Origin of the sequence: Moorena sp. SIO1F2 (assembly GCF_010672755.1) — a bacterium.
Classification (GTDB): domain Bacteria; phylum Cyanobacteriota; class Cyanobacteriia; order Cyanobacteriales; family Coleofasciculaceae; genus Moorena.
The window spans coordinates 1-41,019 of the sequence record NZ_JAAHFV010000028.1 but is presented as its reverse complement, the minus strand read 5'-3'; the positions used below and the strand labels follow the sequence as shown (position 1 = coordinate 41,019).

Annotated in this window: 41 protein-coding genes and 1 pseudogene; 25 read left to right on the top strand and 17 right to left on the bottom strand. The window is 43.6% G+C overall.

Annotated elements, in window-relative coordinates:
- Together F6J94_RS06125 and F6J94_RS06120 are read right to left on the bottom strand one after the other, a co-directional pair.
- The coding region (locus F6J94_RS06125) for an NINE protein (RefSeq protein ID WP_293038077.1) at positions 1-175 on the bottom strand (175 nt) is incomplete at its 3' end.
- Positions 176-347: 172 nt separating this feature from the next.
- Positions 348-1,313 (bottom strand): hypothetical protein, encoded by a 966-nt coding sequence (locus tag F6J94_RS06120; protein WP_293038071.1) that lies wholly within the window; start codon positions 1,311-1,313, stop codon positions 348-350.
- A gap of 901 nt (positions 1,314-2,214) precedes the next feature.
- Between F6J94_RS06120 and F6J94_RS06115 the strand changes: the two genes are divergently transcribed.
- Complete coding sequence (locus tag F6J94_RS06115; protein WP_008190258.1) at positions 2,215-2,502, top strand: DUF433 domain-containing protein; 288 nt, start codon at positions 2,215-2,217, stop codon at positions 2,500-2,502.
- A gap of 213 nt (positions 2,503-2,715) precedes the next feature.
- Here F6J94_RS06115 and F6J94_RS06110 read toward each other — a convergent pair whose 3' ends face one another.
- The gene (locus F6J94_RS06110; RefSeq protein ID WP_293038064.1) at positions 2,716-4,200 is read right to left on the bottom strand and encodes a putative Ig domain-containing protein; all 1,485 of its coding nucleotides are present in this window, start codon (positions 4,198-4,200) and stop codon (positions 2,716-2,718) included.
- 483 nt (positions 4,201-4,683) lie between these two features.
- On the opposite strand from F6J94_RS06110, the gene F6J94_RS06105 reads away from it, so the two are divergent.
- Both F6J94_RS06105 and F6J94_RS06100 read left to right on the top strand, forming a co-directional pair.
- Positions 4,684-6,846, top strand: a complete 2,163-nt coding sequence (locus tag F6J94_RS06105) for a phage tail protein (protein ID WP_293038062.1) — start codon at positions 4,684-4,686, stop codon at positions 6,844-6,846.
- Positions 6,847-7,033: 187 nt separating this feature from the next.
- Positions 7,034-11,002, top strand: coding sequence for a DUF6519 domain-containing protein (locus F6J94_RS06100; RefSeq protein WP_293038060.1), 3,969 nt, complete (start codon positions 7,034-7,036; stop codon positions 11,000-11,002).
- Here F6J94_RS06100 and F6J94_RS06095 read toward each other — a convergent pair.
- Complete coding sequence (locus F6J94_RS06095; protein WP_293020778.1) at positions 10,977-11,126, bottom strand: hypothetical protein; 150 nt, start codon at positions 11,124-11,126, stop codon at positions 10,977-10,979. The two genes, F6J94_RS06100 and F6J94_RS06095, sit on opposite strands and share 26 nt — an antisense overlap.
- Positions 11,127-11,260: 134 nt before the next feature.
- Between F6J94_RS06095 and F6J94_RS06090 the strand changes: the two genes are divergently transcribed.
- Positions 11,261-11,413, top strand: coding sequence for a hypothetical protein (locus F6J94_RS06090; RefSeq protein WP_293020779.1), 153 nt, complete (start codon positions 11,261-11,263; stop codon positions 11,411-11,413).
- On the opposite strand, the gene F6J94_RS06085 is transcribed toward F6J94_RS06090, so the two are convergent.
- Together F6J94_RS06085 and F6J94_RS06080 are read right to left on the bottom strand one after the other, a co-directional pair.
- Positions 11,356-11,928 carry a Uma2 family endonuclease gene (locus F6J94_RS06085; RefSeq protein WP_293020780.1) on the bottom strand — a complete coding sequence of 191 codons (573 nt, stop codon included), beginning with the start codon at positions 11,926-11,928 and terminating at the stop codon, positions 11,356-11,358. The two genes, F6J94_RS06090 and F6J94_RS06085, sit on opposite strands and share 58 nt — an antisense overlap.
- Before the next feature lie 69 nt (positions 11,929-11,997).
- The gene (locus F6J94_RS06080; protein ID WP_293038058.1) at positions 11,998-12,138 is read right to left on the bottom strand and encodes a hypothetical protein; all 141 of its coding nucleotides are present in this window, start codon (positions 12,136-12,138) and stop codon (positions 11,998-12,000) included.
- A gap of 112 nt (positions 12,139-12,250) precedes the next feature.
- Here F6J94_RS06080 and F6J94_RS06075 point away from each other — a divergent pair, with 112 nt between their 5' ends.
- From F6J94_RS06075 to F6J94_RS06055, 5 genes are all read left to right on the top strand, one after another.
- A complete protein-coding gene (locus F6J94_RS06075; RefSeq protein WP_293038056.1) occupies positions 12,251-12,502 on the top strand; it encodes a hypothetical protein in 252 nt (83 codons plus the stop codon).
- Positions 12,492-13,505 (top strand): YheC/YheD family protein, encoded by a 1,014-nt coding sequence (locus tag F6J94_RS06070; RefSeq protein ID WP_293038054.1) that lies wholly within the window; start codon positions 12,492-12,494, stop codon positions 13,503-13,505. The genes F6J94_RS06075 and F6J94_RS06070 overlap by 11 nt, the downstream gene beginning before the upstream one ends.
- Positions 13,506-13,745: 240 nt before the next feature.
- The gene (locus tag F6J94_RS06065) at positions 13,746-14,381 is read left to right on the top strand and encodes a type I restriction endonuclease (protein WP_293038052.1); all 636 of its coding nucleotides are present in this window, start codon (positions 13,746-13,748) and stop codon (positions 14,379-14,381) included.
- 217 nt (positions 14,382-14,598) lie between these two features.
- The gene (locus tag F6J94_RS06060; protein WP_366510760.1) at positions 14,599-14,742 is read left to right on the top strand and encodes a hypothetical protein; all 144 of its coding nucleotides are present in this window, start codon (positions 14,599-14,601) and stop codon (positions 14,740-14,742) included.
- Positions 14,743-14,921: 179 nt separating this feature from the next.
- The gene (locus F6J94_RS06055; RefSeq protein WP_293038050.1) at positions 14,922-15,509 is read left to right on the top strand and encodes a class I SAM-dependent methyltransferase; all 588 of its coding nucleotides are present in this window, start codon (positions 14,922-14,924) and stop codon (positions 15,507-15,509) included.
- Here the strand turns inward: F6J94_RS06055 and F6J94_RS06050 are convergent.
- Positions 15,466-15,612: a hypothetical protein gene (locus tag F6J94_RS06050; RefSeq protein WP_293038048.1), complete on the bottom strand. Its 147-nt coding sequence runs from the start codon at positions 15,610-15,612 to the stop codon at positions 15,466-15,468. The genes F6J94_RS06055 and F6J94_RS06050 overlap by 44 nt on opposite strands.
- 76 nt (positions 15,613-15,688) lie before the next feature.
- On the opposite strand from F6J94_RS06050, the gene F6J94_RS06045 reads away from it, so the two are divergent.
- The 3 genes from F6J94_RS06045 (at position 15,689) to F6J94_RS06035 (ending at position 18,395) form a co-directional block, all read left to right on the top strand.
- Complete coding sequence (locus F6J94_RS06045) at positions 15,689-15,982, top strand: hypothetical protein (RefSeq protein WP_293038046.1); 294 nt, start codon at positions 15,689-15,691, stop codon at positions 15,980-15,982.
- Between the two features lie 75 nt (positions 15,983-16,057).
- Positions 16,058-17,527, top strand: coding sequence for an Asp-tRNA(Asn)/Glu-tRNA(Gln) amidotransferase subunit GatA (gatA, locus tag F6J94_RS06040; protein WP_293038044.1), 1,470 nt, complete (start codon positions 16,058-16,060; stop codon positions 17,525-17,527).
- A gap of 19 nt (positions 17,528-17,546) precedes the next feature.
- Entirely contained in the window at positions 17,547-18,395 is an 849-nt protein-coding gene (locus tag F6J94_RS06035) for an alpha/beta fold hydrolase (RefSeq protein ID WP_293038042.1), read from the top strand.
- Positions 18,396-18,435: 40 nt separating this feature from the next.
- Here F6J94_RS06035 and F6J94_RS06030 read toward each other — a convergent pair whose 3' ends face one another.
- The 3 genes from F6J94_RS06030 to F6J94_RS06020 all read right to left on the bottom strand — a co-directional run bounded on the left by F6J94_RS06030 (position 18,436) and on the right by F6J94_RS06020 (position 20,980).
- The gene (locus tag F6J94_RS06030; protein WP_293038073.1) at positions 18,436-19,143 is read right to left on the bottom strand and encodes an ROK family protein; all 708 of its coding nucleotides are present in this window, start codon (positions 19,141-19,143) and stop codon (positions 18,436-18,438) included.
- Between the two features lie 110 nt (positions 19,144-19,253).
- Entirely contained in the window at positions 19,254-20,159 is a 906-nt protein-coding gene (locus tag F6J94_RS06025; protein WP_293038040.1) for a S1 RNA-binding domain-containing protein, read from the bottom strand.
- 77 nt (positions 20,160-20,236) lie between these two features.
- Entirely contained in the window at positions 20,237-20,980 is a 744-nt protein-coding gene (locus tag F6J94_RS06020) for a dienelactone hydrolase family protein (protein ID WP_293038038.1), read from the bottom strand.
- A 658-nt stretch (positions 20,981-21,638) separates the two neighbouring features.
- Between F6J94_RS06020 and F6J94_RS06015 the strand changes: the two genes are divergently transcribed.
- The 4 genes from F6J94_RS06015 to F6J94_RS06000 all read left to right on the top strand — a co-directional run bounded on the left by F6J94_RS06015 (position 21,639) and on the right by F6J94_RS06000 (position 24,944).
- On the top strand, positions 21,639-22,625 hold the full coding sequence (locus F6J94_RS06015) for a GntR family transcriptional regulator (protein ID WP_075896794.1): 987 nt from the start codon (positions 21,639-21,641) through the stop codon (positions 22,623-22,625).
- 197 nt (positions 22,626-22,822) lie between these two features.
- Positions 22,823-23,155: a hypothetical protein gene (locus F6J94_RS06010; protein ID WP_293038036.1), complete on the top strand. Its 333-nt coding sequence runs from the start codon at positions 22,823-22,825 to the stop codon at positions 23,153-23,155.
- Positions 23,148-23,441, top strand: a complete 294-nt coding sequence (locus F6J94_RS06005; RefSeq protein WP_293038033.1) for a hypothetical protein — start codon at positions 23,148-23,150, stop codon at positions 23,439-23,441. Before F6J94_RS06010 ends, F6J94_RS06005 begins: the two co-directional genes overlap by 8 nt.
- Positions 23,442-23,732: 291 nt before the next feature.
- The gene (locus tag F6J94_RS06000; protein WP_293038031.1) at positions 23,733-24,944 is read left to right on the top strand and encodes a type IV pilus twitching motility protein PilT; all 1,212 of its coding nucleotides are present in this window, start codon (positions 23,733-23,735) and stop codon (positions 24,942-24,944) included.
- Positions 24,945-25,291: 347 nt separating this feature from the next.
- Here the strand turns inward: F6J94_RS06000 and typA are convergent, their stop codons facing one another.
- The 5 genes from typA to F6J94_RS05975 form a co-directional block, all read right to left on the bottom strand.
- A complete protein-coding gene (gene typA / locus F6J94_RS05995) occupies positions 25,292-27,094 on the bottom strand; it encodes a translational GTPase TypA (RefSeq protein ID WP_075896790.1) in 1,803 nt (600 codons plus the stop codon).
- 60 nt (positions 27,095-27,154) lie between these two features.
- Positions 27,155-27,313, bottom strand: a complete 159-nt coding sequence (locus F6J94_RS05990) for a hypothetical protein (protein WP_158069414.1) — start codon at positions 27,311-27,313, stop codon at positions 27,155-27,157.
- Positions 27,314-27,339: 26 nt separating this feature from the next.
- A complete protein-coding gene (locus tag F6J94_RS05985) occupies positions 27,340-27,492 on the bottom strand; it encodes a hypothetical protein (protein WP_293038029.1) in 153 nt (50 codons plus the stop codon).
- The gene (locus F6J94_RS05980; RefSeq protein WP_293038027.1) at positions 27,479-29,209 is read right to left on the bottom strand and encodes a peptidoglycan-binding domain-containing protein; all 1,731 of its coding nucleotides are present in this window, start codon (positions 29,207-29,209) and stop codon (positions 27,479-27,481) included. Before F6J94_RS05980 ends, F6J94_RS05985 begins: the two co-directional genes overlap by 14 nt.
- Positions 29,210-29,443: 234 nt before the next feature.
- Entirely contained in the window at positions 29,444-29,572 is a 129-nt protein-coding gene (locus tag F6J94_RS05975; protein ID WP_293038025.1) for a hypothetical protein, read from the bottom strand.
- Positions 29,573-30,690: 1,118 nt separating this feature from the next.
- Here F6J94_RS05975 and F6J94_RS05970 point away from each other — a divergent pair.
- From F6J94_RS05970 to F6J94_RS05935, 8 genes are all read left to right on the top strand, one after another.
- Positions 30,691-31,899 carry a VCBS repeat-containing protein gene (locus F6J94_RS05970; RefSeq protein WP_293038023.1) on the top strand — a complete coding sequence of 403 codons (1,209 nt, stop codon included), beginning with the start codon at positions 30,691-30,693 and terminating at the stop codon, positions 31,897-31,899.
- Between the two features lie 323 nt (positions 31,900-32,222).
- Entirely contained in the window at positions 32,223-32,699 is a 477-nt protein-coding gene (locus F6J94_RS05965) for an ATP-dependent zinc protease (protein WP_293038021.1), read from the top strand.
- The gene (gene rimK, locus F6J94_RS05960; RefSeq protein WP_075897556.1) at positions 32,696-33,625 is read left to right on the top strand and encodes a 30S ribosomal protein S6--L-glutamate ligase; all 930 of its coding nucleotides are present in this window, start codon (positions 32,696-32,698) and stop codon (positions 33,623-33,625) included. The genes F6J94_RS05965 and rimK overlap by 4 nt, the downstream gene beginning before the upstream one ends.
- Positions 33,626-33,743: 118 nt before the next feature.
- On the top strand, positions 33,744-34,151 hold the full coding sequence (locus F6J94_RS05955) for a hypothetical protein (RefSeq protein WP_293038018.1): 408 nt from the start codon (positions 33,744-33,746) through the stop codon (positions 34,149-34,151).
- 486 nt (positions 34,152-34,637) lie between these two features.
- On the top strand, positions 34,638-36,083 hold the full coding sequence (locus tag F6J94_RS05950; protein ID WP_293020806.1) for a PRC-barrel domain-containing protein: 1,446 nt from the start codon (positions 34,638-34,640) through the stop codon (positions 36,081-36,083).
- A gap of 31 nt (positions 36,084-36,114) precedes the next feature.
- The gene (locus F6J94_RS05945) at positions 36,115-36,354 is read left to right on the top strand and encodes a hypothetical protein (protein ID WP_293038016.1); all 240 of its coding nucleotides are present in this window, start codon (positions 36,115-36,117) and stop codon (positions 36,352-36,354) included.
- Positions 36,355-36,405: 51 nt separating this feature from the next.
- Complete coding sequence (locus F6J94_RS05940; RefSeq protein WP_293020810.1) at positions 36,406-36,765, top strand: hypothetical protein; 360 nt, start codon at positions 36,406-36,408, stop codon at positions 36,763-36,765.
- 377 nt (positions 36,766-37,142) lie between these two features.
- On the top strand, positions 37,143-37,556 hold the full coding sequence (locus F6J94_RS05935; protein ID WP_293038014.1) for a hypothetical protein: 414 nt from the start codon (positions 37,143-37,145) through the stop codon (positions 37,554-37,556).
- A gap of 87 nt (positions 37,557-37,643) precedes the next feature.
- On the opposite strand, the gene F6J94_RS05930 is transcribed toward F6J94_RS05935, so the two are convergent.
- Positions 37,644-39,263 (bottom strand): alpha/beta hydrolase, encoded by a 1,620-nt coding sequence (locus F6J94_RS05930; protein WP_293038012.1) that lies wholly within the window; start codon positions 39,261-39,263, stop codon positions 37,644-37,646.
- Between the two features lie 667 nt (positions 39,264-39,930).
- Between F6J94_RS05930 and argF the strand changes: the two genes are divergently transcribed.
- Positions 39,931-40,851: an ornithine carbamoyltransferase gene (gene argF / locus F6J94_RS05925; RefSeq protein ID WP_293038010.1), complete on the top strand. Its 921-nt coding sequence runs from the start codon at positions 39,931-39,933 to the stop codon at positions 40,849-40,851.
- On the opposite strand, the pseudogene F6J94_RS05920 reads toward argF, so the two are convergent.
- Positions 40,829-41,019: pseudogene (locus F6J94_RS05920) on the bottom strand (hypothetical protein); the annotation flags it as partial. The gene argF and the pseudogene F6J94_RS05920 overlap by 23 nt on opposite strands.

The following is a 41,019-nucleotide window of genomic DNA, read 5'->3' as shown; positions in this document are numbered from 1 at the left end:
CTTCAACCATTCCTGGTATCAGAGCTAAATCTACAAGTTGCCCAAGTCCAAAAAAACCCCATGTAAATAACCAGATTATTCCACTAATGTACTTACCAGTGTAAAAACGGTGGGCGCCGGAAAAACCTAATAAACAGGTAAACCATAAAAGGTAAGCTATTTCAGTTTTTCTCATGATTGAACTACTCCTTATCTAAATATTTGCTCGTTAATTAGTTCGTAGGGTGCGTTAGGGGCGGGCTTGCCCTGATGTTATCGGTAGCCAGTGTTGGCAGAGCCCGCATAGTTTTTGAGGTTATGATAAAAAAGCCATATTTTTCATAACCTAGTTGTAAATTAAATAGCTTCTATTCTTCTGGAGTAACCGACACATTCCGTAACTCAGTATTGATATAACCAGTGTAATAAGAGCTCTTCAAATGATTTCTAAATTGCAGGACATCTATCTGGTTGACATCTAGTGAAACTCCCTTAAAAGTAATAATCGCTTCTATTGGTATATCCTTAATTAAGCTATTTTTTACAGAACCATCACGGTTATTACTATATGTACCCAATTCAACTTTTGTGGCCACATATTCTTTACCTTGATCCAATAGTCTACTTCTTCCATATCCATAACGGCTATTAGAATACAAATTCAAGTTAACATTTTCTTTGGTACTTGTGATTAATATAGCGCAACTTATGGATTGAGTACTTGAATTTACATTGTAGGATTTTTGGCAACTTTTCAATTCATAGATAATACCTTCCAGCTCAACTGATTGGGATGGAACTGTAGTCGGTGTAGGTTCAGTAATTACTGAAGTTCTCGTAGCTTGCGATATTGTGTCAGGCTTACCAAGATTTTTAAGCGTTTTATTTTCAGTCTTGAGGTCTTGGATTCTTTCGTTTAGTTTATCCTTGTCTGTTTCCAAATCCTTGACTTTATCTTGGAGGTCTTTGACTTGTAGTTTCAGCTCCCTTGATTGTAAAGACTCATCATTAGTGAGTCCTACGAATGCTGGAAATTTAGCCACAATAACTTCTCGAAGTTTATATCCTCCAAAGGCAGCTAATGGTGCTGTCAAAATCATTAGGATTAAGGCAAACTTGAAATAGTTTGTCCATTGTCGCATTCTCAATTCTCTATTCATTTGTTTACAAACCTCATCAATATCATTTTCACGAAGTAGATCGGATAGTCCTAATTCCCTTAAACTATCCTTAACCGTTTCAATGGTGATTCTGCCTTCCAGCTCATTTTTACGTTTGGAAAGCCGTTCTACTAATCCTTGGAATTGTTCTTCGGTTAAGCTATTTTTGATCATTTGCTTTATTGACCTTAACTTGATATTATTTATAGCTACCTTAAACTATTTATTTTTTGGTATTATCAGAAATCAATAATGGAGTTGCTCAGTTCTTCAGTAATGGTAGATGTCAATAAAATTAGGGCTTGAGATTGGTAGAGATAATACCAATCAATTCGTTATTGATATCTGATTTACTTTACAAAACCAGTATTACACACAATTCTAACAATTTTAGTTAGTCTAAGTTAAATTCATCAAAGCTTTACATTTATGAGTTTTTATCATAAATACTTTGATAATAGATAATTACGAACAGCTTATGAGTAAAGGATTTAAGGGATTTTTGTCCTAGTAAGTAGGAAGTATAAAGTAGGGCATGAGCAGTCAATGAAGTGGTCTGAAGCACTACCGAAGCTACATGAAGTAAATTAAGATTAATCTAGTATTTATATTTGAGATGTGAACAAATAATCCCAAGGTTTAGGAAACCTAAAACTCCCAATAGGTAAGAGCAGTAAGGAATACAGAGTTTTTTAGTTTATCAAAAATCACAATCTAGTTTTACAACTCATTTATCAAAAAACAGTACAAATACTCATTGCCAAATCAAAATAAATTTGATAAAACTATCAATACTAATAGGGAGAGGTGAGAAGTTGGCTGTAGCGTAAACATCATCACCACCAAGCCCAAATCGTAAAACCAGATAACCAAGCAGTAAAGTAATAAAACGCGATGTTCCTTTGGAACCGCTTCGCGAACGCGCTGTTGCTGAATCAAGCTATTAACCAACAATAGAATTAGCTTGTGCTAACGTCAGCTGACCGCTGACCGCTGACCGCTGACGGCTGAATGCTTACCTTAGATCTTATTGGTAAATTAGAGATACCACTGGTTTCCCAAAGCAAAGAGCCTTATGACTGCTAAAACAATCTCGCGCTACGTTACTCGTAATCCGGAAATTTTGAACGGAGAACCAATCATCATCGGCACTCGGACATCTGTCCGTGCTATTGTTGGTTTATGGCGCTTGGGTATTATGCCAGAAGAAATTCTAAACCATTTAACTCATTTGACTCTGGCGCAAGTATTTGATGCCTTAAGTTTCTATCTTGACAATCAGGGGGAGATTAATGAGTACATTGAGCCGAACCAAGTCCCTGATGAATTGGTGCATCCATCTGTAAAGTCTATCTTAGGTTGATCGTGAACTAAAAAAACGCGATGTTCCTTTGGAACCGCTTCGCCATCGCGCTGTTGCTAAATCAAGCTATTAACTAAAAATAGAATTAGCTGGTGCCAAGGGAGTCAGTACTTAATTTCGTGACTCCCATAACCGCTGACGGCTGATCGCTGACCGCTGACCGCTGACGGCTGACGGCTGACCGCTGACCGCTGACCGCTGAATACTTAAGCTCTACAACAAACCAATGATGCTAATCGTGAATGTGCTCTTATCAAAAAAGTCGCTATTGCCAGGTGCCAGGGCAAAGTCAACTACCGAGCCTTTTTGCACTTTGCTCGATACAGTGAAATAAACCCCAACACCATCATTGCCATGGATTGCGTCAGACCAGATTTTAGTACCATCAACAAAGATATAGGCAATCACACCATCGCTGGCAGTACGACTGTCTTTCTTGGCGAGGTGACCCTTGAAGGTAACTTCCCCTTCAATGTCACTAACCCAGCGACGAACTCCCCACTGCTCAACCCTTTTCCGTCTACCGGTGGTTTTCGGACCGTTGGGATGAGCAATAGTGTTAGATAGCTCAGTCCAGTATTTTCCTTGCTTCACTTTCCAGGATCCCTCAGTGTATTCCTGCATTTCATGGAAATCAGCACTGGTCAGGGAACCATCGTAGTAGCCATAGAACCAGTTATGCTCTCCTTGAGTATCAGAAAAATCCTCCACTGAATTGGCAATTTCAGTACGCACGGGAACATGGTTAACCTGAAGTTCAAAGGCATCGCTGACGGTTTTGCATAGCTCGTCAGAGGCTGTTACAGTAATTGTGGTTGTGCCAATGTCATCGCTACTGGGAGTACCACTGAACGTAGTGCCATCGAAATCCAACCAGCTCGGTATGGTTGCACTCAAGCTCAGACTATCTCCATCGGTATCGCTAAATGTTGCTTCCCCAATTGTCAGGGTAAAAGACTCATTCTCGTTAATGGTTTGAGCGCCAATGGGATTAGTCACCACAGGGGCAGAATTATTCGGGGGTTCATAGACGTAGAGAGATCCACACTTTTCCCAGCGAACTTCATCGAGACTGGAACGGTCTTTGTTGGTATTTGTAAACCAATCGCCATTAATCTTTAAATAATCCAAATCTGTCAGCACTTGCATTATCTCTAAATTCGTCGCTGCTTCATTGCTGTCAGTTTTTATCCATCCACCCTCTGCATTAAGGGGGATTGTGTAGGGAGTCCATTGGTCTATAGTGGGCGTCGATACATGGTTCTGTAGTTCCAAACCACCACCACTTATTGTTAAACCACTTATTGTTAAACCATTTATTAAACTATTATTTAAACTATTGATATCCTCGGTAATCTGATCGCTATTTTCCAAATTAACCTCAACAGCAAACCTGAGGTTTCCATTGAAAAAACTGGATTTGTCACCAACAAACTTCTCGGGAGCAACGTAATCGTAGGGTCCATCACCGACTTGATCATCATTATGAATGTAGCCACCAGTGATGAATCCACAGATTCTAGACTGTTCGGGGTCAACTTCTTGATCATTAACGTCAACAACGCTCCAACCCTCTGTGCCAGTATCAAAGTGACTGACCGGCTCGATTATGCTTTCAATCGCCTGAGCTGGCTGTGGAATCATGAGCATAGCACCAGACAATAGTGCCGCCCACAGAACAATACGGATTTTTTTCATCGAAAATTTCGCAGCAGAATACACCACTTAAACCCTGAGGGTTAGAGTTAGCAAGGAGCTTTCAAAGTGTGGACGCAATACCGCACTCAGCCCCTTTCCGCTGCACCTCCAACTAATGGTTTACAGATTAATCGGGTACTACGTGTAAGTAGCCCTGTTGTTTTTTGCTGTATGTAACTGCAAACAGCTCAATGGTCTCCTTTGGGGAAACCGTAGCTAAAGTATGGTGCAAGGCTATGCAGATATTGAATTTTGCCCAAATTATAATTTTATAGGAGTTTAGGCTTTTTAGATATTATTTTTGATTTACAAGCTCGTATATCTTGATAGATAAGGGTTTCAGGAATTATCAATTACCTTTACTGCTCCCCTTATTAAGAATCTATATTGTTTATTACCATAAGATGCGCATCTGATCAAATCCTGTTATTTTTGACTTTTGAGTTCTCTATAATCTCCCTGGTGAACAACGGTATTCCTAAGATGAACCAATCAACCGAGCGGCTTTATAATCTATTACCTGCTATCTACCGGCAGCGAGATTTTGCCCAAGGGGAACCCCTACGGGCGCTGTTGGCAGTAATGGAAAAGGAACTCCAGATTATAGAAGCTGATATTGAAGGCTTGTATGACAACTGGTTTATTGAAACCTGTGATTCCTGGGTGATGCCCTATATTGCTGAGTTACTGGGCATCGAGGATTTAAATGATGAAAAGCAGATTATCTTCAGCCAACGTACCCGGATTGCTAATACAATTCGTTACCGTCGCCGTAAAGGGACTACTGCCACTTTGGAAATGGTGGTTCAGGATGTAACTGGCTGGAAAGCCAGGGTAGTAGAATATTTTGACTATATCGCCACAACCCAGCATCTGTCTCACATCCGCCCAGGGAAAGGGGGTACCTTTGACCTGCGTCGAACCGATGCCCTAGAGCGCCTAGACAGTCCTTTCAACACTGCTGCCCACACTATCGATATCCGTCCCTTTGAATCCAATCGCGGTAGATATAACATCCCCAGTGTAGGTGTGTTTTTGTGGCGTCTGGAAAGCTACCCGGTCAGGAATAGTAATGCTTATGCCATTACCGAACAACGGAATGTTGCCTATTCCTTTGCCCTCGGTCAGGATCCAGAACGCTTCCAAAATACCATTGTTGCGGTGCAATCGGCCTCAACCCAGCGCAAGTATACCTTTCAAGTCACTCCCTTACCGAACAAAGGTCGCTATACCTTCCATCCTTTGGGTTATGACATGCCCTTGTTTAACCGTCCTCAAACTAGAACCGAGTTTAGCGAGGTGGCGGCAGCAATTAATGTACCCCAAGCGATCGCATCCCAAGCTTTTCAGGAAGAGTTACAAGACTACTACGGTGATCTCAGCAGTGTCACGATTATTAAAAATGGTCAACTGATCCCAATCGATAAGGTAGAAGGGAGGGATTTGCGCAACTGGAGTCGCCCTTCCGAGGGGAAAACCGTAGCTGTGGATGTGGATTTGGGACGCTTGACTTTTGCGGAAGGGGAAGACCCGGAGCCAGATCAACTACAAGTCAGCTACAATTACGGATTTAGTGCTGACCTTGGTGGTGGACCCTACAGCCGACGCCAAAGCTTAACCCAGACCTCTAACACGGTATGGTTTGTTTCAAAAACCCATACTCCCAAATCTGAGCAATGGTTTACTAGCTTGCAGGGAGCCCTCAAGGAATGGGTAAACCGTGGCAAGCTCGGAGTTATCCGAATTATGGATAACAGTACCTATTACACTCCCCTGCAACTGAGCAATCTTAAGGGATTAGTGATTGAAGCCGCTGATGGCGCTTGCCCTAGTATCCATCCCGTGGATGGAAAGTTAACTGTAGTGGGGGCAGCAGCGGGGTCAACCTTAGATCTCAATGGCTTGCTGATCAAAGGTGCGATCGCAATTCAAGGGAATCTGAGACTGAACCTAACCCACTGCACCGTGATGGCAGAAGAAGGTCAAGCCAGCATAGTTGTCGAAGAAGGACAGACAGCTGATTTACAGCTAATGATTAGACACAGCATTGTCGGACCATTACGCCTACCAGCACAGAGTGCTAACTTAACCATCCAAGATAGTATTATTGATGGCGCTGGGAAATTTGCGATCGCATCTGTTGCTAACAACAGTTACGGACCCCCAACCACTATGGCAAGAACCACTGTTTTCGGTCAAGTCGCTGTCCAGGAAATAATCTTGGCTTCAGAAACTATCTTCACAGATACTGTCACCGTTGAACAACGACAGGTTGGTGGGATACGCTTCTCTTATGTTCCGTCCGGTTCCCAAACACCGAATCGCTATCAGTGTCAACCTGACCTATTCCTGGAACAAGAGGCACAGCGGCTAGGACGCAACAGTATCGACGAGTTGACAGCAGCCGAAAATACCACATTACTAACTAACCAGCAACCTGTTTTCACAACTCTTAACTATGGTCAACCGGGCTATGGCCAATTGACCTTTGACACTCCTGAGGGAATCCGCACCGGTGCTGAAAATGGCTCTGAGATGGGAGCATTCAATCCCTTAGTGCAGCCCCAGCGCCAAGCTAATTTAAAAGCAGCCCTCAATGAATACTTGCGCTTTGGTCTTCAGGTAGGGGTATTTTATGTGACTTGAGAAGGCAGAATGTAGAATGTAGAATGCAGAATGCAGAATTCTTAATTCTTAATTCTTAATTCTTAATTCTTAATTCTTAATTCTTAATTCTTAATTCTTAATTCTTAATTCTTAATTCTTAATTCTAAAAATTGTAGGTAATTGTGTGTAGGTATCTGATATCTAATCTGAGAATAAGGAGGGTTTGATGAAAGGGGATTTTACTCGCTTCACATTTAATCGCAACAAACACTACAGTAGCGTCCGGATGCAGCAAGGTAGGGTATTGCTGGATGCGGATTGGAATGAACAGCTAGATATAAGTGCCTATCGCGATGGGACAATTGCTCAAGATACGATTGGACTCAATGGTTTCCCCACTGATACTCAAAATGGTGTTCTGAGTAATACCAGTAGCAGCTTTCAACTTACAGTGGGTGACAATGGTAGCACGTTGACCATTGACAAGGGACACTGCTATGTGGATGGCATCTTCTGTGAAAATGATCAGCAGGTGGAATATACCAAACAACCGGATTTGCCTCAGGTAGAACTGGACAAAACCTCAGGTTACTACTTGGCTTATCTGGATGTCTGGCAACGGCACATCACAATTATTGAAGACCCCAGTATTCGAGAAGAAGCTCTCGGTGGACCAGATACCAGCACCAGGACTAAGACCGTTTGGCAGGCTAAGCTGCTTAAGGTGGAAGCGGATATTAATAACGAATTAGATAATAACACATTATCTGAACTATGGAATAACTGGGTTAACGTTGCTAATAACAAAGGACAGCTTTTAGCCCGTACTCCCCAAGGGGCAGGGGGAAGTCAGGCAAATCAGTTGTACCGTTTAGAAATTCATCAATCCGGAGAATTAGGGCAAGCCACCTTTAAGTGGTCACGGCATAATGGTGCGATCGCAGCTCGGATCGAAAGCATTGATAGTAACCGGATTAATATTGGCGGTGATTCCCAAGCTGAGTTTGCTACTGGTCAGTGGGTGGAAATCACTGATGAGCGGAATACCCTACAGGGCATCCCGGGGATATTTGTCAAGCTCAACAATGTCCAAGGGGATAACCTGTATGTGACCGAGTGGCCCAACAATCAACCGGTGACACGAGAGTCTTTGGGGACAATTCCCACAGTGCGGCTTTGGGATTCGGAACAAGCGATCACAGTGACACAGCCTGAGGGGAATGAGGGATATATCCAGTTAAACAATGACCTAGAAGTTAAGTTTGAATCGGGACACTACAGCACTGGGGATTATTGGTTGATTCCTACCCGAACCTCACAGACCGTTGAATGGAGTATAGACAAAGCCAATCCCCATGGCATTAGTCATCACTACTCTCCCTTAGCCCTACTGCTCTGTGATGGCAGCAAGTGGGAATTAGTAGAAGACCGTCGGGCTATTTTCTCTCCCTTGACTGGAGTAGTGAGTCAATCCGGGGGTACCATGACCGGCCCGTTGACCATTGAAAGTGCTCTAACGGTCAGTGATAACGTCACCCTAGGGAACAGCGATCAAGATACAGTGACTATTTATGGCACAGTGCGATCGCAACATTCATCAGGGTCACTGCGGATAGCGGATGCCTTAAACGTCTCGGAAAACCTGACCGTTGATGGTAAGGTTGGGATTGGCACAACACAACCAGGGAATTACAAGCTTAAGGTTGATGGGGGAGATACCCATTTAAATGGAGCAGTAACTGTCTCCGGGAATCTAGAGGTAGAGGGAAATGTAACATTTCGAGGGGATGTCATTGCTCGGGACGTTGATCATCAACCGGGGGATGTGTTACTGGGAGACCAGGATGAAGATAAGATTACCTTTCACGGCACATTGCGATCGCAACATTCATCCGGGAAACTGGAAATCGCTGATGCCCTCAAGGTAGCAGAAGACCTGAGTGTTGGTGGGAATGTTGGTATCGCTATAGACACTCCAGAGAAGAAACTTCATGTTGAACTCGGTGAACTCAGAGTTAGAGCTAGCCACAATTATGCAACTGCTGATATTGGAGCCTTCTATGCCCAAAATCTGACCCAAGGCATTGGGATTGGCTTTAACCGTATTGAAGCGATTGGGAGTAATGGTAGCCAAGATATTGTGATTCATCCCAAAGGCACTGGGCAAGTCATTCTAGATAACAGCAAGCTTCAAGTTAACGGTAGCCAACAAATTGTCTTTACCGACACCAACACCAGCAACAACCTGAAGTTGCAATTATGGAGCGGATATGGTCTAGGGATCAACGGTAGCACGTTGTTCTACGCTGCTAATGGCAGGCACTCCTGGCGAGACACAAATGGTACCAATGAGAGAATGGTATTAACCACAGCAGCCGATGGTGGGCTGAGTGTGCTCGGTACAGGTAACTCTTTTTTTGGCGGTAACCTACGCATTGCTGGGATTACCGAGACTCCTGGCCTTGATGTCGGTGGATTTAGTCGCAGTCAGCATATCAATAAAGATGGTGTCTTCTATCGTTACAATGGACAGGTTTATATAACCGTTGACGATAATCTCTATATCCGTGATTTTAATAATCCTAATGATAATTCTGACAATATTAGGATGCACTTCAATACCAATAATGGCAGCCTTGGTATTAACAAGACCAATCCAGGGGCAAATCTAGATGTCAATGGTAATCTGAAGCTGCAATTGGGTGTCGCAGTCAATGAGTTTTCCAATGATGGCAGTCTTGGTGGTAACAATGATTTAGCCGTACCCACCGAAAGGGCAGTAAAGAGCTATATTGACAACCAAATAAACCAAGTTGACCAGAGAAAAGCTAATCTAGCTGGTTCATCGGAGCAAGACTTTCAAGCCAAGACTCTCAACGTCAACCAAGACCTGACAGTTAATCGCAATGTTGGGATTGGGACCAATGCTAATGCTGATGCCAGACTAAGTGTGCAAGGGGATAGTATCCTATCAGGGTTTGTCTTTCTTGGGAATCAGGATACTGACAATATCGCGATTCATGGCACAGTGCGATCGCAACATTCATCCGGTGCCCTACAGGTAGCTGATGCCTTACAGGTCGCAGAAGACCTGAGTGTTGATGGTAATGTTACCTTAGGGGACACCAGCAAGCTTAACCTCAACGGTAACCAACAAATTGTCTTTACCGACATCAACACCAGCAACAACCTGAAGTTGCAATTATGGAACGGATATGGTCTAGGTATCAACGGTAGCACCTTGTTCTACGCTGCTAATGGCAGGCACTCTTGGCGAGACGTAAGTGGTACCAATGAGAGAATGGCATTAACCACAACAGCCGATGGTGGGCTGAGTGTGCTGGGCACAGGTCAGTCTTCCTTTGCCGGTAACCTAACCATTGCTGGGATTACCCAGAGCCAAGTGTTTGATGTGGGTGGATTTAATCGCACTGAGCATATAAATAAAGATGGTGCCTTCTATCGTTACGGTGGACAGGTTTATATAAGTGTTGACGATAATCTCTACATCCGTGATACAGGGGATTCTAACAATATCAAGATGCACTTCAATACCAATAATGGCAGACTTGGTATTAACAAGACCAATCCAGGGGCAAATCTAGATGTCAATGGTAATCTGAAGCTTAAAAATGGTGTAGCAGTCAATGAGTTTTCCAATGATCAAGAGCTTAAGGGTAACAGTGATTCAGCCGTACCGACCGAAAAGGCGGTAAAAACCTATGTTGATACCAAAATTAGTCAGGGTGTTGTTGCAGAGGGGGGCACAGCAACACGATATCAATTTTCTGCAGACAGAAAATTTGATGGTCAAAATATTAAAAGCTCAGGAACCCATGTCATAGAATTTGTTGAAAGGAATGACCCTTACAATGTTTTTGATGATAAAAGCAATGCGTTTATAGCCCCCACATCAGGCTATTACTTTTTTGCTGCCACATTACAATTTTCAGGAGGGAATGGTAACAGCGATGGTGTGATTATGGGCATTTATAAGAATGGTAAGACTGATGACAATAACACAACGATTATTGTAATCGAACCTGGACTGATTAAAAATTCCACAGCACAATCGATAACAGCAATGATGAAATTAGATCCTAAAGACAGTGTTGATGTCAGATTAGAAGGTGTAGATAAAAGTACCTTTAGTGTGTCTTATAGTTCTTTTATGGGATTCCTGATTGGTCAATAGTTGGTAATAAGGGAGTAGGGAGTAGGGAGTAGGGAGTAGGGAGCAGGGAAGGTTGGGTAGATAATGCGTTCGCGTAGCGTGGCCTACGGCCAATCGCGTTCGCGCAGCGGAGGCCGAAGGCCACAAGCGGTTCCTTACTGGCAGTGCCAGACGCTGCGCGAACGGAACATCGCACTTAATTCAGCTTAATCAACATCTGTCCCATCTGGCCAGATGGCGTTACTAATTCTAATAGTGTAGTTGTGAACTAGACCGGGAATGAAAACTCTACCGGTTGTTTCAATGATAATGCGATCGCGCTTAATTCAGCTTAATCAAAACTCCCTACTCCCTACTCCCTACTCCCTACTCCCTTATGTTGCTAAACTTCCCATTTTCAACCAGCCAAAAATTTGCTCTGCTGTCAACTGAAGCTCGATACCATCTAACACCACTAGAGAGTCACTTCTCTGACACAATTCCGGTTGTTGGTTAGGTAGAAAAACCAAGACCGAGCGGTCGTAAGGATCAATTAGCCATCCTAGTTGAGAACCATGTCTTAGACAATGTAAAATGTTACCTGTTACTCGGTTTGAACTCTGGCCTGGAGATATAATTTCAATAGTCCAGTCTGGAGCAATAAACACATCATCGACAGGCTCCCATTCATCATCAAATTCAATCTGGTTCCAGCGAAGAACTGCTAGATCTGAAACAATTGACCGTCCGCCAAAAGTACATCGTATATCTGGGAAAGCGTAGGCTATTTGCCGTTCCTCAACAACAGAATTAATTGTACTCGTCAACTTGCTCTGAAGTCTGGAGTGGCGAGTTTTAGGCATTGGTTTCTGGGTAATGTCACCGTTGATATATTCCCTAGGGGGTTTAGTTTCTGGTAGTTCCAGAAACTCTTCGAGAGTCAAAGGTAAGGAAGCTATCTTTACCATTGGCAGCTAGTTCGAGAAACAGATTTGACCATACTATAGCAATTCTCAATCGGGTTGGTTTTATAGCAATTATCTTTCCTCATGAGGTACAAATTTCTGGGTTTTAGGGAACAGGGAACAGCGGATCACCGGAACAGGGATAAGGAAGCAATAAGCAGTAAGCAGTAAGCAGGGAATAGGTAATAAGGAAACCAATTTTTTGTACCTCATAGCTATGATAAAATACATATCATGTCGGGATAATTGCCCTTAATAAGAATTTACCCCATCTCCCCATCTCCCCATCTCCCCACACTTGCCACACTTAATATCTTTAACACCTTTGACACCCTGCCTCTGCTCCCGATTCCCGATTCCCGATTCCCGATTCCCGTTCCCCTCCTGGGAGGGGTTAGGGGTGGGTTCCGATTCCCGATTCCCGATTCCCTATTCCCTGCTCCCTGCTCCCTGTTCCCTGTTCCCCACAACTACCACGAAGCCTTATAATTGCCTAGGCGAAAGGCAAATGCAATACGTCATCCACCGATTAAAATCGGGGTTTTCCAAACTACCGGAATTATTTCATGACCAATAAAAAGTATCGAATACTAGCTATTACTGATCATCATACCCACGGGGGAATAAGTTCAATCTATCCCCTACTGAGAACTATGGCTAAACATCCTGTTTGTGACTCTATTCAAGTGGCAAGCAGGGGAAACCCCAAAAATAAGGAATTTTTCTATGACTATACTTCCACTGAGTTAATGAGTTTGCTGGTTGACGATAACTTTGTTCCTCAAGAAAGCGGTGAACAATTCTTAAATGCTAGCATCAAAACAGACTTTAAAGATCATGATTTGATTTTTCTCAGGATAGACCGACCAATACCCGATGAGTTTTTTGAATTCATTACCAGTCATGTACCGGAAGATAAAATCATTAATCGTCCATCAGGAATCAAAAAAACAGATACAAAAGCATCGCTTCTGAACTTTCCAGAACTGTGTCCACCGATGAAACTTTGCAGTACTCTGGAGGAAATTTTAGAATTTTACCAAGAGTTTCCCATTGTTTTAAAACCTCTGCGCAGCTATGGAGGTAAAGGAATTATCAGGATAGTTGATGACCAGGCTTGGGAAGGGAATAATCAATATTCCCTTGATGAATACAAGTCAGTCATTGAAGAAAGCTTAAGGGATAGTGGTGACTATTTAGCCATGAAGTACTTAAAAAATTACAGCCAAGGTGATAAGAGAGTGCTAGTGGTGAATGGGAAAGTTACAGGAGGTTTCCTCAGGATTCCTAAAGAAGACTCTTGGATCTGCAATATGTCAGCAGGGGGTTCTACAACTGTTGGCGAACCAGATGAAGATGAAATTAGAATTGCCGAAACGATTATTCCTAGTTTCTTGGAGCAAGGCATAGTCATTTTTGGCTTCGATACATTAGTGGATGACGATGGCAAGCGAGTGTTATCTGAGATTAACACATTAAATGTTACTGGTTTAGAGGAAGCCCAAACCCACTCAGGAAAACCAGTAGTTCAAGAGTCATCTGATTTAATGTGGTCTTATATTTGTGAACATATTGGATAACTATAGCAATTTTAATTTTGGTGAAGTACTTTGCTTATCCTTTTAAGGCAGAGGGCAGAAGGCAGAGGGCAGAAGTAAGAAGGTGTTAAAGGCAATCAGCGCCAATAACAACTGTCCCTCATCTATTTTATAAACTCTATATTGGGTGCATCTCCAAGTTTTCAATTTATCACTCAGGGATGCACCCATTTTATTTGATATATAATTAAAGAATGAGTCTGTAAACAAAAATCAATCATTATGGCTACTATTATTTCTCCATCAAAACTCAGCCTTAGTGACGTAGAAGATAAATTTAAGCTCCAAGAAGTAATGGAGCCGGAGTTTTTTCCAGAGTGCGTCGAAAACCTCCCCCAACTAAGTGAACTAGAAAGGCAAATGCTCGATAGAGCAAAAGCTAATTACAAGTACTTGTCTAAAGATTTGGTACTAGAAGACCTAGTCAAAATGGTTGTTGTTTCTCCCTTATTGGATTGGGCAGGATTTTACCAACCGCCTTTTAAAGTTAAAGCAGAGTATGAAGTGTCTTTACCCATTGAAGATAAAGATGAAGACACAATTATCAAAGGACGTATTGATATTTTGGCAGCGAGCAAACCAATTTGGATAGCCGTTATTGAGTCGAAGCGTTCTGCTGTTTCCTTACAACCAGCAATTCCTCAAGCACTAGTTTACATGCTCAAGAGTCCCCAAACAGAGCAACCAACATTTGGTCTTGTTACTAATGGTGCTAGCTTTATCTTTATCAAGTTAGTTAAAGGCGAAACTCTACGCTATGCTTTATCAAAAGCCTTTGATATCTGGAATCCTGGCAATTATTTATATGATGTTTTGGGTATTTTGAAGCGTCTTGCTGCTGTTACGGCTAATTCTTAGAGGAGACACAAGTAAGCTATCAGCTATCAGCTCTCAGCTCTCAGCTAATGTGCTACGCGCACGCTGCGCGAACAGCTTTTGACTAAGCGATGCAGCAAGGGAACAGGGGGTTTCCCCCACTCGCTATTGCATCAAGACAAGAGGTAAGCATTCGTTTAGTTTTGATGGAATATAAAGCCTAAACCATGACAAAATCGTCTTTATAGAAGATGGAGAAATGACCCGCCGGGAGCAGGAACAGGTGATGGAAGAGGTAGTTATCCCGGTGTTGCAACAAGAAATTGAGCAAGGAAATGACCTGATCAATCGAGCGCTTTACGTAACTAAGGACAAAATGCTTAGATGGGTAGACTTACCCTAAACCTGAAGTTTTGAAGGCTAAGGACTTTGGTAGTAGTACACAAGAGTGATTTTAGTTACCGTTACCTTGACGCTTACCATAGCCAAATCACTACATCTTTACCACTACCCGGATTTGTTATAAGATAATTTATAAGATAATTAATACTTATACTATATCTAAATTTATAAATCAAAACTATGTCAACAAAAATTGGTGCTGAAGACTATTATGATAAATTTGCGGCCAAATATGACGAGGTGTTAAAGGCACCCAGTTCTAATGTACAGTATGTCAATGAAGCCGTTAAAATCTTCCATGGACATAATCACCATCAAGGCAGTGTTTTAGATATTGCTTGTGGGACAGGAGTCCTAAGTGAATTGTTGCAAGGAGAGTTTGACTATACAGGGATTGATATTTCAAGTAAGATGCTGGATTATGCGGCAAAAAGAGGGTATAAAACCATCCACAAGCTGATTGAAACAGCCCTGGCTGAACTTGATAGCCAGTCCTACGATTTTGTTTTTTGTTTAAGTTCGTTACTGTTTGTGGAAGACGCGGCAACAGCTATTAAGCAGATGAATCGGATTGCTCGCCAAACGATTATTTTTAGCCTTGATGAAACAACAGAGGAATATATTCAAAAGGTGGCTATTCCAGTTTATGACCACTCGAAACTTGCCCTCGACAATGCCATCGAAGATTATTTTATTGTAGGTTGGACTTCTCCCAGCCAAGGAATTACAATCCGAACTCGTATGATTTATATTGAAGCAAATAAATAGGATTTTTAATAGCAAAGGGAATCGGGAATCGGGAATCGGGAATCGGGAATCGGGGAACGGGAATCGGGAATCGGGAATCGGGAAACAAGATTGTTTTGCTCATTCCAGATAGCGTTACTAATAATACTAGTGTAGTTGTAAACTAGAGCCGAAAAAAAACTCTACCGGTTGTGTTGGAGATGATGCGTTCGCGTAGCGGTTCCTTACTGGCAGTCCCAGACGCTGCGCGAAGGGAACATCGCACCCAATTTCCCTTGATCAACATCTCTCCCACGCTACCCAAACTTCCCAAACTTACCACACGCCCAACAAACACCTGTAATAGCAATCCCTGTCGGAATTGTGAGAATTTTTGTTACCTTTTCCCGACTCCCGACTCCCGACTCCCGACTCCCGACTCCCGACTCCCTACTCCCGACTCCCTACTCCCTACTCCCTACTCCCTACTCCCTATTCCCTTTCCTAAAGCCTGAGCCCCAACCCCTAAGCACCGAATTTTTTGCCAAAATACTAGAGTTGAAATGGTTAAGTCAGTAAAGGTAGTAAGCATGGACACCGTCCGCGAGTTGCATAAACAGCTAATCAACAAAGAACGCTCAGCTGTAGAAATTACCCAAGAAGCCCTAGATAAGATTCAAGCCCTAGAGCCTCAAGTCCAAAGCTTCCTCCACATCACCTCAGACTATGCCCTAGAACAGGCCAGTCAAGTAGATGCTAAAATCGCAGCTGGTGAAGAGCTCCCGACTTTAGCCGGTATACCCATTGGCATCAAAGACAATATGTGTACCCAAGGGATTCCCACCACCTGCGGCTCCCGGATTCTGGCCAAGTTTGTCCCACCCTACGAGTCAACAGTGACCCAAAAACTGAAAGATGCTGGGGCAGTAATGGTAGGTAAAACCAACTTGGATGAATTTGCCATGGGGAGTTCTACGGAAAACTCGGCTTTTCAACTTACTAAAAACCCTTGGAATTTATCCCATGTCCCCGGGGGCTCCTCCGGGGGCTCAGCCGCAGCCGTAGCTTCTGGGGAATGTCCCATTGCTCTCGGTTCTGATACCGGTGGTTCTATTCGTCAACCGGCTTCTTACTGTGGAGTAGTTGGCATGAAACCGACCTATGGTTTAGTATCGCGCTATGGTTTAGTGGCATTCGCGTCGTCCTTAGATCAAATTGGACCATTTGCTCGCACTGTAGAAGATGCCGCTATTTTACTGAATGCGATCGCAGGATATGACCCCAATGACGCTACCAGCCTCAAAGTAGACATTCCCGACTATACTCAATTCCTCAAACCAGACCTAAAATCTAATGGTAAAGTTAAGATTGGCATTATCACAGAAACCTTTGGTGAAGGCTTAGACCCAGTAGTAGAGAAAGCAGTCACTAAAGCCATTGATCAGCTCAAAGACTTAGGTGCTGAGATTCAGGAAATTTCCTGTGCCCGATTCCGGTATGGTTTGCCTTGCTACTACATCATTGCTCCGTCAGAAGCATCAGCAAATCTAGCTCGCTACGATGGCGTTAAATATGGCTTACGGGCATCAGATGCTGACAACCTCCTTTCTATGTACACTAAAACCCGTGCTGAAGGGTTCGGTGCAGAAGTCAAGCGCCGGATTATGCTAGGAACCTATGCCCTATCCGCTGGTTACTATGATGCCTATTATCTCAAAGCCCAAAAAGTTCGTACTCTGATTAAACAGGATTTTGAGGCAGCCTTTGAGAATGTCGATGTGCTAGTCTGTCCCACAGCTCCCTCCACAGCGTTTAAAGCTGGGGAAAAGACAGAAGACCCTTTAAGTATGTATCTGACTGACCTGATGACTATTCCAGTTAATCTGGCTGGGTTACCAGGGATGAGTATACCCTGTGGCTTTGATGAACAGGGATTACCCATTGGGATGCAGTTGATTAGTAATGTATTGCGGGAAGACCAGCTATTCCAAGTAGGTTATGCTTATGAAAAAGCAACCGAATGGCATCTAAGTCAACCGGTTTTGAAGGATGAAGGATGAAGTATCAAGATAATTGATTATGTTGATTGTTGCAGGATTTATAGCGATCGCTTACGCCTTAGTTTGTACCTCCGTGTTGCTGTTGCAACATAGGCTAATGTTTTGTCCTGCCTCAGTGATTGAAAATACACCAGCTGACTTTGGTTTGCCTTACGAAGAGGTTTGGTTACCAATATCCAATCAGGGTAAAGTTGAGAAAATTCACAGCTGGTGGATTCCCTCTGACTCACCAAAAAGTAAGGTGATGCTATATCTGCACGGTAATGCCTCTAATATTGGGGGATATCTTGAAATAGCCCAACGGTTACATCAGGTCGGTTTATCCCTGCTGCTGATTGACTACCGAGGCTATGGTCGCAGCGAGGGGAAATTTCCTAGGGAATCCCAAGTTTATCAAGATGCTCAAGTAGCTTGGGATTATCTAGTCCAACAACGAGGCATCAATCCCCAAGATATTTTTGTCTATGGTCATTCCATGGGGGGAGCAATCGCGATTGATCTAGCGGTGCGTAACCCAGAAATGGCAGGCTTGATTTCGGAAGGCTCATTTACTTCCATGCGGGATATGGCAGATTATGAGAGAAAATATGGTTTCTTGCCGATCGATCTTCTGCTTACCCAGCGGTTTGACTCAATTAGTAAAATCAAGTCACTCCAAACACCTATATTCTTAATCCATGGCACTAGTGATGCCACAGTTCCTGCTAGTATGAGTCAAGTCTTGTTCGATGCTGCTACAGTTCCTAAACAGCTTTGGCTAGTTCCTGATGCAGGTCACAATGATTTGACCACTGTTGCTACTTCCGAATATCAGCAGAAAATTGGGGAATTTGTAACACAGGTTTATGTAGGAAAAGCTATAGCTTAGCGTTATAGTATTTAGCCCTATAGTATTTCACGGGTTTTTTCTAATCCCGCCACAAAGCAATACCCCCCAATAACCCAGCAACATTGGGCACTACTTTTACATTGGGGGGTAGCTCAAAGTTAATTTTTTTGGCTTCACCACCACCAATGTAAAGGTAATTATAATTAAACAAACGCTCAAGGGATGCGATCGCTTTTTTGAGACGGTTATTCCATTTCTTCTTACCATCTTTCTCTAAGGCCGCTCGCCCCAACTGTTCTTCGTAGGTTTCCCCTTTACGAAAAGGATGGTGTCCCATTTCCAGATTTGGCACCAGCTTGCCATCTACAAATAAAGCAGAACCAAACCCTGTGCCTAGGGTAATCGTCAATTCCACTCCCTGGCCAGTAATTGCTCCTAATCCTTGCACATCGGCATCATTAGCTACCCGCACCGGTTTGCCTAAGCGTTGAGATAGGGTAGTAGCGAGATCAAATCCCTGCCAATCAGGATCGAGGTTTACCGCCGTATAGGTTATCCCATTGCGCACCACTCCAGGAAATCCCACCGATACCCGTTCAAAATTCCCTTGTCCGAGAGCATGGGATGCGATCGCATCAATAATAGCATCCGGCTTAGGAGGTTGGGGTGTTTCTAAGCGACTACGTTCGGTGATGGGATTACCCACTTCATCTAATACCATCACCTTAACGCCACTGCCACCAATATCTACGGTAAGGGTATGGATTGGGCTATTGTTTTGATTCATCAGGTATTTTAGTTCACGGTTCACAGTTTACTGTCAACGGTCAACAGTCAACAGTAAACGGTCAACGGTCAACAGCCAACAACAAACATTATCGATTAAAAAGACCTAACTTATCCTTGTAATAGTTTTTGCCTAGCACGTTCAGCACGAGCTGGAGCACTAGCCATTACCTCTGCCATCTTTTCGAGCATTTCTCCTGGGTAATTTTCTAAAACCCTGGTAGACATAGAAATACGACCTTTGCCTTCATCCAAGTTAATAATCATTACCTGGATCACTTGACCGATTTCAAACACCTTGGAGAGGTCTTCAACGAAATTTTGGCTTACTTGCTTAATGTGTAGCAAGCCATTGGTTTGATTAAAGTCCACAAACACACCAAAGGGCTTGATCGCAGCTACTTTACCTTCCACTAATTGTCCCACTTCTAGCTCAGAGAAAGTAGCAGCACGCACAGCTTCCCGCTGAGAAAGCACTAGCTTATTGCGATCGCGGTCAGCTTCTAGGAAAGTGACTGTTAGTTTCTGACCAATCAAGGAATCTAGATGGTCGTGCTGACTCAAGTGCGATCGCGGAATAAATCCCCGCAATCCGCGCACATCCACGGTGACACCACCTTTATTCACTCCAGAAACCCGGACATCTAATGATTTTCCATTCTCTTGGAGTTCCATTAAATCATCCCAAACCTGCTTAATCTCCAGCTGACGCCGGGAAAGGGTAACTTGACCATCGGCATTCTGCTCCCGAATAATCAGGAAATCCATTTCCTCATCCAAGGGCAGTACTTCCGACCAATCCTGATCCGATTCTAAGGAAACTTCACGAATTGGTAGATAAGCCAGGGACTTACCACCGATGTCTACATAAGCACCATCGCTTTCGTAGTTATTTACTCTGCCACGAACCACCTGTCCCTGTTTAAACTCATAGTCGTATTCTTCTAGGGCTTGAGCAAAATCATCCATAGAAAAGGATGAATTGCTGGTGGTCGAAGAGGTTGATTTTGAATTCATGATGATTAACGGTTTAAAATCAGTGATGATTTCTGATATGGGATCAGCTGCTTAAAAAGTTGGGAGCCGGTGACAGTTTAGTCAAGTTTTTCCCTAAAGAGCTGCAAAACGTTAGCCCACGCATCAGTAGCTGCTTTTTCATTGTAGCTAGCCCGTTGGTCACAGAAAAATCCGTGGTCTGCTCCATCGTAACGAAAGACACGATAATTAATTTTATTTTTCTCAAGAGCAGCCTCAATCTGATCAACCTCTTCTGCTGGAATGCTAGCATCTTCCATGCCAAAGAAACCATAGAGTGTACCGTTAATCTCTGGTGTGCGAGTAATCGTTGGTTCACCACCGCCAGGAGTCATAGTAGTAATCCCAGCGCCATAGAACGAAGCAGTAGCTTTAATATCGGGTAAGGTAGCAGCCAGATAGGCAACATGACCCCCGAAACAAAAGCCAATAGAGCCGATGGGGTTATTTTGAACAGGGGTTTGACTCCTCAGGTAATCGATGGCCCCTTGGATGTCTCCCAGGAGTTCAGCTGCTCTGGTTTGTGCCTTGTATTCCTTGCCAATGTTAATGTCTTCAGTGGTGTAACCTGTCTCAAAGCCTGGGGCTTGGCGTTGATAGAGTGCGGGAGCGATCGCAACATAGCCTTCTTTGGCAAACCGTTCTGTGATATCCCGGATATGGCCATTCACCCCAAAAATTTCTTGCAGCACCACAATTCCAGGAAGAGGTCTTTCTGCCACCGGCATTGCCAGGTAAGCTGCTATGTCTAGATCACCATTGACCACCTTGACGGTAATGGTACGAATTTCGCTATGTGTCATAATCGATTTGGAAGGATGTGAAGCTCTTGCTTGGCAGTTATAGATGCTAAGCTAAAGGTTTTCTTGGCTTTCTGAATTCAGCGCCAATTCTACAGCAGTAGCTTAACTCTAAATTATACCTGTATTTAATAAATAAATAATAAGTTAATTAACTAGTTTACTTAATTGGATAGTTCAGTATAGTCCAGAGTATAAATTAAAAATCTATTAATTTTTATTGATTTTTATTGATTTTTATTGACTTAGTTATTTGGGAGCTAACTTAGTTATAATTAGCTAATTTTTAAACGATAAGCTATTAGGGATCAGCGATAAGCTATTAGGGATCAGCTATCAGCCTAGGCTCTACAGATGGTGCTACTTGAGATGGTATCAGCTATCAGCTAATGCGCTACGCGCAAGCTACTTGAGGTGCTATCAGGTGACGGCTGAATCCTTACTACCGAGACTTTGAATTCGATAAAATCTCGAACTATTAAATTCTCCCAAATCTTATTTTAAGCTGACCGCTGAACGCGCACGCGTGAGCTTTTAGCTCACGGCTGATAGCTGAATGCTTACATTATAGCTGAAGTGGATAGCAAAATTTGAACGAAAAGTTTAAAATATAAAATTTACCATATAATAGTGATAAACAGGGGATTTTGGAGACTCTGTAATGGTTCAGTATCATATTCAACAAGATAGTGAAATACCTGCCTCGAAGCAGCTATTTGACCAAATTCAGTTTGCGATCGCATCCCGACAATATTCCCCAGGTCATAAACTGCCCAGTACCCGTCAGCTAGCGATGGAGACGGGTTTGCACCGCAATACCATCAGCAAGGTATATCGGCAGTTAGAAGAAACAGGACTAGTAGAGTCCCATGCTGGGTCAGGCATTTATGTTAAGGCACAGGGTCATGAAGGGGGTAATCGACGTCAGGTTGGCATTCTTAACCAGTTTTCCCCCGAAGCTTACAAGGTTGTTCAAGATAGCCTCAATCAACTTCTCGGACAAGGTTGCTCCCTTAACCAAGCTAGGGAACTATTTTTGTCGGAGATTGACTGGCGGTTACGGTGTAGCGCTAGGGTACTGGTGACAGTAGAGTCACGAGACATTGGTGCTGGAGAATTGATGGTGCAGGAGTTAGAACAATCCTTGGGCATCCCGGTGCAGTTGGTGCCAATGGAAGAACTCTCGGAAGCTTTGGATCAAACTCACTCGGCGACAGTAGTTACTAGTCGCTATTTTATCGGTAAAGCAGAAGGGATTGTTGCCCCTAAATCTGTCCGTGTCATCCCTGTTGATATTTATGACTATGAGCCAGAAATTAAGCTAATTAAGAATCTCTCCAAAGGTAGCCGTTTAGGAGTGGTTAGCATCAGTTCTGGGATTTTAAAAATAGTAGAAATTATTATCCATAGTCTACGGGGAGATGAGTTGTTAGTGATGACGGCTCAAATCAAGGACAACTACAAACTAAAAGCTCTGGTTCGTAGTTCCCAGATAATTATTAGCGATCAAGCAAGTTATCAAACTGTTAAAGAGGCCATCTTAGCCGCTCGTGAAGATATTATTCGACCACCCAAGCTGATCCGTTGTGAAAACTATATTGGTAGCAAGTCGATTAATCTGCTCAAACGGGAACTGGGTTTGGGTTAACTTAACGGTTTGATGGGATTAAAGCTATGGGATATTATGGATTCTACCGCTAAAAATATCAAAAAAAGTTGTGCAGCCGTGTGACAACATTACCCCATAAGCTAAATTAATTAGTTTAAATTTACTAGTTGAACGAAAGTATTTAAATTACTAAAAATTAGCCGAAAATAATGCTCATAAAAATTTTCCTATTTTCGGTGCCAATACTACTACTGGTAGCCTGTAACTCTAAAGCTGAGCCATCAGTTGAGCTACCAGACTTTCAATGTTACGGAGAACTGCCAAAACAACTCCAAAAAAACATTGGGGAATATCGACTTGCTCAAGGTTCTGACTTTGTGAAGTCAATTCGCTCCTTTGATCAAGAAGATATAAATGTGCAGCTTACCTGTACTATCTTCACCGCTGATTTTAATAGGGATAGTCTCAAAGACTACGCCGTGTTACTAGTAAGCCAAGAAAATGCTGAGCCTAAATTTCAGCTTCTACTTAATCAGGGCAAGGGCAAGGAGAGCTCCAGCAGTGACTAGGGAATATCAACGCCTTAGTGAACCATCTGAAGGTGTGATTTACACCTCAATGAGAATGAAGCCTCCAGGAAAACTTGGTTCTGCCCAGCGTGATTATTTTCCCTTGCAGCCAGGAACACCGGAACGGGAGACGTTTGAGTCCCAACCAGCGATTAGGCTATGGAAAGCGACAACTGATCAGGCCACTGGCAAACCTCAAGATTTGGAACTGAGCACCATCGCTTTCGGTTCTGAAATTTTTTATTTCGTGGAAGGGGAACTCAAAACTATTGAGCTTGGTGACTAGTACTCTGGTATTGTAATTTTGAGGCTTAGGGCTTAGCTTAACTTCCGGTACCTAAGGCTATCATCCTAATCCATAAACTTTAAATATATCATATCTAGGTGAGGTCTGACAGCAATATCAAAAACCTAGCTGGATTAGTGTGAAAACTTTTTATATAAAGTAAAATTTCTCTAGGGTTGACAGTTCTTTGGTTGGATCACAAGCAACCGAAATTCACTGCCAACAAGAAGATCAGCAAACATCAACGCCCCGACCTGATCAGTCCAGCAAGGGTATCTTTAGGTACATCATATGAAGAACACGAATTCTGGTTTAGGAGTGCAAATTGATCAAGAGCCTCAAACTTTACCATCACCACTTAAACCAGTAGTAGAACTTAACTCGAACCTTAGCCATCCCCCTTCTATCGAGCAAATCGTCGCAGAGGCTCATAGTCACAAAGCTTCTGACATTCATATTCGAGTGGGACAGGTCCCCAGATTTAGGATTCGGGGCAAGATGTATGTGGCTAAACGTCATACCAAGGTCACAGTGGAAGTCTTTGAGGCATACCTCAATGAGATTCTCACTCCGGCTCAGAGGAAGCAGTTTGCTGAAGCCAAAGAACTGGATACTGCTATTTTTTACCCTGGCTTAGTGCGCTGTCGGGTGAATTGTTTTGACTCCCTAAACGGCGGAGCCATTGTGCTGCGATTAATCAGCCTTGATGTTCCTTCAATCGATGATTTAACTCTACCGCAAGTTTTAAAAAAAATAGTTAGCAAGGGTCAGGGAATTATTTTAGTTACCGGTCCGACAGGATCAGGTAAATCAACGACTCTTGCGGCGATGATTCGCCATCTCAATGAAACAGAGTACAAACATATTGTTACCATTGAAGACCCGGTTGAATATGTCCACCGCTCCCGAAAGTGCCTGATTAGTCAGCGAGAAGTGGGATTACACACCCATGAGTTTCACCACGCTCTGCGGTCTGTGTTACGGGAGGATCCCGATATAATTCTAATTGGGGAAATGCGCGATCGCATCACAGTTGATACTGCCCTGCAAGCTGCCCAAACCGGTCATCTGGTCTTGGGTACTCTACACACTCGCAATGCCATCAGCAGTATTAACCGTCTGTTGAATCTCTACAATCCTGATGAACAGTCAGCGATCCGCATCCAGATTGCTGAGTCCCTGTTGGCAGTTATTGCCCAACTCTTAGTACCAACCATCGATAAGGGTCGGATTGCGGTTCATGACATTTTAATCAATACCCCAACTGTACAGGATTACCTGCTTAAGGGAGAAGATGGGGATGTGTTCCGACTGATGGAAACTGAAACCATTGAAGGAATGCAAGTTATGAATCAGGCTCTCTACAACTACCTAATTGATGAAAAAATCACACCCACCGAAGCCCTTAAAGTGTCTCCTGATCCCCAGGCTTTGATACGCCAGATGCGCACTGGTGGTATAGATGCTTCCGCCTCGGCTCGTGATTGGATGAATGAAGGTTAGGAGGTTGTCTGTCAGAATTTAGAATTAAGAATTAAGAATTTAGAATTAAGAATTTAGAATTAAGAATTTAGAATTAAGAATTTAGAATTTAGAATTAAGAATTTAGAATGCATAATGGTGAATTAAGAATTAAGAATGCATAATGGTGAATGGTGAATCCAAAATCCAAAATTAAAAATCCAGACCAGAATGGTGAATCCAGAATGGTGAATTCTCAATTCTCAATTCCCAATTCCCAATTCTCAATTCCCAATTCTCAATTCTCAATTCTCAATTCTACATTCTACATTCTACATTCTACATTCCCAATTCTCAATTCTCAATTCTCAATTCTACATTCTCAATTCTTACCTTTTACCTTGCTTCGCCAACTTCTTCTTAGACAGCTTCCGCAAACGAACTGACTGAGGTGTAATCTCCACCAGTTCATCGGGTCCAATATACTCCAAAGCCCGTTCCAAACTCATCTCCATTGGGGCTTGTAACTGCACTAATTCATCCCCAGTGGCGGAACGATGGTTAGTTAACTGCTTAGTTTTACAGACATTTAGATCTAAATCCTGAGGACGATTGTGTTCCCCAATAATCATGTTTTTGTAAACCTTGGTGCCTGGTTTAATAAAGAATACACCACGGTCTTCTCCATTTTTCAGGGCATAGAAGGTAGCCATCCCTTCTTCAAAGGCTACAATTACTCCATTGCGGCGAGTTTCTAATTCCCCAGTCATGGGACGATATTCTAGGAAGCTATGATTCATGATCCCTTCACCTTTGGTCAAGCGAAGGAAGTCCCCCCGGAAACCAACTAAGCCACGGGCAGGAATCACAAAATCGATTTGGGTGCGACCATTGGCACCCACTTGCATATCTTGCATTTCCCCTTTGCGCTGTCCTAAACGCTCGATACAGCTACCCACGGCTTCTTCTGGTACATCTAGCACTAGATATTCAAAGGGTTCGCAAGGTTGACCATTGACTTCCCGGTAGATGACTTGGGGTTGGGAAACTTGGAACTCATATCCTTGGCGACGCATGGTTTCGATCAGAATACCCAGGTGTAGCTCTCCACGACCAGATACTAGGAATTTATCGGGGGAGTCAGTGGGTTCTACCCGTAGTGCTACGTTTGTTTCTAATTCCCGGAATAAGCGATCGCGTAATTGTCGCGAAGTTACAAAGTCCCCTTCCTTACCCGCAAAGGGGGAATCATTCACGCAGAAGGTCATTTGCAAGGTAGGCTCATCTACCTTAATTAGGGGTAAGGCTTGGGGTTCATTGGGACAAGTAATGGTTTCACCAATATTGGCATCAGCAAACCCAGCTACCGCCACGATATAACCAGCTGATGCTTCTTTTAGGTCAACTCGCTTGAGTCCTTCAAATCCCATCAACTTGGTAACTTTTGCCTGAACTATGTCCCCAGTATCCTTAACTAAAGCAGCTTGTTGACTGGCCTTAATGGTTCCGTTGTGAATTCTGCCAATCACAATGCGACCTAGGTACTCGGAATAGTCCAAGGTGGTGACTTGTAGTTGTAGCGGCTTGGCAGGGTCTCCTACTGGTGGCGGGACATGATGCAAAATCGCTTCAAACAGTGGTTGCATATCTACCGCTTCTGCGTCCAAATCTTCTTTGGCGTAGCCTTGTAGACCGGAGGCAAATAGGTAGGGAAACTCACACTGGTCATCGTCTGCTCCTAATTCTAGGAACAGATCCAGCACTTTGTCGATGGCACCATAAGGGTCCGCTTGGGGTCGGTCAATTTTATTGACCACTACAATCGGGCGGAGTCCTTTTTCCAGAGCTTTTTTCAGGACAAATCGGGTTTGAGGCATTGGTCCTTCATTAGCATCCACAATTAGGATGCAGCCATCCACCATACCCAATACCCGCTCTACTTCTCCACCAAAGTCAGCGTGACCGGGAGTATCAACAATATTAATTAGGATGTCTTTGTACCGAACGGCGGTATTCTTAGAAAGAATAGTAATACCCCGCTCCCGCTCTAAATCGTTGGAGTCCATGACGCAGTCTGGAACGTCTTCCCCTTCGCGGAAGATACCGGATTGTTTGAGTAGAGCGTCAACTAAGGTAGTTTTGCCGTGATCGACGTGAGCAATAATAGCAACGTTGCGAATTGGGAGAGTCATACCAGCGCCTGGAAATAGGTAGCAGCAGTTACAATTTTTTCTAAAGATTTCTTAATAATTCTAGCTTACCTTGGGAAGACCCGAAGAAAAATAGCTGGTGTTCCACTTGTAGCATCCGGCTAAGCTAAACCTATGTATAGCAAAGGGAGTAGGGAGTAGGGAGTAGGGAGTAGGGAATCGGGAATCGGGAGTAGGGAATATGGCATCAAAAATTATCACAATTCCTAGACAGATCCCTATCAAAACTATTCCGTCTTGATAGGTTTGCGTTCGCGAAGCGGTTCCAAAGGAAAATCCCGTAGCGTGGCCCAAAGGCCAAGGTCAATCTTTGCTCCTAGTGCCATCAGTTGTGGGTTACCTGTTACTGGGTAAATCATGAATTGATCAACTGCTGACACTGGTAAGCGATCGCGTTTCAGTGGATACCTTCTTCTGATTGTCAACCGGGGGCTGAGGAGGTGCTGACTCGTTCTCAGCCTTCAAACGCAGAGTAAAGGATTTATCAACATAGATACCTTTGGAATCCGTGCGACGGACAATCACGGTATGGCTGGTGTCTGTTTTGAAATTAATCAAGCTTTGCTCGGTAAGAGCCAGTTTATTCTCCTTCAACATAAACCGCCCGCCAGCATCATCAATTAATGAGTAGGTATACCGTTCTCCTGTTTTTGGATTAGTCGGGGATAGGATACCAACTACAGTTCCTGGTTTGATCTGATCAGGGATACGTTGATCAGCTTGGTCAGAGTTTTGGGATCTTTGGGGAACGTTTTCCTGAGTTGTGCTGGTATCTTGGTGATGGTTTTGGTCAGGTAAGCTAGCGTTTTGAGCAAGGCGATACAGGTCAGTAAAGAAGTTATTGAGAGGTTTAATCCCACCCTTAGCTGCCTCGACTTCCACTAACTCACTGTTGGTCAATTCTTGAATAACGGAGGATATAGAAGGGTGGGTAAAACTGTAGAGACCTTCCTCAGAAGATTCCAAAACAGCTGATAAAGATAGATTATCTTCACCGCTCGATGGTGGGGATTGTTGAAATTTAATCTGATCTAAGGGCAAGAACAAAGTAGAGGATTTAGCTAAGTTTAGCTTAGCTTTATTTTCATTACTATCTTCAAATTGTATCGGTAAAACATTAGGGCTTGTTGCCACTGGGCTGGTGAACAGAAGTAGACCATACTTCTCTAAGCTTAAGTCTTGATTGTTTTGGTCTACAGTTTCCTCAATAGCAACCGTTTCAGAGACCGTTTCAGGGGTTGAAGATTGGTCTATCTCGCTCTCACTGATGGTAGTTAGCAAATCATCCATGGAATAGATGCTTGATTCGCTATCTTCTATATCTTCTCTGGGCACAATATTCTCAGGTTGCCCTGTTTTTGTAGAGGATTTTCCTATCCTCAGCCGAATCGGCAGCCGTTGATAGTTTATCTGTAGCGCAATTACTCCCCATCCTCCAAGAGATACCACTGCCCAGCCAAACAACCATCGGTATAGTGGTTTATTGGAGAGGGCGTTCAAGGGGGTTGAAGTAACCGATTGATTTGCTAAGGCAGACTCTGGTGTTGAAATAAAATTATTAATGATAGTATCCTGACCTTCCCCTCTAGTTTGTGGCTGATTTGGGGAAATCTCGATCAACTCCCTCTCTTGGGTAGCAGATAAGAATTCTGAGTGCAATTGTTGTAGAGTTATCCAGGTTATTGGTCCAACAATACCATCCGCATTCAATCCTAGTGCTTGCTGGAATGTAGAGACAGCAGCAAAGGTATTGGAACCGTATACACCATCCACTGGCTGTTGGTAGTTTCCTAACTGTTGCAGTATAGTTTGTAGTCTAGTGACAACTTCCCCTTTACTCCCCAAACGCAGTGTTGGGGGGACATTTATTCCTGGTAAAGACCGTCCCTGGACTGTTTTGAGATTACTGAATCGAGAGTTTTGAGCAATTGCGATCGCTTCTGGAGCAGTGATGCTCTTGGAGGGTTTCCCCAGCCGAGGGGATTGGTTGGGCTCTTGAGTGGGCGTGCAGATAATGCTGTCACTGTAGTCAAGACTAGCAGTGGCATTTTTGCAGTGGCTGTAGGCTAGTAGTAGGAGAGTAGAGGGGTCAGGCATATAGCGTTTTTATCTAGGTTGTAAACACACCTCTTGCTTTAAAAGGCAAGAGGTAAGAGGCATGCATGCTAGAGGGGAAAGAGATCCGGAGTTTTATTCGACAATAAAAAAAGACCTCCTCGGTTTACATCTGATGGAGAAACGCTATAGACAGCACTTGAGTCTAGTAAGCTTTGCACAATTTATTTTGTCAACCCGGATATTTTAGTGAGGAAATTTGTAAAGTTTTGTAAACTATGGTAAAGGGAGCAGGGAGTCGGGAGTCGGGAGTCGGGAGTCGGGAGTCGGGAATATGGGGAATTCGGCTAGATGCGATCGCGTAGCGTGACCATTCGCGTAGCGTGGCCTTTTGGCCAAGGTCAATCGCTTTTAGCGTGGCCTACGGCCAATCCCGTAGCGTGACCATTCGCGTAGCGTGGCCTTTTGGCCAAGGTCAATCGCGTTTATCAATTTCCAGAAACTCCCCCCACCCTGACTAGAAAATGCTATTATTAAAGGTTATTAGTAGTGGTGCGTTACGGGGCGGACTATCCCAAGGCTGGCTAAGAGGCGAAAAATAATGGCAAGTCCGCCCCTAACTACGCACTAATTATTTTTGAATTTTAAATTATTTCCTTCAAAAAGCTTTTTATATCAGACTAGCGAGTCACCAATTTTAGCAGGATTTTTTAATATATGAGTAGTATAAAAAACCTAAGTCAATGGTGATTTTTTTTGTTGGTTACCTGTCCTATATATTCTCGCTATAGCAATCATAAATTAGCTTAAATAAAGCTTCATACTTATTTAAATAAATATCGTAAATAAACTATTATAAATAATTCAAATAATTTATTTTTGATGGTTAAAGAGGAATCCGTGTAGGAATTGTGATAATTTTTGTTTCCTATTCCCTATTCCCTATTCCCTGTTCCCTATTCCCTGTTCCCTATTCCCTTTCCTATACCTCACCCAATTAAAACCCGAAATATTATAGCAGCTAATTTCGATAATAGCATTTAACTGTGCCACTTGTCAAAGTGACCTAATTTCAAAACAGCTCAAAAATCTGTCATGGTATAAAATAATCTAGTGTGCAATCTCTACCATCCACGTAAAAGAGACACTTGTGCAATCGACACAAGACAAAACCAGGCTGCATTTAAACCAAAAACTGCATTCTACCAATAGTTTTGCTCAATAGTTTGGGAATTATTAGAGCAATTCCTAACAGTTATGCCAAAGGGATTTTCAGCAAACTACTAGTTAATTAGCTGTTAATGTAAGCTATCAGCTATCAGCTAATGCGCTACAGATGGTGCTACTTGAGGTGCTATCAGCTATCAGCCTATGGGCTACGTGAAATGGGGGTTTTCCCCAGACTTTCTATTTTATTTGAAGCTGACCGCTGACGGCTGACCGCTGACGGCTGACCGCTGACAGTTTACTGTCAACAGTTACCAATTAACAAAACGCGCTTCATCTAAAACAGGAAAACAACCATGAAAATCGAAGCAGAAAACTCAATTCGCGTTACCCTGGAAAATTACGAGGTTTTTGATAATGATATTGCTTCAGGCTCTAAAGCAGTCAGAATCGAAGACATTGAAAGCAACGGCATAATCAGAATTGACTGGACAGAAAGTGATGGTGTTGCTGGCAAATACCATATCGGTATCGCTCACTTTGATGAAGTGGATGGAAAAGCCAAACTAAAACTACAGGTTAACGGTATTGAAATTGACACCTATACTTTGGAGAAAAACCTTGGTGGAGATGGACCCAACTCCCTTAACTATGTCGGTTTCACTGACTCTCTCAGCAATGGTGATCCTAATCCAAATCCTATCTTTAAGGATGTACAACTTGCCCCAGGCGATCGCATCGAAATTGTTGTAGAGGCAGATAGTCTTGATAATGAGACCTTCGAGTTAGGGCGAATTGACGCCATTGAATTTACCTCTGCTGAAGTGGATCTGTTCTGGCATAATTCTGAGACTGGTGCCATGGGAGCTTGGCGGATGCATGGGGTCATGGGTACTGACCTAGATCAGGCAGTGACGATTCAAATGGAATCAGTTAACAGTGGCTGGGAGATTCGTGCTGCTGGAGACTTTAACGGTGATAGCCACAAAGATATGGTTTGGCGCAATACCGTTACTGGAGACATTGGTATCTGGTTAATGAAGGGTTCCCAGTTCCAAGAAGCAGTATCCATCGTCCCAGTCTCAGACCTTAACTGGCAAATCCATGGCACAGCAGATTTCAACGGTGATCAGCAAACCGATCTGCTGTGGCGTAATCACTCCACTGGCGAAAATGCAGTTTGGCTGATGAATGGCACTGAGCTAACTCAGGGAGTACTAATCAAATCAGAATCAGCCGACAGTAAATGGAAGATGCTTGGTGCCGGAGACTTTGATGGAGATGATGACGGGGATATTCTCTGGCTTAATACTGAAAACCAAAATGTTTCCTACTGGCGGATGGCAGGTACAGATTACATAGAGTCAGTGTTGGTGAATAATGCACCCTTCGACAACACCTGGAAATTTCAAGGAGTTATGGATTTTGACGACAATAATTACGATGACATTTTCTGGAGCAATACTGTTGATGGCAAGACAGGGATGTGGATGATCAATGAAAACGGTTACGAGCGACCAGTAATCTCTGAGTCGATAGATTTGAGCTGGGAAAGCCATGCCTAAAGTGACCTTTGTTGAGGGTTGACTGTTGAGGGTTGACTGTCAACAGTCAACCCTCAATCAAATTATGCGTTCGCGTAGCGTGGCCGTAGGCCAATCGCACTTCTGACTTGCTGTCGCATACAATCAATTACTCACACACCTTAGGGGCGCACGGGATGCGCCCCTAAGGCTAATTTTTGTTATATTCATTATCAAGAGAACGATAGTTATAGGAACGCGCCCCCGCCCCTCTCCCCACACTGTTCTGATTCCCGATTCCCGATTCCCGATTCCCGATTCCCGATTCCCGATTCCCTGCGCCATAGCATACTAATTTACCCTAAATGAAGCACTCCGAACACTTGCCAATCATTGGCTGGCGAGAATGGTTGACGTTGCCTGAACTTGGTATTATACAGGTCAAGGCGAAAATTGACACTGGCGCACGTTCATCCGCCTTACATGCCTTTGATATCAAAACCTTCGACCATGATGGGCTCAAGTGGGTTCGCTTCAAAGTGCATCCCTATCAGCGGGACAGCCATCAAACTGTAATCGCAGAAGCCAAACTGTTAGACCAGCGAAAGGTACGCAGTTCCAATGGACAAACTCAGTTGCGACCGGTTATCCAGACTACTGTAAAACTAGGTAGCAAGCAGTGGCCGATTGAACTTACCTTAACCAATCGAGATGCCATGGGTTTCCGGATGTTGCTGGGGCGTCAAGCTGTTCAGAGGCGCTTTTTGGTAGACTCAGGTCATTCCTTTGTACAAAGTTCAACTACGAGTCACCAGAGCAATGATAGGAGTAATCAAGGATGAAAATTGCTATCTTATCCCTAGATGCTGGCTTATATTCTACCCGACGCTTGAAGGATGCTGGGGAAAAGCTGGGTCATGAAATGCGGGTGATTGACTATATGCGCTGTTATATGAATATTACAGCTCACAAGCCAATGGTAATGTATCAGGGCAAACCCTTAGAAAACTTTGATGCCATTATTCCCCGGATCGGGGCATCAAAGACCTTCTATGGCACCGCCGTTGTACGGCAGTTTGAAGTGATGGGTGTTTTTAGTGCTAATCCAACTCAGGCAATTTCCCGCTCTCGTGATAAGCTACGCTCTCTTCAGATCCTTTCTCGTGAAGGTATTGGTTTGCCCGTAACTGGCTTTGCCCATTCCACCCAAGATATTGACGGTTTAATCGAGATGGTAGGTGGTGCTCCTTTGGTGATTAAACTATTGGAGGGTACCCAAGGCATTGGGGTGGTACTGGCAGAAACCCATCAAGCTGCTACGTCCGTCATTGAAGCCTTTCGCGGTTTAGAAGCCAATATTTTAGTCCAAGAATTTATCAAAGAAGCAGGGGGTATGGATATTCGTTGCCTTGTGATTGATAGTAAAATAGTAGCATCAATGAAGCGACAGGGAGCAGAAGGGGAATTTCGCTCGAACCTACACCGAGGGGGAACAGCAGAAAAAATCAAGTTAACCCCTGAAGAGCGTAGCACAGCAATTCGTGCTGCTAAAGCCATGGGATTACGCATAGCTGGGGTAGACATGGTACGCTCCAATCATGGTCCGGTAGTGTTGGAAGTAAATTCTTCACCAGGACTAGAAGGAATTGAAAAGGCGACTGAAGTAGATGTGGCGGGGAAGATTATTGAATTTTTGGAAAAAAGTGCTGCAAATGATAAAAAAGGTACACCTCGCAGTGGAGCTGTTCGCGATCGCATAAAGTATTAAATTGTCATTCAATTTTGACGGAATACTAGGTTATTGTTACTAGAACATAGGTAAATTATTGATTAGGGTGTCAGGAATGAATCCAAGCCTGGAACAGTCAAGTATAGATACTACGACTATGATGACATCTTCCGAACCATTGGTCGAGGTGCCGAAAATCTTGGAAGAAGAGCGCATGCAAAAGGAGCGTATGCATGATGTCCTGCTGCTGCTGGAACATTTAGTAGAAAGGGAAGAGGCTACCGTGAAGCTCATCCTCGATTGCCTCTACGATGTGGGCTCAGTAAACCTGATCAACAAAAAGTTTCAGTCTCGCTCCCTCAACTGGATGATGAAATCAATTGCCCGTATGTCCAAACCAGCCTTCAGAGTTGTTGCTCTGCGCTGGTTTAAGAAGAATTGTCCAGAACTAATTACTAAGTGGCTGGGGGAGCAAGTGCAAGGGAGCAGCGAGTCGGAACCCACCCCTAACCCCTCCCAGGAGGGGAACGGGAGTCGGGAGTCGGGAGTCGGGAGTAGGGAGTAGGGGGAATAAAATTGAGTGTACCTGATAAGTACGAGAAACGCCTTTATGCGTAAGTCCTGAAAAGTTTACCGCTGGCTCAGCCTATCCTGACACCGAACAGCTTTTGAATAAAATAAGCTGACGGCTGAATGCTGACACCTTGAGTTAGGAATTTTCACAAAACCAATAGTTTACAAATCTGGTCAAGCAGTTGACAATTTTCTGCTGATATCAGTCATTCAAAAGCTTTTTTAGCGCGAGTGCGCCCCTAGCATACTCACAGTTTGTTCACAAAGTTTGATTAATCTTTCATCAGAGCTTAATCAAAGGAGCCGAATGTCTAAGTAAATACTCTGTTTCGGCGTAAACAACCAGCTGATGCCTAATGTCATGACTAAAAAGGGGAGGAGATGGAGAGAGTCAAGGTCGGCAAATGCCAGTTGTTAACAACTCCGATGCTACCAGATTTGCTCTAAAAACTCTGATTTAAAACTAAGGAGAACGTTGATGAACACACAATCAGAAACTGCCATTAAGCACAGTGATGTAATCAACCGGATAGTACTGAATCGCCAAAACACTGAAGAAATTGGTCGGGTAGCTGAGCTGTGGCTCGACCCAATGGCTCATAAAGTTTTGGGTTTGGTTTGCAAGTCAGGACTGCTGGGTCGCAAAAAACGGTCATTTACTTGGGCAGAAATTGAGGCGATTGGCTCCGACAGCATTCTAGTTTACCTTGACTCGGAAACCGCAGCGAAAAAACCCCCATCAGTGGAATCGATTGTGGGACATCAGTTGTGGACGGACGGAGGGAATCAGGCAGGTACTTTGGTGGACTATCGATTTGACCCCAACACCGGGACGGTAGTTGAGTATATCTTTGGCTCCAAGGGCTGGCGTGGTGTCACTGATGGCACCTACCGACTTCCCCCTGTCGCCATCGCCAGTGTGGGCGGTAAACGAGTGATGGCCATAGAGGCGATGGTGCAAAACGCTGAGCAGTATACCGATGGCATCAACCAAAAAGTTGCTCAGGCGGCTGAATCCTTGAAAGATGACTACGCCAAAACTAAGGAAGATATGGCGGCGCTGATGGAAGGGGCTCAGGGGTTAGCGACTCAAGTGCAAGAAAATGCTAAAACAGTAGCGGAGAATACCCAAAATAAGTTCTCTGAGGTTGCTGGTCAAGTGCAACAGACCACTAAACAGGTGACTGGTAATGTTCAAGAGAAGTTTTCTGATGTCACCACTCAAGTGCAAGAAAATGCTAAAAAAGTAGGGGAGAATACCCAAAATAAGTTTTCTGAGGTTGCTGGTCAAGTGCAACAGACCACTAAACAGGTGACTGATAATGCTCAACAGAAGCTCTCTGATGTTGCTGGTCAAGTGCAAGAAACTACTAAAAAAGTAGCGGAGAATAGCCAAAATAAGTTTTCTGAGGTTGCTGGTCAAGCACAACAGACCACTAAACAGTTAACTGGTAATGCTCAACAGAAGCTCTCTGAGGTCGCTGGTCAAGCACAACAGACCACTAAACAGTTAACTGGTAATGCTCAACAGAAACTCTCTGATGTTGCTGGTCAAGTACAACCGACCAATAAAAAAGTAGCGGGCAATGCCCAAGAGAAGTTTTTTGAGATTGCTGCTCAAGTGCAACAGACCACTAAACAGGTGACTGGTAATGTTCAAGAGAAGCTTTCTGATGTCACCGCTCAAGTGCAAGAAACTACTAAAAAAGTAGCGGAGAATACCCAAGAAAAGCTCTCTGAGGTCGCTGGTCAAGCACAACAGACCACTAAACAGCTGACTGACCAGGCTAAGGAAAAACTAGTTCAAGTAAAGACAAAGTTGCCGAGTGCTGACTCCGCTACTACTACAGAAGCTGCTCAGAAAGACAAGACACTCAAAGCTAGTTCTGAGCCAGAATCTGCCAAAACAGCTCTTAAGCACTAACTGATCTATACAACTCAAGGAGAAAAATACCATGAGACAAGTTGCAATACTGGTAACTAGACAATTTGCAATGGTGCTAAGTATTTTAGCGATCGCATCTTGGTTGTCTCTAGCTACTGATGGTAATGAGAACTCTCAGTCTAAACCGACTCCGAGTTCACCAGAAGCAACTGCACCCCAAACACCAGCAGAAACCGCTGCATCCGAGAGAAAAGAAAAACAGAGCTCTCTGCAGAACATAATCTCTGTGTTAATGGTCGCTGATCAGTAATATCAGTATTCAGCGATCAGCCCTCAGCGATCAGCCCTCAGCGATCAGCCCTTGGCCTACGGCCAACGGCTGAATGCTTACTTAGTAATATCTCAGAAGGTGGCAAGAAACGTTTATTTAAGAAGTACTCAAATAATGATCACCACTGACAACAATAGCGATTGTGAATTTCTTCAAGAAGACAGTATATGGTCTGACCTCAGAGCAATAAGAGTTATTAATGGGTTGCAACAGGAGGTGGAGTTCCTAGAAGCCTCAGTGAAACGGCTCCAAATCTGGCTGGTTTTAAGTATTGTGATCCTAGGAGGTAGTATTGCTGCCATCAGTCCCCTTGGTGCTATGACTTACAAGCAGTTGCAGCAGCAATTCGCACCAGTAAATTCCTGGAAAACCACTCAACAAAACCGGTGATTTTTTGATTAATTATTCACCAGACTTCTTGCAGAAGTCGGGAACAGGGAACAGGGAACAGGGAACAGTGGAGAAGAATTGACGCAAACACTATCAGAAAAATACTTTTGCAAGAGGTCTACCATTAAAACTAAATATAGCGTTTATAGGATTTATGAGGTACGCTTCTCAACCTCAAAGTCCCCCTTGATAAGGGGGATTTAGGGGTATCTCTTGGTACCTCATGGCATATATAATTGCTCTAATAAATACTAGAGTATTACTAAATTAATTGTGCCCATTTTTGATCATAATTTTCCTACTCCCTACTCCCTACTCCCTACTCACTGTTCTCTTTGCTATAAACACTCAACACTCAACAGTTTCAAATCAAGGCCATGACTAACAACAATCATCTAAGTAAAACAAGCACGATCAATAATTTTGCTATAGACAACAAACCTCTTACCAACACAGCCCTTCCTGTTGTGACCCCAGTCAATCCTCTTGCTAATCTCCAAGAGCAACATATCGAAGAAGTCGCCGAAGCATTGGTGGAATTTAAAATGACTGCCATGTCCGATAAGAAGAAACAGGAGCAAGAAACAAAAGAGCTACAGAAAAAAATGGGTCGTTTCACCGCTATTTGGATGATCTTAATCTTGATGGTAGCAGGAGCAGGAGCTTGCACAGGATATTTCTTTTATACCCAGCTCAAGGAGCTAACTACAGAAATTACGTCATTGAAAGAGGCTCCGGCAGAATCAGAACAGGCAAAACAAGTTCAACAGCTAGAACGAGCAATATTTTGACTTATGACTTATGACTTATGACTTCTGACTTCTGACTTCTGAATTCTGAATTCTGAATTCTGACTTCTTACCTCACAACCCTGCTTTTTACCGTACCAAAGGCTCAAGAATTGTCACCAAACTCAAGGGCATCAGCTCTTGACTAAGGGATTGAGCATAGGCAGCACTCAGATAAGCTTGGTACTCTGATTTACCAGCAATATAGGTTTGAAAAAATGCTAAACTCAATGCTTTCATATACTCCTGAGCAATAGTTGGGTCAGGACCAAGCACTGCCTCAGGTAAGGGGACATCATCGGGTGATGGGGCGAGGGTGGAAAAGTGGGTTCCTCTCCTAAGCAATACTAGATACTTCTGTAGAGTTGTCAGCCAAGTAAAGGGTTGAATCTGTTCTGGTAACGCTGGCGCTATGGTATCATCACTACCAGCGACTACCATCAGGGGCACTTGAATTGGGCTAAGTTGGGATTTTCCTAAGACTGTGCTAGTAATTGGATTAATTGCGATCGCACCTTTAATCCGTTGATCCGATAACTGATAGTCCTGTGGTGGTAAGTCAAAGGCACGACACTGAAGTAGTAGGGATATATTCAAGGTATCCTGATTTAAGGGAGCGCAATCCTGTTGCAATTGCTCAAAATTGATCTCGGCTCCAGCAAGAGCTAAGGATGTGTAACCCCCAAAGGACTGACCCAATACTCCCACCTGTTGCAAATTTAACTGCCCTTTAAAGGAACTTTCTAGTTTATCGAGTAAAAACTTAATATCCAGAGGGCGGTTAATAAATTCTGATGGTGGAGCTGCCTCTTTGGCAAGACCAGTTAACAAAGCCTGTATTTGATCCGCATTACTGCCTGGATGTTCCGGTACAGCCACAGCAAATCCATGGGATGCCAGGTGACGGGCTAAGTACTCAAATGTCTTCCGTTCTGAACCCAGTCCGTGGGAAATAACAATCACTGGTGCTAACCCTTCCCTTGGGGAATCTGGCATATACAAGTCAACGGGAAACTCTCGCCGAGGGCCCAGGTCATCGGAGGGAATGGTTTGCTTGTCATAGCTTACTGAACCGGGTTGCCGTAAGTCTAGGGAGAAATCGGATAAACCTCGCTCTGTCTGGGCTGCCGCTTCCTGATCCGATGCCTGTTCCACTGCTGCAATGGCGATCTGGGTTTGCTGAATCAGCTTCGATAAGTCATCAATAATTTCAAAACCCCGTTGTGAGTTAATCCGAATCCCGTAAGTCGGAAATTCCCGCAACACATTCAAAATCGTCAACCCTTCTGGCTTAAAAGCGGCTTTGATTAAAGCAGCTCGAATGGCATAGAAACCGGGTTGACGAGCTTTGGTTTGTATGACTTCACCTACCCGTTGTAGAATTATTTCTCCTTGAGGTGAGTAGAGGAATTGAGCGATCGCTACTGGTGTGACATCAATGGGAGTAATTAAGACCTGCCGCAGTTGTTTGAATTCTTCTGGCTTTACATACCCCGCATAGAAGGCTAAGGATGGCTCAACTTTGCCCACTGTCGCATAAACTTCTAGAGCTGCGATCGGTAGAGAAAACTCAATTGGACCATAGGAAATATAGATTTTCTCTGCTGCCTCAACTGGTGGAGAAATCATCACTGGGGTGAGCAACAATCCTAGATTCAGCAGCAGCCATTTTAGTCTAGTTTGTGGTTTACCTTTTGCTAATCTGAACATATAGCGTTTCCAAATGATTTGTAAAACTAGATTGTAATTTGTTCTAATACAAAAAACGCTGTATTCCTTACTAATGTTAGTGATTGGAAGTTTTATTTTCCCTAAAGCATTTCATTATTTGTTCACATCTCAAATGTATATACTATAGCGCTACTCCCGACTCCCTACTCCCAGGGCTTGCGCTTGACCCGTAATTAAATTCGCCACGGGTCGCACCGCTCCCGACTCCCGTTCCCCTCCTGGGAGGGGTTAGGGGTGGGTTCCGACTCCCGTTCCCCTCCTGGGAGGGGTTAGGGGTGGGTTCCGACTCCCTACTCCCTAGTGCTGCTGTATTATTTAATAACGATTTGTCAATTTTTGATGACATTTAGGGGTAGATTAAATAGACTAGGATTATGTTCTTGCGAAATTTTGTGGTAGAGTGAATAACTCTAGCCAAGATTCAAGGTTGTTTTCCTAGAAAAGACTAACTAGTTTTTTAGTCTTTTTTGGGAGACTAGCTATGATAATTTAAGATAAATAGGATAGCGTCTTAAGAGGGTGCATCTTAACAAAAACTGGGGAGCTATAAGGTGCTCATTCCAGTAAAATAGTACACTTTGTTTGATGGGCAATTGTGTGTAGCACTGTGGCTAGGGTAAACTATTTTACTCATTGAATATAGAACATGAATACGTTAAAAGGACGCGATTTTTTAGGTTTAACAGACCTCAGTGCTAGTGACATTCAGGAACTATTGGATAAAGCCACTAAGTTAAAAAACGCTCAGTGGAATCCTAGGTGCAATAAGGTTTTGGGATTATTGTTTTATAAGGCTTCCACACGAACACGGGTCAGTTTTTCCGTAGCTATGTACCAAATAGGCGGTCAGGTGATTGACTTAAATCCCAATGTCACCCAAGTTGGTCGTGGAGAACCGGTAGTAGATACAGCGCGAGTGTTAGACCGCTACTTGGATATTCTAGCAATTCGTACCTTTGAACAAAAACAGTTGGAAACCTTTGCGGAATATGCCCAGATTCCAATTATTAATGCTTTGACCGATTGGGAGCATCCCTGTCAGACTTTAGCCGATTTGTTAACGATTCAGGAATGCTTTGGAACACTAGCTGGTTTGACATTGACTTATGTTGGCGACGGTAATAATGTCGCTCATTCACTAATGTTGGGCTGCGCTCTAATGGGAATGAATGTCAGAGTCGCCACACCACCAGCTTATCAACCTGATAGTGCTATTTGTGAGCTTGCCCTGAAAACCGCAGCTAGCCGCACAGAAGTAATGGTTACCGATGACCCAGTAGCTGCTGCCAAGGAAGCTCACATAATTTATACTGATGTTTGGGCAAGTATGGGTCAAGAAGCCTCAGCTGAGGAGCGAATTCCAATTTTTCAGCCTTATCAAGTTAATCAACAGTTGTTAGACCATGCCGACCCATCAGTAATTGTACTCCACTGTTTACCCGCTCACCGGGGGGAAGAAATTACAGACGAGGTAATCGAAGGCTCGCGATCGCGTGTTTGGGACCAGGCCGAAAACCGTTTACATGCCCAAAAAGCTTTACTGGTCAGTCTTTTAGGGGTTGATTGAATCGTAAGGGAGTCGGGAGTAGGGAGTAGGGAATAGGGAGTAGCTTTACCATGGCTCCAGTGGAAAGGATATTCAAGGCCATTTTAGTGACAGTACCGGCTTTGAGGCGAGTAGAGCCAGCTAGGATTTCCGGACCAACTAGCAGCCGAATATCGATATCAGCATCAA

Coding starts and splice junctions, on each gene's coding strand:
- F6J94_RS05945 (WP_293038016.1), top strand. CDS start 36,115: ATGAGACAAGTTGCAATACTGGTAACTAGACAATTTGCAATGGTGCTA.
- F6J94_RS05980 (WP_293038027.1), bottom strand. CDS start 29,209: ATGCCTGACCCCTCTACTCTCCTACTACTAGCCTACAGCCACTGCAAA.
- F6J94_RS06025 (WP_293038040.1), bottom strand. CDS start 20,159: ATGAATTCAAAATCAACCTCTTCGACCACCAGCAATTCATCCTTTTCT.
- argF (WP_293038010.1), top strand. CDS start 39,931: ATGAATACGTTAAAAGGACGCGATTTTTTAGGTTTAACAGACCTCAGT.
- F6J94_RS05930 (WP_293038012.1), bottom strand. CDS start 39,263: ATGTTCAGATTAGCAAAAGGTAAACCACAAACTAGACTAAAATGGCTG.
- F6J94_RS06110 (WP_293038064.1), bottom strand. CDS start 4,200: ATGAAAAAAATCCGTATTGTTCTGTGGGCGGCACTATTGTCTGGTGCT.
- F6J94_RS05955 (WP_293038018.1), top strand. CDS start 33,744: ATGATGACATCTTCCGAACCATTGGTCGAGGTGCCGAAAATCTTGGAA.
- F6J94_RS06105 (WP_293038062.1), top strand. CDS start 4,684: ATGAACCAATCAACCGAGCGGCTTTATAATCTATTACCTGCTATCTAC.
- F6J94_RS06115 (WP_008190258.1), top strand. CDS start 2,215: ATGACTGCTAAAACAATCTCGCGCTACGTTACTCGTAATCCGGAAATT.
- F6J94_RS06015 (WP_075896794.1), top strand. CDS start 21,639: ATGGTTCAGTATCATATTCAACAAGATAGTGAAATACCTGCCTCGAAG.
- F6J94_RS06055 (WP_293038050.1), top strand. CDS start 14,922: ATGTCAACAAAAATTGGTGCTGAAGACTATTATGATAAATTTGCGGCC.
- F6J94_RS05970 (WP_293038023.1), top strand. CDS start 30,691: ATGAAAATCGAAGCAGAAAACTCAATTCGCGTTACCCTGGAAAATTAC.
- F6J94_RS06065 (WP_293038052.1), top strand. CDS start 13,746: ATGGCTACTATTATTTCTCCATCAAAACTCAGCCTTAGTGACGTAGAA.
- F6J94_RS06085 (WP_293020780.1), bottom strand. CDS start 11,928: ATGGTAAAGATAGCTTCCTTACCTTTGACTCTCGAAGAGTTTCTGGAA.
- F6J94_RS06045 (WP_293038046.1), top strand. CDS start 15,689: ATGATGCGTTCGCGTAGCGGTTCCTTACTGGCAGTCCCAGACGCTGCG.
- typA (WP_075896790.1), bottom strand. CDS start 27,094: ATGACTCTCCCAATTCGCAACGTTGCTATTATTGCTCACGTCGATCAC.
- F6J94_RS06100 (WP_293038060.1), top strand. CDS start 7,034: ATGAAAGGGGATTTTACTCGCTTCACATTTAATCGCAACAAACACTAC.
- F6J94_RS06050 (WP_293038048.1), bottom strand. CDS start 15,612: ATGAGCAAAACAATCTTGTTTCCCGATTCCCGATTCCCGATTCCCGTT.
- F6J94_RS06120 (WP_293038071.1), bottom strand. CDS start 1,313: ATGATCAAAAATAGCTTAACCGAAGAACAATTCCAAGGATTAGTAGAA.
- F6J94_RS05935 (WP_293038014.1), top strand. CDS start 37,143: ATGACTAACAACAATCATCTAAGTAAAACAAGCACGATCAATAATTTT.
- F6J94_RS06030 (WP_293038073.1), bottom strand. CDS start 19,143: ATGAATCAAAACAATAGCCCAATCCATACCCTTACCGTAGATATTGGT.
- F6J94_RS06020 (WP_293038038.1), bottom strand. CDS start 20,980: ATGACACATAGCGAAATTCGTACCATTACCGTCAAGGTGGTCAATGGT.
- rimK (WP_075897556.1), top strand. CDS start 32,696: ATGAAAATTGCTATCTTATCCCTAGATGCTGGCTTATATTCTACCCGA.
- F6J94_RS05965 (WP_293038021.1), top strand. CDS start 32,223: ATGAAGCACTCCGAACACTTGCCAATCATTGGCTGGCGAGAATGGTTG.
- F6J94_RS06060 (WP_366510760.1), top strand. CDS start 14,599: ATGACCCGCCGGGAGCAGGAACAGGTGATGGAAGAGGTAGTTATCCCG.
- F6J94_RS06090 (WP_293020779.1), top strand. CDS start 11,261: ATGAAAACTCTACCGGTTGTTTCAATGATAATGCGATCGCGCTTAATT.
- F6J94_RS06035 (WP_293038042.1), top strand. CDS start 17,547: ATGTTGATTGTTGCAGGATTTATAGCGATCGCTTACGCCTTAGTTTGT.
- F6J94_RS06000 (WP_293038031.1), top strand. CDS start 23,733: ATGAAGAACACGAATTCTGGTTTAGGAGTGCAAATTGATCAAGAGCCT.
- gatA (WP_293038044.1), top strand. CDS start 16,058: ATGGACACCGTCCGCGAGTTGCATAAACAGCTAATCAACAAAGAACGC.
- F6J94_RS06080 (WP_293038058.1), bottom strand. CDS start 12,138: ATGAGGTACAAAAAATTGGTTTCCTTATTACCTATTCCCTGCTTACTG.
- F6J94_RS05950 (WP_293020806.1), top strand. CDS start 34,638: ATGAACACACAATCAGAAACTGCCATTAAGCACAGTGATGTAATCAAC.
- F6J94_RS06070 (WP_293038054.1), top strand. CDS start 12,492: ATGACCAATAAAAAGTATCGAATACTAGCTATTACTGATCATCATACC.